The 51,183-nt window shown below is 63.4% G+C and carries 49 protein-coding genes and 5 tRNA genes (1 of these 54 running past the window's edge); 39 read left to right on the top strand and 15 right to left on the bottom strand.

Annotated features, from left to right (window positions below; translation table 11 throughout):
* The first annotated feature begins 282 nt into the window (after positions 1–282).
* The 3 genes from imuA to NCS28_RS08380 are packed head-to-tail and all read left to right on the top strand — an operon-like array spanning position 283 to position 6,182.
* On the top strand, positions 283–1,146 hold the full coding sequence (gene imuA, locus NCS28_RS08390; protein ID WP_250513386.1) for a translesion DNA synthesis-associated protein ImuA: 864 nt from the start codon (positions 283–285) through the stop codon (positions 1,144–1,146).
* Positions 1,091–2,704 carry a Y-family DNA polymerase gene (locus tag NCS28_RS08385; RefSeq protein WP_250513385.1) on the top strand — a complete coding sequence of 538 codons (1,614 nt, stop codon included), beginning with the start codon at positions 1,091–1,093 and terminating at the stop codon, positions 2,702–2,704. Before imuA ends, NCS28_RS08385 begins: the two co-directional genes overlap by 56 nt.
* A gap of 7 nt (positions 2,705–2,711) precedes the next feature.
* Positions 2,712–6,182: an error-prone DNA polymerase gene (locus tag NCS28_RS08380; RefSeq protein WP_250513384.1), complete on the top strand. Its 3,471-nt coding sequence runs from the start codon at positions 2,712–2,714 to the stop codon at positions 6,180–6,182.
* Here NCS28_RS08380 and NCS28_RS08375 read toward each other — a convergent pair.
* Together NCS28_RS08375 and NCS28_RS08370 are read right to left on the bottom strand one after the other, a co-directional pair.
* Positions 6,176–7,114, bottom strand: coding sequence for a dTDP-4-dehydrorhamnose reductase family protein (locus NCS28_RS08375; protein ID WP_250513383.1), 939 nt, complete (start codon positions 7,112–7,114; stop codon positions 6,176–6,178). The two genes, NCS28_RS08380 and NCS28_RS08375, sit on opposite strands and share 7 nt — an antisense overlap.
* Positions 7,111–7,317, bottom strand: a complete 207-nt coding sequence (locus tag NCS28_RS08370) for a heavy-metal-associated domain-containing protein (RefSeq protein WP_250513382.1) — start codon at positions 7,315–7,317, stop codon at positions 7,111–7,113. Before NCS28_RS08370 ends, NCS28_RS08375 begins: the two co-directional genes overlap by 4 nt.
* Before the next feature lie 97 nt (positions 7,318–7,414).
* On the opposite strand from NCS28_RS08370, the gene cueR reads away from it, so the two are divergent.
* Together cueR and NCS28_RS08360 are read left to right on the top strand one after the other, a co-directional pair.
* Complete coding sequence (cueR, locus tag NCS28_RS08365; RefSeq protein WP_250513381.1) at positions 7,415–7,801, top strand: Cu(I)-responsive transcriptional regulator; 387 nt, start codon at positions 7,415–7,417, stop codon at positions 7,799–7,801.
* Positions 7,802–8,038: 237 nt separating this feature from the next.
* A complete protein-coding gene (locus NCS28_RS08360; RefSeq protein ID WP_250513380.1) occupies positions 8,039–8,185 on the top strand; it encodes a DUF3563 family protein in 147 nt (48 codons plus the stop codon).
* A gap of 103 nt (positions 8,186–8,288) precedes the next feature.
* Here the strand turns inward: NCS28_RS08360 and copM are convergent, their stop codons facing one another.
* Positions 8,289–8,687, bottom strand: a complete 399-nt coding sequence (gene copM / locus NCS28_RS08355; protein WP_250513379.1) for a CopM family metallochaperone — start codon at positions 8,685–8,687, stop codon at positions 8,289–8,291.
* A gap of 112 nt (positions 8,688–8,799) precedes the next feature.
* Between copM and NCS28_RS08350 the strand changes: the two genes are divergently transcribed.
* Positions 8,800–9,162 (top strand): hypothetical protein, encoded by a 363-nt coding sequence (locus NCS28_RS08350; RefSeq protein WP_250513378.1) that lies wholly within the window; start codon positions 8,800–8,802, stop codon positions 9,160–9,162.
* Positions 9,163–9,175: 13 nt separating this feature from the next.
* Here the strand turns inward: NCS28_RS08350 and NCS28_RS08345 are convergent, their stop codons facing one another.
* Entirely contained in the window at positions 9,176–10,021 is an 846-nt protein-coding gene (locus NCS28_RS08345) for a 23S rRNA (adenine(2030)-N(6))-methyltransferase RlmJ (RefSeq protein ID WP_250513377.1), read from the bottom strand.
* Between the two features lie 64 nt (positions 10,022–10,085).
* Positions 10,086–10,277, bottom strand: coding sequence for a hypothetical protein (locus NCS28_RS08340; RefSeq protein ID WP_250513376.1), 192 nt, complete (start codon positions 10,275–10,277; stop codon positions 10,086–10,088).
* A gap of 34 nt (positions 10,278–10,311) precedes the next feature.
* Here NCS28_RS08340 and NCS28_RS08335 point away from each other — a divergent pair, with 34 nt between their 5' ends.
* The 14 genes from NCS28_RS08335 to NCS28_RS08270 all read left to right on the top strand — a co-directional run bounded on the left by NCS28_RS08335 (position 10,312) and on the right by NCS28_RS08270 (position 23,840).
* The gene (locus tag NCS28_RS08335; protein ID WP_250513375.1) at positions 10,312–11,106 is read left to right on the top strand and encodes a 3-hydroxybutyrate dehydrogenase; all 795 of its coding nucleotides are present in this window, start codon (positions 10,312–10,314) and stop codon (positions 11,104–11,106) included.
* A 15-nt stretch (positions 11,107–11,121) separates the two neighbouring features.
* Positions 11,122–12,333, top strand: coding sequence for a DUF3734 domain-containing protein (locus tag NCS28_RS08330; RefSeq protein WP_250513374.1), 1,212 nt, complete (start codon positions 11,122–11,124; stop codon positions 12,331–12,333).
* A gap of 125 nt (positions 12,334–12,458) precedes the next feature.
* A complete protein-coding gene (locus NCS28_RS08325; RefSeq protein ID WP_250513373.1) occupies positions 12,459–12,941 on the top strand; it encodes a low molecular weight protein-tyrosine-phosphatase in 483 nt (160 codons plus the stop codon).
* 139 nt (positions 12,942–13,080) lie between these two features.
* On the top strand, positions 13,081–13,608 hold the full coding sequence (gene iscR / locus NCS28_RS08320; RefSeq protein ID WP_061121070.1) for a Fe-S cluster assembly transcriptional regulator IscR: 528 nt from the start codon (positions 13,081–13,083) through the stop codon (positions 13,606–13,608).
* Between the two features lie 86 nt (positions 13,609–13,694).
* Entirely contained in the window at positions 13,695–14,918 is a 1,224-nt protein-coding gene (locus NCS28_RS08315; protein WP_250513372.1) for an IscS subfamily cysteine desulfurase, read from the top strand.
* Between the two features lie 36 nt (positions 14,919–14,954).
* Positions 14,955–15,383: a Fe-S cluster assembly scaffold IscU gene (gene iscU / locus NCS28_RS08310; protein WP_250513371.1), complete on the top strand. Its 429-nt coding sequence runs from the start codon at positions 14,955–14,957 to the stop codon at positions 15,381–15,383.
* A gap of 57 nt (positions 15,384–15,440) precedes the next feature.
* Positions 15,441–15,764: an iron-sulfur cluster assembly protein IscA gene (gene iscA / locus NCS28_RS08305; RefSeq protein WP_250513370.1), complete on the top strand. Its 324-nt coding sequence runs from the start codon at positions 15,441–15,443 to the stop codon at positions 15,762–15,764.
* Between the two features lie 83 nt (positions 15,765–15,847).
* Positions 15,848–16,378 (top strand): Fe-S protein assembly co-chaperone HscB, encoded by a 531-nt coding sequence (gene hscB / locus NCS28_RS08300; RefSeq protein WP_250513369.1) that lies wholly within the window; start codon positions 15,848–15,850, stop codon positions 16,376–16,378.
* A gap of 48 nt (positions 16,379–16,426) precedes the next feature.
* Positions 16,427–18,292: a Fe-S protein assembly chaperone HscA gene (hscA, locus tag NCS28_RS08295; protein ID WP_250513368.1), complete on the top strand. Its 1,866-nt coding sequence runs from the start codon at positions 16,427–16,429 to the stop codon at positions 18,290–18,292.
* Positions 18,293–18,340: 48 nt separating this feature from the next.
* The gene (fdx, locus tag NCS28_RS08290; RefSeq protein ID WP_250513367.1) at positions 18,341–18,682 is read left to right on the top strand and encodes an ISC system 2Fe-2S type ferredoxin; all 342 of its coding nucleotides are present in this window, start codon (positions 18,341–18,343) and stop codon (positions 18,680–18,682) included.
* A 14-nt stretch (positions 18,683–18,696) separates the two neighbouring features.
* Complete coding sequence (gene iscX / locus NCS28_RS08285) at positions 18,697–18,894, top strand: Fe-S cluster assembly protein IscX (protein ID WP_250513366.1); 198 nt, start codon at positions 18,697–18,699, stop codon at positions 18,892–18,894.
* A gap of 322 nt (positions 18,895–19,216) precedes the next feature.
* Positions 19,217–22,039, top strand: a complete 2,823-nt coding sequence (locus tag NCS28_RS08280; RefSeq protein WP_250513365.1) for a xanthine dehydrogenase family protein molybdopterin-binding subunit — start codon at positions 19,217–19,219, stop codon at positions 22,037–22,039.
* A complete protein-coding gene (locus NCS28_RS08275) occupies positions 22,036–22,608 on the top strand; it encodes a (2Fe-2S)-binding protein (protein WP_250513364.1) in 573 nt (190 codons plus the stop codon). Before NCS28_RS08280 ends, NCS28_RS08275 begins: the two co-directional genes overlap by 4 nt.
* Complete coding sequence (locus NCS28_RS08270; RefSeq protein WP_250513363.1) at positions 22,605–23,840, top strand: c-type cytochrome; 1,236 nt, start codon at positions 22,605–22,607, stop codon at positions 23,838–23,840. The genes NCS28_RS08275 and NCS28_RS08270 overlap by 4 nt, the downstream gene beginning before the upstream one ends.
* Positions 23,841–23,910: 70 nt before the next feature.
* Here the strand turns inward: NCS28_RS08270 and NCS28_RS08265 are convergent, their stop codons facing one another.
* Entirely contained in the window at positions 23,911–24,840 is a 930-nt protein-coding gene (locus NCS28_RS08265) for a patatin-like phospholipase family protein (RefSeq protein WP_250513362.1), read from the bottom strand.
* Positions 24,841–25,034: 194 nt separating this feature from the next.
* Here NCS28_RS08265 and gltX point away from each other — a divergent pair, with 194 nt between their 5' ends.
* The 7 genes from gltX (at position 25,035) to NCS28_RS08230 (ending at position 27,963) form a co-directional block, all read left to right on the top strand.
* Complete coding sequence (gene gltX / locus NCS28_RS08260; protein WP_250513361.1) at positions 25,035–26,444, top strand: glutamate--tRNA ligase; 1,410 nt, start codon at positions 25,035–25,037, stop codon at positions 26,442–26,444.
* A gap of 139 nt (positions 26,445–26,583) precedes the next feature.
* Positions 26,584–26,659 (top strand) — tRNA-Ala (locus tag NCS28_RS08255).
* Positions 26,660–26,818: 159 nt separating this feature from the next.
* Positions 26,819–26,894: transfer RNA gene (locus NCS28_RS08250), tRNA-Glu, on the top strand.
* Between the two features lie 69 nt (positions 26,895–26,963).
* Positions 26,964–27,040, top strand: a tRNA-Asp gene (locus NCS28_RS08245).
* Positions 27,041–27,112: 72 nt separating this feature from the next.
* Positions 27,113–27,188 (top strand) — tRNA-Glu (locus tag NCS28_RS08240).
* 70 nt (positions 27,189–27,258) lie between these two features.
* Positions 27,259–27,335: transfer RNA gene (locus NCS28_RS08235), tRNA-Asp, on the top strand.
* Between the two features lie 163 nt (positions 27,336–27,498).
* Complete coding sequence (locus NCS28_RS08230; RefSeq protein WP_250513360.1) at positions 27,499–27,963, top strand: GNAT family N-acetyltransferase; 465 nt, start codon at positions 27,499–27,501, stop codon at positions 27,961–27,963.
* Between the two features lie 18 nt (positions 27,964–27,981).
* Here NCS28_RS08230 and NCS28_RS08225 read toward each other — a convergent pair whose 3' ends face one another.
* The gene (locus NCS28_RS08225) at positions 27,982–28,824 is read right to left on the bottom strand and encodes an AraC family transcriptional regulator (RefSeq protein WP_250513359.1); all 843 of its coding nucleotides are present in this window, start codon (positions 28,822–28,824) and stop codon (positions 27,982–27,984) included.
* A gap of 152 nt (positions 28,825–28,976) precedes the next feature.
* Here NCS28_RS08225 and NCS28_RS08220 point away from each other — a divergent pair, with 152 nt between their 5' ends.
* A complete protein-coding gene (locus NCS28_RS08220; RefSeq protein ID WP_250513358.1) occupies positions 28,977–29,393 on the top strand; it encodes a gamma-glutamylcyclotransferase family protein in 417 nt (138 codons plus the stop codon).
* Positions 29,394–29,485: 92 nt separating this feature from the next.
* Here the strand turns inward: NCS28_RS08220 and NCS28_RS08215 are convergent, their stop codons facing one another.
* Both NCS28_RS08215 and NCS28_RS08210 read right to left on the bottom strand, forming a co-directional pair.
* Positions 29,486–29,731: a hypothetical protein gene (locus tag NCS28_RS08215; RefSeq protein ID WP_250513357.1), complete on the bottom strand. Its 246-nt coding sequence runs from the start codon at positions 29,729–29,731 to the stop codon at positions 29,486–29,488.
* A gap of 239 nt (positions 29,732–29,970) precedes the next feature.
* Entirely contained in the window at positions 29,971–30,612 is a 642-nt protein-coding gene (locus NCS28_RS08210; RefSeq protein ID WP_250513356.1) for a YdcF family protein, read from the bottom strand.
* Positions 30,613–30,959: 347 nt separating this feature from the next.
* Between NCS28_RS08210 and NCS28_RS08205 the strand changes: the two genes are divergently transcribed.
* Positions 30,960–31,271, top strand: a complete 312-nt coding sequence (locus tag NCS28_RS08205) for a hypothetical protein (protein ID WP_250513355.1) — start codon at positions 30,960–30,962, stop codon at positions 31,269–31,271.
* A gap of 237 nt (positions 31,272–31,508) precedes the next feature.
* Here NCS28_RS08205 and NCS28_RS08200 read toward each other — a convergent pair whose 3' ends face one another.
* Entirely contained in the window at positions 31,509–31,766 is a 258-nt protein-coding gene (locus NCS28_RS08200; RefSeq protein WP_250513354.1) for a hypothetical protein, read from the bottom strand.
* 226 nt (positions 31,767–31,992) lie between these two features.
* Positions 31,993–32,394 carry a transposase gene (locus NCS28_RS08195; RefSeq protein WP_014191699.1) on the bottom strand — a complete coding sequence of 134 codons (402 nt, stop codon included), beginning with the start codon at positions 32,392–32,394 and terminating at the stop codon, positions 31,993–31,995.
* A 426-nt stretch (positions 32,395–32,820) separates the two neighbouring features.
* Here NCS28_RS08195 and NCS28_RS08190 point away from each other — a divergent pair, with 426 nt between their 5' ends.
* The 9 genes from NCS28_RS08190 to truB all read left to right on the top strand — a co-directional run bounded on the left by NCS28_RS08190 (position 32,821) and on the right by truB (position 45,183).
* Positions 32,821–33,723, top strand: a complete 903-nt coding sequence (locus NCS28_RS08190; protein ID WP_250513392.1) for a LysR family transcriptional regulator — start codon at positions 32,821–32,823, stop codon at positions 33,721–33,723.
* A 73-nt stretch (positions 33,724–33,796) separates the two neighbouring features.
* On the top strand, positions 33,797–35,032 hold the full coding sequence (locus NCS28_RS08185) for a pyridoxal phosphate-dependent aminotransferase (RefSeq protein ID WP_250513353.1): 1,236 nt from the start codon (positions 33,797–33,799) through the stop codon (positions 35,030–35,032).
* 341 nt (positions 35,033–35,373) lie between these two features.
* Entirely contained in the window at positions 35,374–36,357 is a 984-nt protein-coding gene (gene scpB / locus NCS28_RS08180) for an SMC-Scp complex subunit ScpB (protein WP_250513352.1), read from the top strand.
* Between the two features lie 130 nt (positions 36,358–36,487).
* A complete protein-coding gene (gene rluB / locus NCS28_RS08175; protein WP_250513351.1) occupies positions 36,488–38,383 on the top strand; it encodes a 23S rRNA pseudouridine(2605) synthase RluB in 1,896 nt (631 codons plus the stop codon).
* Between the two features lie 367 nt (positions 38,384–38,750).
* Entirely contained in the window at positions 38,751–39,209 is a 459-nt protein-coding gene (gene rimP / locus NCS28_RS08170) for a ribosome maturation factor RimP (protein ID WP_250513350.1), read from the top strand.
* Complete coding sequence (nusA, locus tag NCS28_RS08165) at positions 39,206–40,681, top strand: transcription termination factor NusA (protein WP_062254664.1); 1,476 nt, start codon at positions 39,206–39,208, stop codon at positions 40,679–40,681. Before rimP ends, nusA begins: the two co-directional genes overlap by 4 nt.
* 93 nt (positions 40,682–40,774) lie before the next feature.
* Complete coding sequence (gene infB / locus NCS28_RS08160; protein ID WP_250513349.1) at positions 40,775–43,759, top strand: translation initiation factor IF-2; 2,985 nt, start codon at positions 40,775–40,777, stop codon at positions 43,757–43,759.
* A gap of 95 nt (positions 43,760–43,854) precedes the next feature.
* Complete coding sequence (gene rbfA / locus NCS28_RS08155; RefSeq protein ID WP_250513348.1) at positions 43,855–44,241, top strand: 30S ribosome-binding factor RbfA; 387 nt, start codon at positions 43,855–43,857, stop codon at positions 44,239–44,241.
* A 3-nt stretch (positions 44,242–44,244) separates the two neighbouring features.
* A complete protein-coding gene (gene truB / locus NCS28_RS08150; RefSeq protein ID WP_250513347.1) occupies positions 44,245–45,183 on the top strand; it encodes a tRNA pseudouridine(55) synthase TruB in 939 nt (312 codons plus the stop codon).
* A 57-nt stretch (positions 45,184–45,240) separates the two neighbouring features.
* Here the strand turns inward: truB and NCS28_RS08145 are convergent, their stop codons facing one another.
* The 4 genes from NCS28_RS08145 to NCS28_RS08130 all read right to left on the bottom strand — a co-directional run bounded on the left by NCS28_RS08145 (position 45,241) and on the right by NCS28_RS08130 (position 50,228).
* Positions 45,241–46,800 carry a DHA2 family efflux MFS transporter permease subunit gene (locus NCS28_RS08145; RefSeq protein ID WP_250513346.1) on the bottom strand — a complete coding sequence of 520 codons (1,560 nt, stop codon included), beginning with the start codon at positions 46,798–46,800 and terminating at the stop codon, positions 45,241–45,243.
* A gap of 12 nt (positions 46,801–46,812) precedes the next feature.
* Positions 46,813–48,057, bottom strand: coding sequence for an HlyD family secretion protein (locus tag NCS28_RS08140; RefSeq protein WP_250513345.1), 1,245 nt, complete (start codon positions 48,055–48,057; stop codon positions 46,813–46,815).
* Between the two features lie 53 nt (positions 48,058–48,110).
* Positions 48,111–49,637, bottom strand: a complete 1,527-nt coding sequence (locus NCS28_RS08135) for an efflux transporter outer membrane subunit (protein ID WP_250513344.1) — start codon at positions 49,635–49,637, stop codon at positions 48,111–48,113.
* A 75-nt stretch (positions 49,638–49,712) separates the two neighbouring features.
* The gene (locus tag NCS28_RS08130; protein ID WP_250513343.1) at positions 49,713–50,228 is read right to left on the bottom strand and encodes a MarR family winged helix-turn-helix transcriptional regulator; all 516 of its coding nucleotides are present in this window, start codon (positions 50,226–50,228) and stop codon (positions 49,713–49,715) included.
* 295 nt (positions 50,229–50,523) lie between these two features.
* On the opposite strand from NCS28_RS08130, the gene typA reads away from it, so the two are divergent.
* Positions 50,524–51,183, top strand: partial view of a translational GTPase TypA gene (gene typA / locus NCS28_RS08125; RefSeq protein ID WP_250513342.1) — the start only. Its footprint extends 1,167 nt past the window's final position; 660 of the gene's 1,827 nt are visible here — the first part of the coding sequence; its start codon is at positions 50,524–50,526; its stop codon lies beyond the right edge, outside the window.

Here is a 51,183-nt window from a genome sequence, read left to right as displayed (position 1 = left end):
CCCGTGTGAAAGTAGGTAATCGTCAGGCTCCTTATGCTCCAAACAAAAACCCCACCCCTGCAAGGTGGGGTTTTTGCATTTGGGGCGGCAAATTTGCACGACCGTCAGCAATCTCACCGCAATCTCCATCTCGCCTTCCACGCCCCGCCGACGTACCGTCGGCACTTCTAGATGTTTACCTTCCTGCAACAAAATACTGTATAAATATACAGTAAAACCAAAGACCGCCGGGTGCTCGAACCATGAGCAGGCCCTTGCTTTTGCGTTGGACGGGGAAACCTCATGGGTGCAGCACTTTCATTGCTCGACATCGGGCTGACATCGCATCTGCATCGTCAGATCTGGCAGGGCAGTCCGATTAACGATCCCGACTCGAACATCATATCGAGCGGATTTCGGACGCTTGATCTGGCCTTGCCCGGCAAAGGCTGGATGCCCGGCACAGTCACCGAGTTACTGATCGAAGAGAGCGGCGTGGGCGAAATCAGATTGCTCGCGTGCATGCTTCGCGAACTGACAGTGGGCAAAGACCGCTCCGTCATCTTCATCGCGCCACCGTGGAAGCCTAATCTGGCCGCGCTTCGGGCGATGAAAATCGCGGTCAACAAACTGGTCTGGGTCAAGGCGCCCGAAGATCAGGTGCTCTGGGCTGCGGAACAGTCGCTGAAGCAGGAAGGCATCGGCGCTGTGTTGATCTGGCTGCCTCAAGTGCGTCCCGAAGCGCTGCGAAGGCTGCAAGTAGCCGCTCAGGAAGCGCAGTCGCTGGCGTTCCTGTTTCGTCCGCTCAAAGCGGCGAAGCAATCATCCGCCGCGCCGTTGCGCATGGTCTGCAGACCGATACTTCCCGCCGGCGCACAGGCGATGAACCGTCGCGAATGGATGCAAGCCGTCATGCTCGAAATCGACATCATCAAGCGGCGTGGTCCATTGCTGAGCAAGCCGCTCCAGTTGAGCTTGCCGCTGCAGATGCCTGCTCTGCCCGAACATATTCGTCGTGCGCATCAGGCAAGGAAAGCACGAGAGGTCAAACATGTTGTGGATAGCGGTGACATTGCCGCTTTTATCGCTCGAAGCAGTCAGGCCGCCCTCGATGCCCTCGGCATCGGGGAATTCGATCTCGCCTGGAGCAACATCGACGCCGAATGACATTCGCGTCGGAGATATCGATCAGCCATGCTTCGCACTCGCCGATCACGCGCGCATCCTGATGCCGGATCTCGTCGCGTTTCGGCTCGGCGTGCGGCCCGGCAGCACGCGCTCGCACGCGTTCGCGCTGGCGCCGCAACTGACGCTGCTCGCCGTCGATATTCGCGAAGAGCAGAACGCGCTCGAAGCGGTCGCGCTGGCGTTGCTCGCGTTTACGCCCAAAGTCGTGCTGGCCCATGCGAATACGGTACTGCTCGAAGTCGGCGCGAGCATGCGGCTCTTCGGCGGATTGCGCGCGTTGCTGTCGAGGGTGACATCGACGGTGAAAGGATGCGGTTTCACCTCGCGCATGGGCTGCGCGCCGACCGCATGGGGCGCGTGGCTGCTGGCGCACGCGCGCACGCGTCGGGTTGCGCGGCGCGTGCGCATCGTGAAAGAGACGACGCTCTTTCACGTGCTCGATGCGTTGCCGGTATCGCTCATCCCGTCGGCGCATTCGCACGGCAACGTGTTCGAGCAGATCGGCTGCGCCACGCTCGCCGATTTGCGTCGTCTGCCGCGCAAGGGCGTTGCGCGGCGGTTCGGTCAAGGCGTCCTGCAATGGCTCGCACAAGCGTACGGACAGGCGCCCGATCCACGCGAGGCGTTTTGCGCGCCGGCGTCGTTCGAGGCTCGGCTCGAATTGCAGGCGCGCGTGGAAAGCGCCGAGGCGTTGCTGTTCGCCGCCCGCCGGCTCGTGCTGCAACTCGCCGGCTGGCTGAGCGCGCATCATGCGGCGGTCAGTGAATTTTCGCTCTTGCTCGAGCACGAACTGGCCGCCCGTCACGCGCCGAAAACGTCGACATTCAAGGTGTCGTGGGCCGTGCCGACGCGCGAAGCCGATCACATTCTCTGGCTGCTGCGCGAGAAACTAAATCAGACGACGCTCGCAGCGCCCGTGATCGAAATGAAGCTTCTTGCCGACAAGGTCAGCGAGCATGCGCCGCCGGCCGAGACCTTGTTTCCGATGCCCGGTTCCGACAGCGAATCGGTAGCGCAATTGCTCGAACGTCTGAGCGCGCGGCTCGGCACCGGGAACGTCGTGCAACTGGTCGCGCGAGACGATCATCGGCCCGAAGCGGCGATGACGGTCGAAGCTTATAAGCCTGCAGGCGAATCGAAGCCGAAGCGCGGGAAGAAATCATCGAAGATGCAAGCAGCAAAAGCAGATACGCCGGCCGAAGCAGAAGCGAAAGCAGAACCCGAAGCGGAAGCAGAACCCGAAGCGCAAACCGAATCCAGGGGCCCGCTCGAGCTTCCCGATCTGGCCGTTCCTTCGCAGCCGCGTCCGTCGTGGATACTCGAAACGCCGCAAAAGCTGCTCTTGCGCAACGAGCGGCCGTTCTATCGACGCCCGCTGAAGCTGATCAGCCGGACCGAGCGCATCGAGGCGGGATGGTGGGACGGCAATGGTGTCCAGCGCGATTACTACGTCGCCGCCGACGATCGCGGCCGCATGTTCTGGCTTTATCGCGAACGTCTCACCGGCGAATGGTTCCTGCACGGTTTCTTCGGATGATGCCGCCATGGATGATTTGAGCGACATCATCGGCCTGGGCGATGGCGACGAAGGCGACGACAATGCCGCAGTTCTCGGCGCGATGTCGGCCTCGGCGTTGTTGCCCGGCTATGCTGAACTGCATTGCCTGAGCAACTTCTCGTTTCTGCGCGGCGCGTCGCATCCGCAGGAATTGGCCGCGGCAGCGCTCGAACACGGCTATACCGCGCTCGCGATCACCGACGAATGCTCGCTCGCGGGCGTCGTGCGCGCGCATGCCGCGATCAAGGACATCGAAGCGAAGGCGCTCGCCGACGCTGAAGCCGCACAGCGTGCCGGCGAACCGCCGCCGAAGAAGCAGGAACTGAAGCTGATCATCGGCAGCGAACTGCATCTCACCGATGCCGACGGCGAGCCGTTCTGCATGCTCATCGCGCTCGCGACGAATCGGGCGGGCTACGGCAATCTGTCGGAGCTCATTTCGCATGCGCGCGCTCGTGCGCCCAAGGGCAGTTACAAGATAGGCCCGGAGGATTTCACGGATCCCGCCGCGTCATCCAACACGGCAGATCTGCGCGGCGATATTGCTCATCTGAGGCACTTGCCTGATTGCATCCTGATTCTCGTGCCGCAGAGATCGGCGACGCTTGCCGATACGCTCGACCGCGCGCACTGGCTGGCCGGCTTTGCCGCGGGCCGTGCGTGGCTCGCGCTGGAGCTGTGGCAGGACGGCAGCGACGACGAGCGTCTTGCTTCGTGCCGCGTGATCGCGGAAGCGAGCGGATTGCCGCTCGTCGCTGCAAGCGGCGCGCTGATGCACGCGCGCTCGCGCAAGCCTTTGCAGGACACGCTGACCGCGATTCGCCTGAACCGGCCGCTTGCCGAATGCGGCTACGCGCTCGAAGCGAACGCGGAGCGGCATCTGCGCACGCGGCTGCGCATCGGCGCGCTGTATCCAAAAGAGGCGATCAGGGAAACGCTGAAGGTGGCCGCCCGCTGCATCTTCAATCTCGAGGAACTGAAGTACGAATATCCCGAAGAGTTGGTGCCGCCCGGCGAGACGCCCGCGAGCTATCTGCGCAAACGGGTGATGGCGGGCGCGTTGCAACGCTGGCCGAACGGCATGGACGCCAAGACGATCGGTCTTATCGATAAAGAGCTGGCGCTCGTCGCCAGGCTGGAATACGAGAAGTACTTCCTGACTGTTTATGACATCGTCGCGTTTGCGCGTAGCAAAGGCATTCTGTGTCAGGGGCGAGGCTCGGCGGCGAACTCGATCATCTGCTATTGCCTGTTCATCACCGAACTCGATCCGGTCCGGATGGGCTTGCTGATCGAGCGCTTCATCTCGCAGGCGCGCAACGAACCGCCCGATATCGACGTCGATTTCGAGCATCAGCGGCGCGAGGAAGTCATCCAGTACATCTATCAGAAATATGGGCGGCATCGCGCGTCGCTGGCGGCGTCGCTCATTACGTATCACACGCGCAGCGCGCTGAAGGATGTCGGCAAGGCGCTCGGGCTCGATGCGTCGCTGATCGAGCGCATCGGCAAGTCGCAGCAGTGGTGGGACGGGCCGTCGGCGGTGGCGGGCTATCTCAGGGAAGCGGGTTTCAGCGACGATTCGCATGTCACGAAGCATCTCATCCGGTTGACGCGCGAACTGCGAGGCTTTCCGCGGCATCTGTCGCAGCACGTCGGCGGTTTCGTGATCGCGCGGGAGCGATTGTCGCAGCTCGTGCCGATCGAAAACGCAGCGATGAAAGACCGCTGCGTGATTCAGTGGGACAAGGACGACATTGATCAGCTGAAGCTCCTTAAAGTGGACGTGCTCGCGCTCGGCATGCTGTCGGCGATCCGGCGCGCCCTCGAATTCGTCGCGCTGCGGCGCGGCGTGCCGGGTTTCGGCATGTCGCATATTCGGCGCGAGGACAAGGCCGTCTACGAGATGTGCTGCCGCGCGGACACCATCGGCGTGTTTCAGATCGAATCGCGCGCACAGCAAAGCATGCTGCCGCGCTTGCGGCCCGAGAAGTACTACGACCTCGTGATCGAAGTGGCGATCGTGCGGCCCGGCCCGATTCAGGGCGGCATGGTGCATCCGTATCTGCGCCGCAAACAGGGGCTGGAAGAGGAGGATTATCCGAAAGAGGAATTACGGCCGGTGCTCGGCCGCACGCTCGGCGTGCCGATCTTTCAGGAGCAGGTGATGAAGCTCGCGATGGTCGCGGCGAACTATACGGCGGAGCAGGCCGATCAGTTGCGCCGCGCGATGGCCGCGTGGCGTCGCGGCAGTCATCTGGAGAAGTATCAGGCCGATCTCATGACGAAGATGCTCGCGCGCGGCTACGAGCACGATTTCGCCGCGCGCGTGTGCAAGCAGATCGAGGGATTCGGCGAATACGGCTTTCCGGAGAGCCACTCGGCGAGTTTCGCGCTGCTCGTTTATTTCAGCGCGTGGATCAAGCGTTACGAGCCCGCGGCGTTTCTGGCCGGTTTGCTGAACAGCCAGCCGCTCGGTTTCTATTCGCCGTCGCAGCTCGTGCAGGATGCGCGGCGTCATGGCGTGCCGGTGTTCGCGCCCGATGTTTCCTTAAGCGATTGGGAATCGGTGCTGGAAGCGCGGTCCGGCAACGGCGAGCGCGTCGTGTTCGATGCCGGCAAGGAGCGGCGGCGTCAGCAGTTCTATGGCGCGGCCGCGTCGGATCGCGTGTTTCGGAAGACCGTGCGGCGAGCGGCGCGCAGACTCAGAAAGCGCGTCGAGCTGGATGGACGGCAATACGGCGCGAAAGGGCCGGGCGTGCGCATCGGCTTGCAACTGATCAAGGGTCTGCCGCAAGCGGCGGCCGAGCGGATCATGGCTGCGCGTGCGCAGGCGCCGTTCATCGATGTCGACGATCTCACGCGCCGTGCCGCCTTGTCGCGGCGCGAACTCGAAGCACTCGCGGCGGGCAATGCGCTTGCGAGCATCGCGGGGCATCGGCGTCAGGCGTGGTGGGCGGTCACGGCGCAACAGCGCGCGCCGGAATTGCTGCGCGATGCGCCGATGAGCGAGACGCCGCTCTTGCTGCCGGAAGCATCGGAAGGCCGCGAAATCGTCGATGATTACGCGAGTCTCGGCCTCACGCTCAATCGTCATCCGCTCGCGCTTTTGCGCGGCAAGCTCGCGCGGCTGCGCTTCAAAACCGCCGCCGAACTCGCGGACATCAAAAACGGACGCTTCGTGCGGGCGTGCGGCATCGTGACGGTGCGGCAAAGACCGGGCACGGCGAACGGCACGATCTTCGTGTCGATCGAGGACGAAACCGGTGCGATCAACGTGATCGTCTGGCCGGGCCTCGTCGAGAAGCAGCGCAAAGTGCTGCTGGGGGCGTCGCTGCTCGGCGTGCACGGCGTCTGGCAAATGGACGGCGACGTGCGACATCTGGTGGCGCAGCGGCTCGAAGACCATAGCGCGCTGCTCGGCCGCCTCGCCGCGCCGAGCCGCGATTTTCACTGATCCGGCATGGCCGGATAGTTCGCGAGCAGCCCCGCAATCGCGCTATCGAACGGCGTGCGCCGGCCGATGCCCAGCGCTTCCAGCCGGCCGGAATCGAGATGACAGTCGCGCGGGCGCGGCGTCGCGTCCGTCGGCGTGCGCTGTGCGACGAGTTTCGAGTCCACGTTCAGCGTTCGCGCGATGCGCTCGGCGATATCGAATTTCGTCATCGGTTCTTCGCCGGACCATTGCGTGATGCCGGAGATCGTCGCGCCTTTCGCATGATGTTCGAGCATTCCGCGGATCACCGCTGCGACATCGGGCGTGAAAGTCGGATAGCGCGTCGCCCAGGCGTCCATCGACGCGGGCGCGCTCGCCGGATCGGCCGATTTGACGATCGCGGGCGTGAGGCTCGTCACCGCCGATTCGTTCCAGTCGGTGAACGGTCCGTAAAGCAGCGGCAGGCGCAACACGCAGGACGACGGGGCGCTCTCGAGCAATGCGCGTTCGCCGTCCAGCTTGCTCTGTCCGTAGGCGTTGAGCGGCGCGGGCGCATCGTCGGGAAAATAGGGCGGAGCGGTGCCGTCGAACACGTAATCGGTCGATATCGACAGAACCCACGCACCGAGCGCGCGCGCTTCGCTTGCGATCACACGCAACGCATCGACGTTCAACGCGCGTGCGCGTGCCGGATCGTTTTCACAGATGTCCGGACGGCGCTCGGCCGCCGCGACCACGATCGCATCGGGCGCGAATTCGCGAAAGAAGGCGGACACGGCGTCCCGATCGAGCAGATCGAGTTTCACGTTCCGTGCGTCCGCGCGGCTGTGCGCCGTGCGCACGATACGCCATTGCTTTGCGCCGGTCGCGCTCTCCAGTTCGTTGGCCATGGCGCGGCCCAGCAATCCCGACGCGCCGATGAGCGCGACCGTCAAGCGCTCGTTCCCCCTCATGCCGAAGCGACGCCGACGACCGTGTAGCCGGCTTCGTCGATGGCTTCTTTCAGCGCGTCGTTCGATTGTCCGGACTCGACTACGACCGTGCCGCGCTGCAAATCGACTCGAACCTGCGCCTGCGGATCGATTTCGTGAATCGAGCGCGTCACGGCCGCGACGCAGTGCTGGCAACTCATGCCCTGAACTACGAATTCGGTCATTGCGATTTCCTCTTTAAAAGGTCTGGATGAACGTCATCGTATACCTTGCCATGATGGGAAGGTGTAGAGTCGAGATGACATTTTTTGGGAGCGAACGATGAACATCGGTGAAGCGGCCCGCGTGTCGGGGGTGACGGCGAAGATGATCCGCTATTACGAGAGCGTCGGCTTGCTGAATCCGGTCGGGCGGACGTCGTCCGGATATCGCGTGTACGGCGATCAGGAAGTGCATGCGCTGCGCTTCGTGCGACAGGCGCGGCGGCTCGGCTTTCTCGTCGAAGACATCCGCAAACTGCTTGCTTTGTGGCAGGACCGGTCGCGGGCGAGCGCCGAGGTGAAGTCGATCGCGCTGGAACATGTCGCGGAGCTGGACCGGCGAATCGCCGAGCTAACGGAGATGCGCGACACGCTGTCACATCTGGCGATTCACTGCCACGGGGATGCTCGACCGGAATGCCCGATTTTGGACAAGTTGGCGCAGTAAATGCACCAATAATGTGTTTCGGTCAATCGGAGAGCCCATCAAGTTTTCCGCAATTGTCCGAAAAATCAGTGCTTTAAAGCAAGAAGCCAGCCCGCACCATTCCGAATCTGAATGCACAGTATTCAAGCATTTCACTACCCCGGCGCGACTGTTCTCCTCTATAATTCGGGTATTCCCTAGTGCGGGTAATCCCTGACCCCGAAATGCCAGGGACTTTTAAAGACCTTGGAGAACATCATGTTTGCATTCCTGATCGAAAAACTGAGCTTTTGGTTCGAAGTCGCCGAGCAACGCCGTCGCGAAGCGTATCTTGCGCAATCGACGGACATCGTCCAGCTCGAACAGCGCATCCGCTCACTCGAATCGAACGGCTATAACGCATAAGCGTTTCGTTCCTGGCGCGCAAGGCGCCAAACGTGAAAGTTGAAAGAGCCCCGCACATCAGCGGGGCTTTTGCGTTTCTGCTCGATGCGCGCGTCGCCGAGGCTCAATGCTTTGGCGGATGCTGTTCCAGCCACTGCTTCATGAACGAGATTTCCTTCTCCTGCGCAGCGACGATCTCTTTCGCCAGCTTGCGGAGCTTCGCGTCTTTGCCGTACTTCAATTCGACCTTCGCCATTTCCACCGCGCCCCGGTGATGCGGAATCATGTGCGCGACGAAATCCCGGTCGGCATCTCCCGTGTACTCGACGCCCGACATGCCCGACATCATTTTCTGATCGGCGGACTGGAATGCGGCGGTGGACGACACATCCGTGGGCTTCGGCGCGTGCTGTTCCATGTTCATGCCAGGCATCGCATCGCTGGCGGGTGCGGCGGGCTGTGCGATCGCGCTTGCGCTACAGAGGGCGGCAAAGATGGCAAGAGCGAGTCGTTTTGATTTCATCGTATCTCCTGTGAAGAGGGCGGTTGCGAAGCTGCTTATGAGTCGAAACGCCTAGCCTAAAGCTTGCCACCGGGGTAAGGTAAAGCGGTATCGTCTACATAAAGAGCGCACGATGCTAGGTCACATCAAAGTCGCGACGAACATCCGCATGCGCGATCGCGTCGCGAGAATCGCATGTGTTGGCGTCGCGCTCGCTGCAGCCTCGCAAGCAACGTTCGCCAAGCCCGGAGGCGAGCCTCTCGTGCTCGATACGCAGACCGGCATCCACAGCGGCGTCAGCGGGACCGTGCTTCAGAGCGGGCCGCTCGGCGGTCCCGGCATGGTGCCGATGGCGACATTGCCCGGACTGCCGCAGGAGCCCGAGCCGCCGATCGTGGTCTCACCCTACGTCGAATACTCGAACGGGCAAAACACCGTGCCCACGCAGCCAGGAGGCGGCGTACGCCCGCGCGTGCCGCGCACGCCTCATCCCTGAAACGGGCCAAGGCTCAGTCCGCGCGATGTTCCAGCTTGAACGACGCGTGGTCGTCCTCGCCGAGCGCGTCGACGAGATAGGGCAGCGAGCCCTTTAGTTCTTTCGCCAGCGTGTAGGGCGGATTGATCACGAACATGCCGCTGCCGAAGAGGCCGAAGCCGTCCGTCGGCGGTTTTCTCACGATGAGGGCGGCGTGCAGCCAACCTTTCGGCTGAATGGCCTTCAACTGATCGGCGAAACGCTGCGACTCGGGACGCGTGACGATCGGATACCAGACCGCGTAGGTCCCCGTCGCGAAGCGCTTGATGCTTTCCTCGAGACACGTGAGCGTGCGCGCGTAGTCGCGCTTGTCCTCGTACGACGGGTCGATCAGCACGAGCGCGCGGCGCGGCGGCGGCGGCAGGAGCGCCTTGATGCCGTCGAAGCCATCGCCTTCGTAGATCATCGCGCGCCGGCCGGCGTCCCGGAAATTGTGGCGCAGCACGTCGATCTCCGTGCTATGCAACTCGAAAAGCCGCATGCGATCCTGCTCGCGCATCATGCGCCAGGCGAGATAGGGCGAGCCGGGATAGAACTGCAGATCGCCGTCCGGATTCAGCGCGTTGACTTCATCGACATAGTCGGCGAGGAGCGGCGGCAGATCGTCTCGCTCCCGAAGCTTCCCGATTCCCGTTTCGAATTCCGCGTTTTTCGTCGCGAAGCCTTCTGTGAGCGAGTAGACACCGGCGCCGGCGTGCGTGTCGATGTACCAATACGATTTGTCCTTCATGCCGAGATGGCGAAGCATCTGAATGACGATTGCGTGTTTCAGCACATCGGCGTGATTGCCCGCATGAAAGGCGTGACGATAACTGAGCATGACGAGAGGCCTGCGCGAGGCGCGAAAAAAACAGGAATGAAAAGCTGCGGGAAGGGAGCTTATTCTAGCCGACGCCGCCCGCCGCACTATTCACGACGCCCGGCTTGCGCCGCAGCTCACTGCTTCCTTCATGCACAATAGCCGCTCCCGGACATTCATGAACAGTCGGCCAAACGGCATAGGCATTCTGATGTTTCACGCGAGTTTTCCTATGCCGAACGGCCAGCTTGATGGTCGTGCCGATGGATGTTGTCATTCACCTGATGTCTTCCACTGGATAGGAGGTTCGCATGTCATCAAACGGTAAGCTCGACGGCAAGACCGCGGTCGTGACGGGTGCGGCGAGCGGCATCGGTCGCGCGATCGCATTCACGCTCGCCGGTGCGGGCGCGGCGGTCGCCATCGCAGACCTGAATCAGGCGGGCGCGGACGCGGTCGCCGGGGAAATTCGCGGCCAGGGTGGAAAGGCCATCGGCATCGCGATGGACGTGACGGACGAAGATGCGGTCAACCAGGGCATCGATCGCGTTGCGTCGGAGTTCGGCTCGGTGGACATCCTCGTGTCGAATGCGGGCATCCAGATCGTCAATCCGATCGAGAACTACGCGTTCGCCGACTGGAAGAAGATGATGGCCATCCATGTCGACGGCGCTTTTCTCACGACCAAAGCGGCGCTGAAGCACATGTACAAGGACGATCGCGGCGGCGTCGTGATCTACATGGGCTCGGTGCATTCGCACGAGGCGTCGCCGCTCAAATCGGCATACGTGACTGCGAAGCACGGCTTGCTCGGCCTCGCGCGCGTGCTCGCCAAGGAGGGCGCGAAGCATAACGTGCGTTCGCACGTCGTTTGTCCGGGCTTCGTGCGCACGCCGCTCGTCGACAAACAGATTCCCGAGCAGGCGAAGGAACTGAAGATCAGCGAAGAGGAAGTCGTGAAGCGCGTGATGCTCGGCGGCACCGTGGACGGCGTGTTCACGACCGTCGAGGACGTCGCACAGACGGTGCTCTTCCTGTCCGCGTTCGAAACGGCGGCGCTGACGGGGCAATCGTTCGTCGTGAGCCACGGCTGGTTCATGCAATAAGGGAGAAGACGCGGGATGTCGGAAATCGATAACGAAAACGCGGTGCGAGTGTCAGCGTCGGTCGGAGCGCGCACGCAGCCCCGGATCCATTTGCCGCCTTACGAGACGATTGCGCTGATGCTGCAGGGCGGTGGCGCGCTCGGCGCCTACCAGGCGGGCGTCTATCAAGGACTGCACGAAGCGGACATTCATCCGAACTGGATCGCCGGCATCTCGATCGGCGCGCTCAACACGGCGATCATCGCGGGCAATGCGCCGGAGCATCGCGTGACGCGTTTGCTGGAATTCTGGGAGACGATCTGTCAGCCGGCATTCGGTTTTCCACTGCCGGCTTTCGTCGAACGCGCGCTGTTCGATTCCGTCGATGAGATTCGCAAGGCGTTCACCGCGATGCAGGCCTTCGGCGCGCTCGTCGAAGGGCAAAAGGGCTTTTTCGTGCCGCGCTTTCCGCCGCCGTCGCCGATCGCGTCGGGCTCGCCGCAAACCGCAAGCTATTACGACACGACACCGCTCAAGGCCACGCTCGAGCGTCTGTGCGATTTCGACCGCATCAATTCCGGCGAGACTCGCGTGTCGGTCGGCGCGGTGAACGTCGCGACGGGCAATTTCGCCTATTTCGACAACACGCAGATCGAGTTGCGTGCCGAGCATTTCATCGCGTCCGGCGCGTTGCCGCCGGGCTTTGCCGCGGTCGAGATAGACGGCCAATTCTATTGGGACGGCGGCCTCATGTCGAACACGCCGCTCTACGAGATTGCGCAGGCGACGCCGCGGCGCGACACGCTCGCCTTCCAGGTCGATCTGTGGAGCGCGCGCGGGCCGGTGCCGGACAGCATCGTCGACGTCATGGGGCGCGTGAAGGACGTGCAGTATTCGAGCCGCACGCGTCTCGTCACGGATCAGATGCAGCGATCGCAGCGGTACCGCAACGTCTTGCAGCACGTGCTCGACCTCGTGCCCGAAGAGACTCGCAAGAACGACGAATGGTGCAGGCTTGCCACCGAGCTGGCGTGCTCGAAGCGCTACAACATCATTCACCTGATCTACCGGCACAAGGAATACGAGGGCCACTACAAGGACTACCAGTTCGGCCTCTCGACGATGCGCGAGCACTGGGAAAGCGGTCTCGCCGATATGCGCCGCACGCTGGCGCATCGCGACTGGCTCGACATGCCCAACGGAGAATCGCGCTTCGTCACGCACGACATCCATCGCGACGAGCGATAACTGCGTTCCGCACGCCGGAATGCTCATCTTGGGCGAGAAAGTGTGCCAGTTTGTATAATCGCGGACGCATTCCGGTGGCTGTTCCCGTCGATGCCGCCGGGCGTCAAGATTTTTTCCGGCTTTAGATGAACTCGATCTCGATCTGCTTCGTCTGTCTCGGCAACATCTGCCGCTCACCCAGCGCGGAAGCGGTGATGCGCGACCTCGTCGAGCGTGCGAAGCTCGGGGGCCGAATCGTCGTCGACTCGGCGGGCACGGGCGACTGGCACATCGGCGAGCCGCCGGACGAGCGCGCCCAGGCCGCCGCGAAGAAGCGCGGCTACGATCTGTCGAAGCTGCGCGGACGCCAGGTCGCCGCCGGCGATTTCGCGCGCTTCGATTTGTTCATCGTCATGGATGACGCCAACGCTGCCGCGTTGACGGCGATCTGCCCGGCCGAGCATCGCGGCAAGATTCGCCTGCTCATGGAGTTCGCCACGGGCGACGACAGCCGCGTCGTGGTCGATCCGTACTTCGGTGGCGAGGAAGGTTTCGAAAAAGTGCTCGATCAATGCGAGAACGCGTGCGAAGGCTTGCTGAACGCCTTGCGCGCCCAGCTGACAGCCTGACAGCCCGTCGGCTTGCCCGCCGTGCGAGGGCAAAAAAAACCGATTAAAAAGCTACTTATCTCGCCCGGGATACTTGACTAAAACTGTGGGCTATTTATACTTGACGAAAATCATCGAGTATTAGCGTTAGCCCCCAATTATGAGACTCACCACGAAAGGCCGTTTCGCCGTCACGGCGATGATCGACCTGGCGTTGCGCCAGGAGCAGGGCCCGGTGACGCTGGCAGGCATCAGTCAGCGCCAGCGCATCTCGCTTTCCTATCTGGAACAGCTCTTCGGCAAGCTGCGGCGGCATGAGATCGTCGAATCGGTTCGCGGACCGGGCGGCGGTTACAACCTCGCGCGCCGCGCGGAGAACGTCACGGTCGCCGACATCATCATCGCGGTCGATGAGCCGATCGACGCCACGCAATGCGGCGGCAAGGGCACGTGCGAGGGCACGAAGCAGCACGACGGCCACTGCATGACGCACGAGCTCTGGGCGACGCTCAACCAAAAGATGGTCGAGTATCTCGATTCCGTCTCGTTGAAGGATCTGGTCGACCAGCAGCGCGCACGCGAAGGTTCGTCGGCGGTGTTGCGCGACCGGCGCGCCGAGTCGGCTGGCGTCGAGGCCGCGCGCGTTGCGCCCAAGGGTCCGAATTCCATTTTCAACCTGGCCGGATGACATGAGCGCCGCCCCGGCACGAGAGCCGGGCGCGCATATAGAAAGCATCACAGCCAAGAGCTTTGACCGATTTCCCGGAGCGACTGATGAACAACGATATTCCCCACCTGCCCATTTACATGGACTACAGCGCGACGACCCCCGTCGATCCGCGTGTGGTGGACAAGATGATCCCGTATCTTCGCGAGCAGTTCGGCAATCCGGCCTCGCGCAGCCACCAGTACGGCTGGGATGCGGAGCGTGCGGTCGAGGAAGCGCGCGAGAACGTCGCGGCGCTCGTCAACTGCGATCCGCGCGAGATCATCTGGACGTCGGGTGCAACGGAATCGGACAACCTCGCGATCAAGGGCGCCGCCCATTTTTACAAGAGCAAGGGCAAGCACATCATCACCGTGAAGACCGAGCACAAGGCGGTGCTCGACACCACGCGTGAGCTGGAACGCGAAGGCTACGAAGTCACGTATCTCGACGTGAAGGACGACGGTCTCATCGATCTCGACAAGTTCAAGGCGGCGATCCGCCCGGACACGATTCTCGTCTCGGTAATGAGCGTGAACAACGAGATCGGCGTGATCCAGGACATCGAGGCGATCGGCGAGATCACGCGTGAGAAGGGCATCATTTTCCACGTCGATGCGGCGCAAGCCACCGGCAAGATCGAAATCGATTTGCAAAAGCTGAAGGTCGACCTGATGTCGTTCTCGGCGCACAAGACTTACGGCCCGAAGGGCATCGGCGCGCTGTACGTGCGCCGCAAACCGCGTGTGCGCATCGAAGCGCAGATGCACGGCGGCGGTCACGAGCGCGGCATGCGTTCGGGCACGCTCGCGACGCATCAGATCGTCGGCATGGGCGAGGCGTTCCGCATCGCGCGCGAAGAAATGGCGACGGAGAACGAGCGCATCCGCATGCTGCGCGACCGTCTGCTGAAAGGCCTGCAGGACATGGAAGAGGTGTACGTCAACGGCGACATGGAACGCCGCGTGCCGCACAACCTCAATATCAGCTTCAATTTCGTCGAAGGCGAATCGCTGATCATGGCGGTGAAGGATGTCGCGGTGTCGTCGGGATCGGCGTGCACGTCGGCGTCGCTGGAGCCGTCGTATGTGTTGCGTGCGCTCGGCCGCAACGACGAACTCGCGCACAGCTCGATCCGCTTCACGGTCGGCCGCTTCACCACCGAGCAGGACGTCGACTACGTGATCAACCTGCTGAAGACCAAGATCGCGAAGTTGCGCGATCTGTCGCCGCTCTGGGAAATGCACAAGGACGGCATCGACATCTCGACCATCCAGTGGGCCGCGCACTGAGCGACACGCGTCACCGAACAAAGGAGAGTTTGAATCATGGCTTATAGCGACAAGGTTCTGGACCACTACGAAAACCCGCGTAACGTCGGCTCGTTCTCGAAGGACGACGACACCGTCGGCACCGGCATGGTCGGCGCGCCGGCGTGCGGCGACGTGATGAAGCTGCAGATCCGCGTAGGCGCGGATGGCGTGATCGAGGACGCGAAGTTCAAGACTTACGGCTGCGGCTCGGCGATCGCATCGAGCTCGCTCGTCACCGAATGGGTGAAGGGCAAGACGCTGGATCAGGCGCTGACGATCAAGAACACGCAGATCGCCGAAGAACTGGCGCTCCCGCCGGTGAAGATCCACTGCTCGATTCTCGCGGAAGACGCGATCAAGGCGGCGGTCGCCGATTACAAGCAGCGTCATGGCGTCGCCGCTCCGGAAGCGCAGGCGGCAGAAGCGAAGCAACACGCAGCATAAGTGATGAAAGCGGGCGCGATGCAGGTGCGTGGCGCCTCGAAGAGAGAAGCGAAGACTATGGCAATCACGTTGACGGATAAAGCGGCACAACACGTGCAGAAGTATCTGATGCGGCGCGGCAAGGGCGTCGGCCTGCGGCTGGGCGTGCGCACGACGGGCTGTTCGGGTCTGGCGTACAAGCTCGAATATGTCGATGAACTCACGCCCGAAGACACCGTGTTCGAGACGGCGGGCGTGAAGATCGTGATCGACCCGAAAAGTCTTCCGTATCTCGACGGCACCGAGCTCGACTTCGCCCGCGAAGGGCTGAACGAAGGCTTCAAGTTCAACAACCCGAACGCGAAAGACGAGTGCGGCTGCGGCGAATCGTTCCGCGTCTGACGTGGATCGCGCCGGCGGTATCGGCAAAAGAGGCGGCGCGTGCCGCCTTTTTCATTCGCGCACACTGAATCCATAGGCACAGCATGGGCTCGCTCACCGACAGTCACTTCGATCTCTTCGATCTGCCGCAAACCTTCGCCGTCGATCCGCAACAACTCGACGACGCGTATCGCACCGTGCAGGCGCAAGTGCATCCGGACCGTTTCGCCGCGGCCGGCGACGCGCAAAAGCGTCTCGCGATGCAATGGGCCACGCACGCGAACGAGGCCTATCAGACGCTGCGCGACCCGCTCAGGCGCGCGCGCTATATCCTGTCGCAGCGCGGCATCGACGTCGGCGCGGAGAACAACACCGCGATGGAGCCCGCGTTCCTGATGCAGCAGATGGAATGGCGCGAAAATATCGAGGATGCCGCGAACGCGAAGAACATCGGTGCGCTCGAAGCGCTGCTCGACGAACTGCGCGAAGAAGAGCGCGTGCGTTTCGTGAAGCTCGAGGCGCTGATCGACAGCAGATCCGATCAGGCCGCGAGCGAGGCCGTGCGCCAGTTGATGTTCATCGAACGCGTGGCGCATGAAATCGGCACGCAGATCGAACGGCTGGAACACGCGTAAGAACACGCGAAGTACGAGTCAGCCGCAAATAACCCCATAAGACCAACGATGGCTTTACTGCAAATCTCAGAACCCGGCATGACGCCCGCGCCGCATCAAAGGCGCGTGGCGGTCGGTATCGATCTCGGCACGACGAACTCGCTCGTCGCGGCCGTGCGCAGCAGCGTGCCCGAAGCGCTGCCCGACGAGGACGGCCACGTGCTGCTGCCGTCGGTCGTGCGCTATCTGGAGAAGGGCGGACGGCGCATCGGCCGGACCGCAAAAGAAGAAGCCGTCACCGATCCGCGCAACACGATCGTGTCGGTCAAGCGCTTCATGGGCCGCGGCAAGAGCGAAGTCGAGGGCGCGGAGAACGCGCCGTACGATTTCATCGACGCGCCCGGCATGGTGCAGATCCGCACGATCGATGGCGTGAAGAGCCCGGTCGAAGTGTCGGCGGAAATTCTCGCGACGCTGCGTCATCGCGCGGAAGATACGCTCGGCGAGGATCTCGTCGGCGCGGTGATCACGGTGCCCGCCTATTTCGACGAAGCCCAGCGGCAGGCGACCAAGGACGCCGCGAAGCTCGCCGGCCTGAACGTGCTGCGCCTCTTGAACGAACCGACCGCGGCGGCGATCGCCTACGGTCTCGACAACGGCTCCGAAGGCCTTTTCGCCGTCTACGATCTCGGCGGCGGCACCTTCGACCTGTCGATCCTGAAACTCACGAAAGGCGTCTTCGAAGTGCTGGCGGCGGGCGGCGATTCCGCGCTCGGCGGCGACGACTTCGACCACGCGCTGTACCGCCATGTGCTGGAGCAGGCGGGCGTCACGCTCGATACGCCGGAGGACGTGCGCCTGATGCTCGATCGCGTGCGCTCGGCGAAGGAAGCGCTCTCGGACGTACCCGAGACGCGCGTGCAGGCGACGCTTTCCACGGGCATCGAAATCGACGTGGCGGTGAGCGAAGCGCAATTCGCCGCGCTGGCCGAATCGCTCGTCGCGCGCACGCTCGCGCCGACGAAGAAAGCGCTGCGCGACGCCAAGGTCGCGCCGAAGGACATCAAGGGCGTCGTGCTGGTCGGGGGCGCGACGCGCATGCCGGTCATCCGCCGCGCGGTCGAGGCGTTCTTCGGCCAGCCGCCGCTCATCAATCTCGATCCGGATCAGGTCGTCGCGCTGGGCGCCGCGATTCAGGCCGATCTGCTCGCCGGCAACCGTCGCGGCGAAGGCGACGACTGGCTGCTGCTCGACGTGATCCCGCTGTCGCTCGGCGTCGAGACGATGGGCGGCCTTACCGAGAAGATCATCCCGCGCAACTCGACGATTCCCACCGCGCGCGCGCAGGATTTCACCACCTTCAAGGACGGCCAGACGGCGATGGCGATTCACGTCGTCCAAGGCGAGCGCGAACTCGTCTCCGATTGCCGGTCGCTCGCGCGTTTCGAACTGCGCGGCATTCCGCCGATGGCGGCCGGCGCGGCGCGCATTCGTGTGACCTATCAGGTCGATGCGGACGGCCTGCTTTCCGTGTTCGCGCGCGAGCAGGCGTCGGGCGTGGAGGCATCGGTGGTGGTGAAGCCGTCGTACGGTCTCGCCGACGATGAAGTCGCCCGCATGCTCGAAGAGAGCTTCAAGACCGCGGAAACCGACATGCACGCGCGTGCGTTGCGCGAGGCGCAGGTGGAAGCGGAGCGGCTCATCGAAGCGACGCACGCCGCGCTCGAAGCCGATGGCGAATTGCTCGACGACGAAGAGCGCGCCGAAATCCTGACACTCGTGAACGGAGTCGCGGCGCTCGCGAGCGGCGATTCGGCCGACAAGATCGAAGAGGCCACCAAAGCGCTCGCCAACGGCACGGACGAATTCGCCGCGCGCCGCATGAACAAGAGCATCCGCCGCGCACTCGCTGGCCGCAAGCTCGACGACGTCTGATCGTCTCGCGGTTATCGAACAAACAAGCAATTACGGAAAATCAGTCCCATGCCTCAAATCGTTGTGCTGCCCCACGTGGAGCTCTGCCCGGACGGCGCGGTGATCGACGCCGACGTCGGCAAGAGCATCTGCGACAACCTGCTGGAACACGGCATCGAGATCGAGCACGCCTGCGAGAAATCGTGCGCGTGCACGACGTGCCACGTCATCATCCGGGAAGGCTTCAACGCGCTCGAACCGTCCGAAGAGGACGAGGACGATCTGCTCGACAAAGCGTGGGGTCTCGAACCGACATCGCGGTTATCATGTCAGGCAATGGTGCCTGCCGACGAGGATCTGGTGGTCGAGATCCCCCGGTACTCCATCAATCACGCCAAAGAAAATCACTGACAGGAGGCTCGCCCATGAAGTGGACAGATACTCAGGAGATCGCGATGGCACTCACCGACGCGCATCAGAATATCGACCCTCAATATGTGCGTTTCACTGACCTGCATCGCTGGATCACGGAACTGGACGGTTTCGACGACGATCCGGAAAAGTCCAACGAGAAGATTCTGGAAGCGATCCAGGCGGCGTGGATCGAGGACGCGGATTACTGACCCGGTCCTGCCTGCATTCTCACGAACGGCGGCTCATTACGAGCCGCCGTTTCGTTTTCATCCGCGATTTTCCACTCATCCGCAACGCATTTCATGTTTGACAGAACTTGACGTTGCGGGCGTTGTTGCCCCTTCCCCTGCGACTTAAAATCGCGCCCGCTGCGCGTCGGCAAGCAATGTCAACGCGCTGAATCACGCGTCCGGAAAGGAATCGCCCGCGTGGCAATGCTTCGCATTGCAAACAAATTTTTACATTGCCGAACTCGCGGCGGGCAGTAGTCCGCTGCGGACGATCCGCTGGCGATCACTTGGGGAGAAGTAAATGGGGAAACTCGGCCTGTCGAGGCGCGGTTTTCTGAAAGCGAGTGCGCTCGCTGGCGTGTCGGTGTTCGTTGCGCCGCTCGGCAGCCGTGCGTTCGCCGCGTTGTTCGAAGAGAAGATTCTGACTCCCGTCCAGTGGGATGCGACGAGCGGCGGCGCGAAGTTTCGCATCGACGGCATCGCGAAGGTGACGGGCGCGAAAGTGTTCGCGCGCGATGTCCGCGCCGCGGACATGCCGCATTGGCCTAAAGAGCAGTCGCACGCGCTGATTCTGCGCACGACGCGCGCCGATTGCGTCTACGAGGGTTTCGATCTCTCGATGCTCGAAGGCGCCCTCGCGCCCGATCGCATCGTCACGGCGGACGATCTCGCGCGCGACAAGCTCGCGTTCCCCGCCTTCTACGGCGACGACATGCTGCTGCCCGCCGGCAAGACGCCGGCGTATCTCGGGCAGGCGGTCGCGATCCTGATCTATCACGACTTCGCGCGCTTTCGTTTCGCGAAGGACAAGCTCCAGTTTCGCGACGGCGTCATCCGCTACGGCGCGACGACCGGCCCGCTCGAGCGCGACCCGTGGGCGGCGTTCCGTTTCGTGCGCGTCGGCGGCAAGACGCCTTACGACGACGACACCTTCTCGAGCCTCAAAGATACGCCGCTCTTCCCGCACATGATGAAGAAGCGCGAGCCGGTCTGGGCGAGCGCCGCCGAGCACGGCAAGCTCGACGAGCAGGGCGTGTTCCATGCGAACGCGATCGCCGACGCGCTCGATCATCCGCCGGCGGATTGGCTCGTCGTCGACCGCGATTACCGCACCCAATCCGTCGACACGGCGGCGCTCGAACCCGACAACGCCAATTGCTGGTACGACGCCGCGACGCAGTCGCTGCACATGGTCATTCCGACACAAGGCCCGCACGAAGTGGCCGAAAGCGCGATCGAGATGACGGCGAAGTCGCACTTTCCGGTGAAGAACCTGTTCCTGCATCCGTGCTACACGGTCGGCTACGGATCGAAAGATCACTACAACATGCCGTTCTACGGCCTCATCGCGTCGCTGTACGGCGACGGCCGCCCGGTGCGTCTCGCCAACGATCGCTTCGAGCAGTTCCAGACCTCGATCAAGCGGCACGCGTTCGATATGCGCTATCGCATGGCCGTCGACCGGAAGTCGGGGCTGATTCAGGCGTTCAAGGGCGATTTCGTCGCCAACGGCGGCGGACGCTGCAACTTCTCGCCGTCGGTCGCGATGGTGGGCGCGACGGCGGCGCAGTCCATCTACTACATCCCGAAGAGCGACCTGACCGCGACCGCGATCGCCTCGCGCGCGGTGGACGCCGGCTCGGCGCGCGGCTACGGCACGCTGCAGAGCATGGCCGCGACCGAGATGATGATCGACGACATCGCGCAGACGCTCGGCATCGATCCAATCGATCTGCGTCTGAAGAACGTGATGCGCACCGGCATGAAGAACACGCAGGGCGCGATTCCGGCTGGCGCCGTGCGCGCCGAGGACGTGCTTCGGCGCGCGCAGGCGCATCCGCTCTGGACGGATCGCGCGAAGCGCAAGACGGAATACGAAGCCGCGCATCCGGGCAAGCGCTACGGCGTCGGTTTCGCGTGCACGCAGAAGGACTTCGGCACGGGCGCGGAAAGCGCTTTCGCCAAGATCGAGTTCACCGCCGATGGCCGCATCGCGCTGCATCATTCGGGCGCGGAGATCGGCACCGGTTCGTCGACGTCGCAGGCGCTCGCCTGCGCGAAATGGCTCGGCAAGCCCGCCGCCGACGTCCGCATGTCGACGATCGACTGGACGGACCTGCCTGTCGTCACGAGCGGCGATCCGTACATCATGTCGCAAGCCGAGCAGGATCGCCTGAGCGCGAATCCGCGCTGGTCGCCCGCGTACATGTCGCCGGCGAGCGCGACGAACTCGGCGTTCTACTTCACGCACGCGACGCGCGAGGCGGCGCGCGTGGTCTTCCGTCACGGCATCTGGCCCGCGGCGCTCGCGATCTGGGGGCAGGGCATCGGCGGCGGTCAGGCAAAGTCGTTCGTCGTGCGCATCGGAGACGCGCGCTGGACGGACGGCAAGCTCTCCGCCGACGGACTCGAGCCGATTCCCTTCGAGCAGCTCGCGAAGAAGGCGCACGAACTCGGGCTCGTCACGGGCGCGACTGTGCACACGTTCAATCGCTGGCAATGGAGCGAGGCGCAGTTCGATATCGCGGGCGAGGTCGTGCAAGTTCCGATCGACGGTCTTTCACTCCGCTTCGGCGACGGTAAGGCTAAAAGCGCGGCGAAAGCCACGGGGAACGGCTACACGGTCCTCGACCGCAAGCGCGTCTTCATCCCGCCCGTGCAACGCAATAACGCGGCGGTCACGTACTACAGCGCGCTTGGCACGCTCGTCGAACTCGCGGTGAGCGAATCGAGCGGCGAGGTCGAACTGCTTTCGCATCATTCGATCATGGAGTGCGGCAATCAGATCGCGCCGCAACTCGTGTCGGGCCAGTTGCAGGGCGGCCTCGCGATGGGCATCGGACACGCGCTGCATGAATATCTGCCGCTCTATGAAGACGGCCCGGGCAACGGCACCTGGAACTTCAACCGCTATCGCCTGCCGCTCGCGAGCGATGTCGCCGTGTGGAAGCAGACGGGCGAAGTGCTGCCGCCGCTTTCCGAAACCGATCCGCCGAAGGGCATCGCCGAAGTGGTGATGATTCCGGTGGTCGGCGCCATCGTCAACGCGATCGCGCATGCGATCGGCCATCGCTTCACCGATCTGCCGGTGACGCCGCAAAACATTCAGGAGGTGCTCGCATGACGGCCATCCAATCCGCCGCGGGCATCGAATCGCGCGCGCTCTCGATGACGATCAACGGCGAAAAGGTCGGCCCGATGCAGGTGCCCGCCGGTCTGTCGATGATCGATTTTCTGCACGAGTACGTCGGGCTCACCGGCTCGCGTCTCGGATGCGGTCAGGGCATCTGCCACGCGTGCGTGGTGATCGTCGACCACGCCGACGGCACGAGCGAGGAAGCGCGCACGTGCATCAACGGCGCGCATTTCTTCGACGGCAAGAGCGTGCGCACGGTCGAAGGCCACGCGAAGCGCAATGAGCAAGGCGAAGTCGTCGAGATGTCGGGGGTGCAGCAGAAGTTCCTCGAGCACTTCAGCTTCCAGTGCGGCTATTGCACGCCGGGTTTCGTCAACGCGACGACCGTGCTGATCGAAAAACTCAAGCGCAATCCGATCGCGAAGGACCGGATCGAAGCGACGATCATGGACGCGCTGAACGAGCACATCTGCCGCTGCACTGGCTACGTCCGCTACTACGAAGCGGTCAAGGATCTCCTGCTCGCCACGCCCGGACTCGTGAAGGACGCCGCATGATGAGATCGATCCTGACCCGTCTCCTCGCGCCGCTCGCGGCGGCATCCTTCCTGCTAGCCGGTTGCGGCGGGCAGAACGATATCGCGACGCCGCCGAAAAGCTCGCCCGAGCAGATCGCGCGCGGACGCTACCTCGCCCATGCCGCCGATTGCGCCGCGTGCCACACGGCCGCCGGCGGCGCGCCGTTCGCGGGCGGCGTGAAGCTCGAATCGCAATTCGGCACGTTCTACGGCACGAACATCACGCCCGATCCGAAGCACGGCATCGGCATGTGGAGTCCCGATGAATTCTACGGCGCGCTGCATGACGGGGTGACGCCGAAGCACAAGCTCTATCCGGCGATGCCGTACACGTCGTATCGGCAGATGTCGCGCGAGGACAGCGACGCGATTTACGCGTACCTGATGACGCAAAAGCCCGCCGCGGTGCCGAACGTCGAAGCCGATCTCAAGTTTCCGTACAGCGTGCGCTTCGCCGTGCGATTCTGGAACATGCTGTTCCTGCAGAACACGCTGCCGGATGCATCGACGGGACAATCCGCCGACTGGACGCGCGGGCGTTATCTCGCGAACGCACTCGGCCATTGCGCCGAATGCCACTCGCCGCGCGGCGCGTTCGGCCAGATGCAGGGCGCGCAGACCTTGCAGGGCGGCGCGCTCGGGCGCATCGGCGCGCCCGACATCACGCCGTCCGCGCTCGCCGCGCGCGGCTGGACGGGCGCGGATCTGCAGGCGTTCTTCGCAAGCGGCGTCGCGAAGCAAGGCTCGGCGTTCGGCGAGATGCATCCCGTGATCTATCTGAGCACGCAGCACCTGAAGAGCGAGGACTTGCGCGCGCTCGCGACCTATCTGCTCGGCGACGCGCCGCCGGAACCGGCTCCGCGCGTCACCGTGAAGTCGGGTGATACGGCGCAACTCGGCGCGGGCCGCAATCTCTACCTCGATTCATGCGCGGGCTGTCACGGTACCGACGGTCAGGGCAAGCCGCATGTCGCAGTGGGAATGGACGGCAACTCGACCTTGCGCCAGGCCGATCCGCGCAATCTGGTCACGTCGATGCTCGACGGCCTCGATGCACAGCGGTTCCCGGGCGTAGAGAGCATGCAGCCGATGCCCGGTTTCGCCACGACCTATGGCGATGAACAGATCGCGCAGCTTGCGAACTATCTTCGCGTGACGTGGGGCGGACAGCCCGGCGATGTGACCGCCGACAAGGTGAAGTCGCTGCGCTAAATCCGGACGCTGCAAAAAACGAGGCCACGCGATGTTGCGTGGCCTCGTTGCATTGGCGCGACGAAAGCGATCAGACCCGCGCGCCGCGTTCCGCGAGCTGGCGCTGCAGCGTCGGCCACATTTTGGCGACCGCTTCCTCGCCCGCGAGAATCGACGCGTTGCGTTGGCTGAAATCGCTGCTGCTCATCGCGAGGAGATTCGGGCGAATCACCGCGTTCGCGTATTTGTCGAGTTCGTAGGCCTTGATGGTTTGGCCCATGATCGTGAAGGTCTGCATGAGCACGTCGAACGAGCTGGACGTGAGCCCGCTTTCCGGCCGCGCCGAGATATCGACCGCGATCACGAAGTCGGCGCCCATCTTGTGCGCGAACGCGGCCGGCACCGGACTCACGAGGCCGCCGTCGACATATTCGCGATCGCCGATCTTCACCGGCTCGAAAATCGACGGCACGCTGCACGACGCGCGCACCGCGACGCCCGTGTTGCCGCGCTGGAAGAGAATCGGCTGCCCGCTTTTCAGATCCGTCGCGACGATACCGAGCGGCTTCGCCATCTTCTCGATCGGACGGTTGTCGAGCGTCTTGTTCAGGTAGTTTTGCAGCGCGACGCCCTGCAGGATGCCGCGCGTGCGAAAGGGCATCGCCCAGTCGCTGATCGACGCTTCGTCCATGGTGAGTGCGAGCTTGTTGATCGCGATGCCGGTCATCCCCGATGCGTACAGCGCCGCGATCACCGAACCCGCGCTCGTGCCCGCGACGAGATCGACGCGCACGTTGCGCGCCTCCAGTGCCTTGATCACGCCGATATGCGCGAAGCCGCGCGCCGCGCCGCCGCCGAGCGCGAGACCGATGCGAACCGGACGCTGCGGTTCCGTGGTCGCCGGGGCGGGCGCGGCGTCGCCTGACACGCCGCTCTTCGTGGTCGTGCACGCGGCGAGAATGGACGATGCAGCCGCGAGCGAAAACGCGCGGCGCGAAAGACTGGTTGACGATGAATTCAAGATGTGCTCCAGCGGTGCAGCGAGCCCCGGGCAACGCCGTCCATGCGGGCGTTTCGGGAGATCGGGAAAAGCGCGCACATCATAAAACAAAAGGCGCGCGGACCGGAGCCGAGCGGGTGGCGAGTATAATTTCGTCTCATTTTGAGCGGGGATTCGAGCGCGAGCGCGCACCGCCATTCATCGAGTAAACAGCAATGACCACCCAAGTCCGTACACGCTTCGCACCGAGCCCGACCGGCTTCATCCATCTCGGCAACATCCGCTCCGCGCTCTATCCGTGGGCGTTCGCACGCAAGATGAAGGGCACCTTCGTGCTGCGCATCGAGGACACCGATCTGGAGCGCTCCACCGATGCATCGGTCGACGCGATTCTCGAAGGCATGGCGTGGCTCGGTCTCGATTTCGACGAAGGCCCGTTCTATCAGATGCAGCGCATGGAGCGTTATCGTGAGGTCGTCGCGCAGATGATGGAGAAGGGGCTCGCGTACCACTGCTACATGTCGACGGAAGAACTCGACGCGTTGCGCGAGCGCCAGCGCGCCGCCGGCGAAAAGCCGCGCTACGACGGCACGTGGCGTCCCGAGCCGGGCAAAGTGCTGCCGCCGGTTCCTGAAGGCGTGAAGCCGGTCGTGCGCTTTCGCAATCCGCTGACGGGCGCGGTCGCCTGGGACGACGCGGTGAAAGGCCGCATCGAAATCTCGAACGAGGAACTCGACGATCTCGTGATCGCGCGTCCCGACGGCACGCCGACCTATAACTTCTGCGTGGTCGTCGACGATCTCGACATGAAAATCACGCACGTCATTCGCGGCGACGATCACGTGAACAACACGCCGCGCCAGATCAACATCCTGCGCGCGCTGGGCGGCGAGGTGCCGGTCTACGCGCATCTTCCGACGGTGCTGAACGAGCAGGGCGAGAAGATGAGCAAGCGTCACGGCGCGATGAGCGTGACGGGTTATCGCGACAACGGCTATCTGCCCGAAGCGGTGGTGAACTATCTCGCGCGTCTCGGCTGGTCGCATGGCGATGCCGAGATTTTCTCGCGCGAGCAGTTCGTCGAATGGTTCGATCTCGAGCATCTCGGCAAGTCGCCGGCGCAGTACGACCACGACAAGCTCAACTGGCTCAACGCGCATTACATTAAGGAAGCGGACAACGCGCGGCTCGCGGAACTGACGCGGCCGTTCCTGCTGCAGGCGGGCGTCGATGCCGCTGCTATCGACGGCGGCGCGCCGCTCGATCAGGCGATCGCGTTGCTGAAAGACCGCGCATCGACGGTGAAAGAGATCGCCGATAACGCCGCGATGTTCTATCGCGAGCCCGCCATCGACGCGGACGCCTTCGCGCAGCACGTCACCGATGCGGTGCGTCCGGCCATCGCCGAATTGCGCGCGGCGCTCGCGGACATCGAGTGGAGCAAGGAAGCGATCGCGGCGGCGCTCAAGGCGACGCTGACGGCGCACAAACTCAAGATGCCGCAACTCGCGATGCCGGTGCGGCTGCTGGTTGCGGGCACGACGCATACGCCATCGATCGACGCCGTCCTGATGCTCTTCGGCCGGGAGACGGTGTTGAAGCGTCTGGAGAAGGCGAACGGCTGAGTGGGCATCGGCGGATGACGCGCGCGCGTCATCCATTGCGCGCATCGGCGTCAGACGAGACAAAAAAGTTGCACTTAAGTCGTCAGAAGGTATTTACAGCTTCAAAAACGCCCTATACAATCTCGTTTCTGTTCTGCAAGGGGGTATAGCTCAGCTGGGAGAGCGCTTGCATGGCATGCAAGAGGTCAGCGGTTCGATCCCGCTTACCTCCACCAAAGAACAGGTGAAGTCGCGAAGCTGTTATTCGGAAACGGAAGTCGCAAAAAATACTTCACAAGTAACAAGAAGTTGTATAGAATTTCGCTCTTCGCTGATTGGCGGCAAATAAATGAGCCAGTAAGCGAAACGCGGTAAAGACAGAATCACAAGTTTCTGTCCCCTTCGTCTAGAGGCCTAGGACATCACCCTTTCACGGTGAGTACAGGGGTTCGAATCCCCTAGGGGACGCCAGAACATCGGCGGCTGCTAGTAAAAGCGCTGCAAGACTTGCAGGTGACACTGCGGTCGATGAAGAGAAGTGGAGCGGTAGTTCAGTTGGTTAGAATACCGGCCTGTCACGCCGGGGGTCGCGGGTTCGAGCCCCGTCCGCTCCGCCAACGCTTGCGAGCAGGAACACTCCGGCTAATGAGAGCCGGTTTTTTTTCGCCGCAGGCTGTGTAGAAGTTGAAGTCCCCTTCGTCTAGAGGCCTAGGACATCACCCTTTCACGGTGAGTACAGGGGTTCGAATCCCCTAGGGGACGCCAGAACATCGGCGGCTGCTAGTAAAAGCGCTGCAAGATTCGCAGGTGACAACGCGAATCGATGAAAAGAAGTGGAGCGGTAGTTCAGTTGGTTAGAATACCGGCCTGTCACGCCGGGGGTCGCGGGTTCGAGTCCCGTCCGCTCCGCCAACACGTTGTGCGAAAAATCCAGCCCGTCGGCTGGATTTTTTTTGCCCGCTCGCCGCGCGAATCCCTTTCGTACGCGTTCGATCCGCACTCGACCGTGATAATGGCCATTGCCAGCCCGCGCGCACTGTCTTAGTGTTTAGGCACTTGTTCTCGTGCCCGTGCGATGCTCGACCCGACCGAAGACCTCTCGCTTTATCAATTGCGCCAGGCGGCCATGGCGGACTTCCCATTCGCCGAAGCGCTCACGCACGACAACATGGTCGGCTATTACCGGCGTCATAACCTTGTGTGGCGCGGCGATCTCTTCCTTTCCAGTTGGCGCGAGTCAGAAAATTTCATCCTGCAGGCGGACGGCATTCCGATCGGCGTCATGCGCGTCACCGAGGAAGACAACTCGCTGCATATTCGCGATGTTCAGATTGCGCAGGGTTATCGCGGGCGCGGGGCGGGAACGTTCCTGCTGAACACTGCGCATCGCTGGGCGAGGGCGCGCGGGCTTGCGGAATGTCAGTTGCGCGTATTCGTCGATAACCCCGCGGCGCGTCTCTACATGCGTCTGGGATATCGGCCGGCCGGCCCGCGTCTCGCGCAGCTCGGCGCGATACGGCATATGGTGCGGCGCGTCTGACGCGGGCGCGTCCGGGTCCTATGCGCCGTCGACGTCGCGGGTAGCGCGATCATCGCGGCTATCACGCGCGAAAAATGCGCGCGGGCTTTCGCCGAACGCGCGACGGAACATCGCGGAGAATGCGCTCTGGCTCTGATAGCCCAGTTCGCGCGCGACTTGTGCGAGGGGGCGGCCCTGGCTCAGTAAAGGAATGGCGCGCGCGAGCACGGCCTGCTGACGCCACTGCGAAAAACTCACGCCGAGTTCGCGTCTGAACAGCCGCGCGATGGTGCGCGAGCTCGCGCCCGCTTCCGACGACCAACGTTCCAGATCCGAATGCGACGGATCGGCCAGCACGGCGTTGCACAAGGCGCGCAGACGCTTCTCGTTGGGCATCGGCACCGAAAGCGGCAGCGGCTGCGAACGGATGATCTCATCGAGCGCGAGCGTGCCGAGCAGCCGCTCGCGTTGGCGGGAAATCGCTTCCTCGTCGAGCGCGGCGATGACTTCGCGCAGCAACGGCGACACTTCGACGACGCGGCACGCGCCGAGACCCGCCGGCACGACGCTCGCATCGACATACAGCGTGCGTAAATAGGCGTCCTCGACTATCACGACTTCATGCGTGACATTGGGCGGCACCCAGATCGCGCGCGAGGGCGGCACCATCCAGGTCGAATCGGCGGTCGCGACGCGCAGCACACCGCGCGAGGTGTACGCGACCTGCGCCCACGGATGCGTATGCAGTGCGATGCGCACGCCGTAAGGAACCGGCCGTGACCGCACGCGAATCGGATGATCGAGCGTCGGCGAATGCTCGACGGGAATGTCGAGATGCTCGACTTCCTCGCTCGACGACTTCGATTCTACAAACGTAGGCATGTTCGTTCGGATTGAAGTGTGTTCGGGCGCGTGGCGTCCATCGACACGCACGCGCCGATGGTAGCCGAAAGCGCTCGCCGGAGCGCGCCACGATTTTTGCCGGGCGCATAATGCCGTCGATCATCTTTCCGACAACAGGAGCGGGCTTTTCGATGCAATACGTTTTTGTCTACGGCACGCTGCGCGCGGGCGAGGTCAACGATATCAACCGGGCGGCCAGTCGGAACGGCATCGCGATGCCGGAATGGATCGGCGCCGCGCACGTTCAAGGGCGTCTCTTCGACTTCGGCACGTATCCGGGACTCGTGATCGACGAAGAGGGCGCGCCGATTCGCGGCGACGTCTATCGCATCGACGACGCGCTCGTGCCCGTGCTCGATGAAATCGAAGAGGTGTATCCGGGCGTCGAGGGGTTATTCCGCTCGCATCGGCTGCATGTGGAGGTGGATGTGGAGAGCAGGCGGGATCGGATCGATTGTCTGATCTATCCGGTCGCGGCGTCGGCCGTCGCCGGACTGCCGCGGATCGAGAGCGGCGACTGGGTGTCGCATCGCGCTAACCGCGCTTGAGCGGCAACTAAATATGCTTCGCGCCGCCTTCGAGCCGATGCATCGACTCAAGGCGGCGTGGATGGCCCCGTGTCTACAGCCTGGAGCCGGGATTACTGGCTCGAGCCGGCCGCGGGCTTGCTAGGCGACTTCTTGTGATGCATCGACTTGTGCGAAGGTGCTTGCGAGCGCGTGCTTTGCATGTTGTCTTGCTGCGTCTGTAAATTTTGCGCGCGCGATTCTATGTCGGCGATCTTCGCGGGATCGGTGCTCATCGTCACGCCCTGATCGCTCTGGGCATAAGCGCCCGATGCTACCGCGCTGAGGGACAACAGAACAGCCAGGGACACTTTCTTCATTGTTACCTCCTAGTGGCAGTTGAACCCGGGAATCGTCTGTCCGATCCGGTGGAATGACGCCTGAGTCTGAGCAAAAAGCGCTCCCGCCTTGCCGGGACGTCGGCTGCAAACTTCGCGCGGCTGATGATCAGACAATCTCAATCATAAGCCTGGAATCGGGCGATGGTGCGTCGTGCGTCCGTCGATGCCGCTAATGAACATCGTCGAATTGATTTAGAGTGCTTAGCGTCGCGTTGCCGTCAGTAAAGATGCAGCCAGCGATACACCTTGAAGCGCGCGAACCCGACGAGTTCGTGCATCGCAAGTTCGCTGTTCGCGAAGCCTCGGATACGCGGAAAGAATGTGACGCGAGTGGGCCGCACGTCCGACACATAAGGCACGGGGGCGTAGCCGAAAGCCTCGAAGGCGCTCATCGAGCGTCGCATATGGTACGCCGACGTTACGATGATCAAACGGTTGTCATGTGTCGGCCCCAGAATTCCCGCCACATTGCGCGCGTTCTGGTACGTGTTCAGACTTTGATTCTCGCGCACGAGATCGTCCGGCGCGACGCCCTCCGCGAGCACGTAAGGCGCGTAGTTGTCGGCTTCCGCCTGCCCGTGGCGCTGCGGATCGCCGCCGCTCAGAATCACCTTGCAGGACGCGCCGGTTTCACGGCACTCGCGATAAAGCATCCCGACGGCGGCGATGCGCCGCATCGCGTTGAACTGCGGAACGAGTCCGGCTTCGCTACGATTGGTACCGCCGCCCATCAGCACCATCGTCGTGCGAGGGGCGAACGACGGCACGGCGGTATGACGATAGCCATGCTGGGCGAGATCGAGCAACGGAGTCGCGAGCCAGCCCGCGCCGGTCGCCCACGCGAACGCCGCCAAGACCATCGCAATCTGGACCCGGCGGCGTCGCCACAGCGCAAATAATGCAAAAAAAAGCAGCAATAAAGTGAATAGAACCAATTTGATTGGGGTAACGTATTGGTTTGAGGACAATTCGTTCCGTCATCGCGTGCTTTGGAACGCATCGGCGGATGTTGCAGTAAAGCGCGTGATCAGCGCGCTCTCAACGGGGGCTTGTAATAGAAAGCAGCACCTAACGCAAGCGGCGGCCAAACATTCGGCTGCGAGTCGTCATCGCAGACGAGATTCGGCGCGCCGCGTTTAGTCGACGTCGCGGACCGTCTTGCGACCGTCACGAGCGTCGTCATGGCTGCACAGGAAGAAAGAACGAGATGACCACGTATTCCAACGAAGTTGTACTCGAAGCACTTCGCCGAGCGCAGTATCGTCAGGTTCCCTGGGCAAAACGTCCCAACGTTTTCGACCTCCTGCGCGCGCTGGGTTTGCTCGAACTCACCCGGCAGCGCACCGTGGCACCGGCGCCCGGATTTCATGCACCGGTCGATATCGCGGTCGTCACCGAACGCGGCAAGAACGAGTTCCTGCGGCTTTCGCGCGACGAGCGTACCAGCGACTGGGACTTGCGTCGTGCGGAGCCTTACACGTTCGGTGGTCAGGAAGCGGTACTGGAGGCGCGAGTCTAGCCCTTTCGGTTGAGCCGGATACCGTCGACGGTCGACGCATGGGTCGAGGGCACGTTGTCGTCGGACGAAAGAGCCAACAATCCGCCTGCAGTCAAGCTTCAGTCAAAAAAGTGCCCGTATCGCGAACGACACGGGCAGACCGGATATCACTGTTGCCACGCGCTGTTCATGGCATGGGGTGTGACTGGCGCGCGCCGAAGTGGTTCCGTGAGGCGCGCATCAATACTGCAAGCGAATTCAATGATGCTGAACGTGCTGATCGCGTTCCGAATCGGGGCGTGGACGCGCGTTGCTCGTAATGTCGCCGCGTAGATCGCCGCGCGGCGCTGGCGGCGCGGCGTCTCGAGTCCGGCCGGCGTTCTGCGACGCGGCCATCGACGCCTTGGTGCTCACGTGAAAATCGGATGCAGGCGGCGGAGGCCGGGCCTGGCTCATCGCGGCGGCGCTCGTCAGCGCGACGAAGGCGCCGTGAACGAGCAGAGTCGATGCCTTCATGATGAAATCCTCGAAGCCTTCGCAGGCCTGTTCGATCATTCATCAAATTATGCTGTGATGCGCCTTGGCGCTGTAAGGATTAGTAAAGAGTTGTTTCGCTGCGACGCTTGCCGAGGCGTGCGCGACAAACTCCGAAGGACGTGGATCACGCAGGCCGTAGCCTGCGCGATAAGCGAGATGTCTGCATGAGGCCGGCGGACGCCGGCTTCAAAAAAAGCAAACCCGGTCAAGCCATCTTGGCCGGCGCGCGCCACGATTCCGGGTTGGTCCAGAACGCGCCGCGCAGACGATCGCGACTCGGCGGCGCCGGCGGTTTTGCCGCGCTCGAACCGATGCGCCCGCGCAACGACACTTCACGACCGTTGCTGGAAAGCCGTTTCACGATTTCGGCCAGCGTGCCGTCCGCTTGCCATTCATCGAAGCGGCGGCGGCAGGTCGGGGGGGACGGATAGCGTCCGGGCAGCTTCGACCAGCCTTCGCCGGTGGACAGCACCCATAACACGGCGTTGACCACGGCTCGCGCCTCGACGCGCGGACGTCCGCGCCGTTCACTACGTGCCGGCTCGGCACAAAACAACGCCTCGACCAGCGCCCACTCGTTATCTCTCAAATCGTCGAACAGCACCATATCTCACCTCAGCGAAGCTAACCCCGGTGCGCTGCCCCGCGCCGCGCACTCTGGGCGGAATTCGATAAACGAATACCTGGGAAGGCCGGAGCGGTGGCGGCGGACGAATGTTTCAATATGACCGCGGATGGCTCCGACCTCTGTGCGCAATGAAATGCGAGAACCGTGCCACGCATGTTGCGAAATCCGGGAAACCCGCATGGCAGTAGGCTGACGCGATGCCAGCATGGCCCGTATCAGACCCGAAACAGACTGATTAAGAAATCGGGACAATCACCAATCAAGTGCAATAGGCCCATCCAGCGTGCGTTTAGGTAAATTGCTGCACCGCAGCGAAACGTACGTTCGCGCATGAAATCACACCAATGGTCCGCTATACTGCGCATGAAACCGGTCGATTGATGAACCTAATGAATGAACGCGCCATTGAACGTGACGTTGCGGCAACTGCGCGTCTTCATCGAAGTGTCCAGACTGCGCAGTTTCAGCCGCGCGGGCGATGAGATCGGCCTCACTCAGTCGGCGGTCAGTCGCTGTGTGCGCGAACTGGAAGGAGAAATCGGCCTCAAGCTGATCGACCGGACGACGCGCGAAGTGCTCCTGACCGACGTGGGCGCGAATCTCGTCGGCACCGTGTCGCGTCTGCTGGCGGATCTCGACGAGGCGCTGCGCGAAGTGCGCGATCTCGGCGAGCAGCGTCGCGGGCGGGTGATAGTCGCGGCGAGTCCGACTGTCGCGTGCCGGCTGATGCCGCGCGTAATCGCGTCGTGTCTGCAGCAATTTCCGCTCATCACCCTGAGCCTGCGCGATGACGTCCAGTCCGACGTCCTGCGCAAGGTCAAGTCGGGCGAAGTCGATTTCGGCGTGGTGATCGGACCGTTTTCTTCCGAAGAACTGTACGGCGAGCCCGTGATGACCGATTCGTTCTGTCTCGTCGCGCGGCGCGATCATCGGCTCGGGCGCGAGGCAGCGGTGCCGTGGGATGCGCTCGCGGACGAGCGGCTCGTGATGCTCGACTACGCATCCGGCAGCCGGCCGATCATCGATGCCGTGATGCAGGAGCACGGCGTTCAAGCGCAAGTGGTGCAGGAGCTCGGCCATTCGGCGACGGTGTTCGGGCTCGTGGAGGCGGGCGTCGGCGTGAGCGTGTTGCCGTGGCTGGCCCTGCCGCTGCCGGCCGATTCGTCGCTCGTGGCTTTGCCGCTCGAACCGCGCGCCGAGCGCACCGTGGAACTCGTGCGCCGGCGCGACCGTTCGCTCTCGCCGGCGGCGGAATCGGTCTGGTCGGTGATCGCATCGCTGCCGCGGCGTGCGGAAGACCTCGTATAGGCTGGTCGGCCGTCTCGAAAACGCAGCGCGCGCGTTAGACTGCAATTTTTTAGACAAGACGACGGGGCGAGCGATGAGCGAGTCGGAAGGAGCGGTGATCAGCGAACTGAGCCAACTGGCCGGCGTGCACGGATCCGGTGCGCCGAATGCGCGCGACGCGGTGCGCGCGTTGAGGCCGTCGCAGATTCGCGAGGTCGCGAACGCCGGCTTCGGCGTACCCGACGTGCTGCCGTTCTGGTTCGGCGAATCGGATCGCGTGACGCCGCAGTTCATTCGCGACGCCGCAAGCCGCGCGCTCGCCGACGGCGCTACCTTCTACACGCACAATCTCGGCATCGGACCGCTGCGCGAGTCGCTCGGTCGCTACGTGAGCGCGCTGCACGGCGCGACGTCGCCCGCGCATATCGCCGTCACCAGCGCCGGCGTGAATGCGCTGATGCTCGCGGCGCAGCTCGTCGTCGGCGCGGGCGATCGGGTCGTCGCGGTGACGCCGCTTTGGCCGAATCTCGTCGAAATACCGAAGATCCTCGGCGCACATGTCGCCACGGTCTCGCTGACTTACGGCGCGCACGGCTGGACGCTCGATCTCGATCGCCTGCTCGCCGCGCTCACGCCGGACACGCGCATGCTGATGATCAACTCGCCGAACAACCCGACCGGCTGGACGATGACGCGCGAGCAGCAACGCACCGTGCTGGAGCATTGCCGCCGTCACGGCATCTGGATCGTCGCGGACGAAGTCTACGAGCGTCTCTATTACGGCGATGGCGCGCATGTCGCACCTTCCTTTCTCGATCTCGCCGCGCGCGACGAACGCGTGATCGCGGTGAATTCGTTTTCGAAGGCATGGCTGATGACCGGCTGGCGTCTCGGCTGGCTCGTTGCGCCGACGCAGCTGATGGACGATCTCGGCAAGCTCGTCGAATACAACACCTCGTGCGCGCCGTCGTTCGTGCAGCAGGCGGGCATCGTCGCGGTGGAAGAGGGCGAGCATTTTACTCAGACGCTCGTCGGCGATTTGCGCGCGAGCCGCGACCATCTGGTGAAGGCGCTGCGGACGATCGAAGGCGTCGACGTCCGTGCTCCGGACGGCGCGATGTATCTCTTCTTCTCGCTGCCGGGCGCGCGGAATAGTCTCGACTTATGCAAGTCGCTCGTGCGCGAAGCCGGTCTCGGGCTCGCGCCGGGTAGCGCGTTCGGTCCGGAAGGCGAAGGCTTCGTGCGCTGGTGCTACGCGTGCGATCCGGCGCGGCTCGACGCGGGCGTCGAGCGTTTGCAGCGCTTCCTCGCGGCGCGCGCCGTCGCATGAGCCGTGGCGTGCGGGACCGCGTCGAGTGAGTTCCGCCGCGGATTAAGCGATCACCTTTACGCCCCGGTTGTTTTTGCGTAATATGGCGCTCAGTCACGCGCTTTCGCCTATGAAAGCGCCACCTCGTCCGGCTGGGATGGCCCGGCGATTCGCTCACCGATCGCCCAATACCGCCTCTCCCCGGTGCGTGCTCCCAATCAATATGACCGATTACAATCGGGCGAGCGCGTCTTGAAACTCCGCGTCCAGCTTTATCGTTCGCACCGGTTTGGTGGCGTTCGGTCCTGCGCAAGCCCGATTTTGAATTGAATCATTGACCATACAGGGTTGACCCAAGCTGCATGAATACCCAAGAGGCGAAGATCGTCCTCGAGACTGCCTTGATTTGCGCGCAGGAACCGCTGAGGCTGAATGAATTGCGCAAGCTGTTCGCCGACGACATTTCGGCGGATACCGTTCGCACGTTGCTCGAAGCGCTCAAGGCCGACTGGTCGGGACGCGGCGTCGAACTCGTCGCGCTCGCCTCGGGCTGGCGCTTTCAGAGCAAGCCCGCAATGCGGGGCTATCTCGATCGGCTGCATCCGGAAAAACCGCCCAGGTATTCGCGGGCCGTACTCGAAACGCTCGCGATCATTGCGTATCGGCAGCCGGTGACGCGGGGCGATATCGAAGAGATTCGCGGCGTGACGGTGAATACGCAGGTCGTGAAGCAACTGGAAGATCGCGGCTGGATCGAGGTGATCGGTCATCGCGACGTGCCGGGCCGCCCGGCGCTGTACGCGACGACCAAGCAGTTTCTCGACGACCTCGGCCTGACCGCGCTCGACGAACTGCCCGCGTTGGATAATCCGGCGGCGCAACTCGAAGCATCGCTGCTCGCGCAGCATTCGATCGAATTTCCCGACAGCATCGCCGGGGACGCGCAGCCGACCAGCGCTCAGACGCAGGACGTACCGGAAGCGACGGACGCGACGAATAACGGGGAACACGATGCCGCCGCGCCGGTCAACGCCGTTGAAGCGGTGCAATCGGACGAAGCCGTCGAAACCGAAGCATCCGGCGGCGATGAGGGCGCCGCCGAGGTTTCGGTCAAGCAGGAACAGGCAGAAGGACAGCAGGAAAGGCCCGAAACGGAACATGCGGATGCGCTGGATGAGCGCGTCGCATTGCCGTCCGGGATTCACGCGCAGTCGCTGAACACCGCGCACGACGCACCCGTGTCGATGTCGCGTGAAGAAGGGCGAGACGCGGAACGAGACGCGAGTCCATCGAACGACGCAGAACTGGACGACGACTCCGAAGAACCGAAGGCGCGCCGCGCCTGACGCAATTGCAAGGCCCCTGATCTCGCAACCCGGCTCTCCAAAAAGATCATTTCGAGACGACCAGCCGGACCGATCAGCGGATTTTTAGACGCGCCCGCGACGGGCGCGCGATTCGACATTTGAGGTTGTTTTGACACACTCCCACGACAGCGATTCGCCTGAATCCGCGCGTCCGGCGCATGCCGCCGACGCACCCGAGTCGGCCGATGCCGGCGAACGCACGCGCGCCGAGCGCGCCGATGAAGGCGGCGAGGGCGAGGACCGTCCGCGCCGCGGACTGCGCCGCGGGCCGCGCAGCCTGATCGCACGGCGTCGCGCTGTCGCGAAGACCAAGGACGGCGAAGGCGCGCCGGGCGCGATGAACGAGACGCCGCCCGATGGCGTCGCCGCCGCGCACGTCCGCACGCCGCGCAAGGACCCGAGTGCGAAGCCGCGCAAGAGCGAAGGGGCAAGTCCCCGCGGCCGCAAGAACGCGCGCGCCGAGACGAGTGAAGCAGGTGTCGAAGCGGCAGGGGAACCGGTCGCGCAGGCCGCCGCGCCCGCGCCGCGCGAAGGCGGACGGCGCAAGAACCCGCCGCAGCAAAAGCGCGGCAAGCGCAACGATTCGGGACCCGCGACGGTCGAGAGCGCGGCCGCTGCCGCCGTCGACGACGTGTTCGCCTACGTGACCTCGCCCGCCTTCGACGCCGACAACGGTTCGGGCGGCGTGCGCGCGCCAATGCTGCGACGCGGCCGCAACGCCCCGCAGCAAAAGCGCGTGCTGGAGCCGGACGACGACGCACCGAAGCTGCACAAAGTGCTCGCCGACGCGGGCATGGGCTCGCGCCGCGACATGGAAGAACTGATCATCGCCGGCCGCGTGTCGGTGAATGGCGAACCGGCGCATATTGGCCAGCGCATCATGCCGACCGATCAGGTGCGCATCAACGGCAAGCCGCTCAAGCGCAAGCTCGCGAGCAAGCCGCCGCGCGTCCTGCTCTATCACAAGCCGACGGGCGAGATCGTCAGCCACGCGGACCCGGAAGGCCGTCCGTCCGTGTTCGACAAGCTGCCGTCGATGAAAACCGCCAAATGGCTCGCGGTCGGCCGTCTCGACTTCAATACGGAAGGCCTCCTGCTGCTCACGACGTCGGGCGATCTGGCGAACCGCTTCATGCATCCGCGCTACAGCGTCGAGCGCGAATATGCGGTGCGCGTGGTCGGCCAGTTGTCGGAGGCGATGAAGCAGAAGCTTCTGAAGGGCGTCGAACTCGACGACGGTCCCGCCAACTTCCTGCGCATTCAGGACGGCGGCGGCGAAGGCACGAACCATTGGTATCACGTCGCGCTGGCCGAGGGCCGAAATCGCGAAGTGCGCCGCATGTTCGAGGCGGCGGGCCTGATGGTGAGCCGCCTGATCCGCACGCGTCACGGTCCGATCGCGCTTCCGCGTGGCCTGAAGCGCGGTCGCTGGGAAGAGCTCGAAGACAATCAGGTGCGCAGCCTGATGGAGTCGGTCGGACTGAAGCTGCCGACGGCCGAGAAGGGCGGACGCAGCGCGGCGCCGCGCGTGCAACCCGATCCGATGCAGACGTCGATGGGCTTCATCACCCGCGAACCGGTGCTGAGTTCGCACTCGCGCATGACTCAGCAGCAGACGCCGGGGCGCGGCGGGCGGCGCGGTCAGCCGGGCGGCGCGGCGGGCGGCTTCGGGCTCGGCGGCATGGGCGGATTCGGCGGCAGCACGGGCGCGGGCAACGCGGGCGCGGGCGGCATGGGCCGTCGCGGCGGCCGCGAAGCGAACGGCAACCGCATGGGCAACGAGCCGAACGGCAATCGTGCGAACGGCGGCGGCCGGCCGGGTCCGCGCGGCGCTCGTCCGCAAGGCGCGACGCAGGGCATGGGCGGTCCGGGCAAGCGCGCCGCGGGCGGTAATGCCCCGCGCGGAAATCGCCAGGGCGGTGCACAGCAGGGCGCGGGTGCGGCGCAGGGCAAGGCCGGCGGCGGCGCCGGACGCGGTGCGCGCAATCGCTCACGCGGCCGTTGAGCGTCGCATTACGCAAAGACGTCGCCGGGAACCGGCTGTGATGCTTCACACCTGCTTCCGGCGGCGACAAAACATGCGCATGGCGCTTCAGGAATCGCGAAAGACGAATCGACGTGAAGCTAGGCCCATCAGGGCTGAAAGAGTGCGTTACGTTTGCGTTTGTCCTGAAAAATGGCTAAAATCACGAAGTCGCTGGGCACGTAGTTTTTTCGCTGCCCGGGTGCGACCTGGTTGAAGAAGATGGGCGTTGCGCCCATTTTTTTTTGGCTTTTCGGTTCGGCATCTCGGGAGCAGGGGTGCGCGCCCGCATGAAGGCGCTCGCTCGCAGGTGTTTGGCGTGGAGCGCGCGAAACACCTTGGAGTTACTGTGCAACTGACGGAATTGATAGAAACCACGGTCTCGGGCCTGGGCTACGAGCTTGTCGATCTCGAGCGTTCGGGAGGCGGCATGTTGCGTGTCTATATCGACCAGCCGGCTGGTATCGCCATCGAAGACTGCGAGAAGGTCACGCGCCAGCTCCAATATTTGCTCGAAGTCGAGAATATCGAGTACGACCGGCTCGAAGTATCGTCGCCGGGGCTCGATCGCCCGCTCAAGAAGCTGGCGGATTTCGAGCGCTTCGCGGGGAGCGAAGTCTCCATCACGTTGAAAAAGCCGCTGGACGGGCGCAAATCGTTCCGTGGCATCTTGCACGCCCCTAACGGCGAAACGATCGGATTGGAATTTGAAGGGAAGGACGGCGCCGCGATGCTCGATTTCACGCTCGCGGACCTCGATAAAGCACGTCTCGTCCCCAAGGTTGATTTTAGGAGCCGCAAACAATGAGTCGCGAAGTATTGATGCTGGCGGATGCGCTGGCACGCGAAAAGAACGTCAACAAGGACGTCGTGTACGCAGCGCTGGAAGCTGCGCTTGCTTCCGCAACGAAGAAGCTCTTCGAAGAAGACGTGGATATCCGCGTCGCGATCGACCGTGAGAGCGGCGAGCATGAAACCTTCCGACGCTGGCGCGTCGTGCCGGACGAGGCTGGCCTGCAAGAGCCTGATCAGGAAATCCTGCTGTTCGAAGCGAAGGAGCAGAAGCCCGACGCAGAGGTGGACGACTTCATCGAGGAGCCGATTCCGTCGATCGAGTTCGGCCGCATCGGCGCGCAGGCCGCCAAGCAGGTCATTCTGCAGAAGGTGCGCGACGCCGAGCGCGAGCAGATCCTGAACGACTTCCTCGAGCGCGGCGAAAAGATCATGACCGGCTCGGTGAAGCGCCTGGACAAGGGCAATTTCATCGTCGAGTCGGGCCGCGTCGAAGCGCTGCTGCGCCGCGACCAGCTGATTCCGAAGGAAAACCTGCGCGTGGGCGACCGCGTGCGCGCCTACATCGCGAAGGTCGACCGCACCGCGCGCGGTCCGCAGATCGAACTCTCGCGCACGGCGCCCGAGTTCCTGATGAAGCTCTTCGAACTGGAAGTGCCGGAAATCGAACAGGGCCTGCTGGAAATCAAGGCGGCCGCGCGCGATCCGGGCGTGCGTGCGAAAATCGGGGTGATCGCCTACGACAAGCGCATCGACCCGATCGGCACGTGCGTCGGCATCCGCGGTTCGCGTGTGCAGGCCGTGCGCAACGAGCTCGGTGGCGAGAACGTCGACATCGTGCTATGGTCGGAAGATCCCGCGCAGTTCGTGATCGGCGCCCTCGCGCCGGCAGCCGTCCAGTCGATCGTCGTCGATGAAGAAAAACACTCGATGGACGTCGTCGTGGACGAGAACGAGCTCGCCGTCGCCATTGGCCGAGCCGGCCAGAACGTGAGACTCGCGAGCGAACTCACCGGCTGGCAAATCAATATCATGACGCCGGACGAGTCGGCGTTGAAACAGAACGAAGAGCGTGGCAAGTTGCGCGACCTGTTCATGGCGCGTCTGGATGTGGACGAGGAAGTCGCCGACATCCTGATCGACGAAGGCTTTACGAGCCTCGAAGAAATCGCCTACGTGCCGCTCAACGAAATGCTCGAAATCGAAGCCTTCGACGAAGACACCGTGCACGAACTGCGCAACCGATCGCGCGACGCGCTGCTCACGATGGCGATCGCCAACGAAGAGAAAGTGGAAGGCGTCGCGCTCGATTTGAAGAGCCTCGATGGCATGGACAACGAGCTGCTTGCAAAGCTCGCGGAGCACCAGATTCAGACCCGCGACGACCTCGCGGAGCTGGCAGTCGATGAACTGGTCGAAATGACCGGTATGGAAGAGGATGCCGCTAAGGCGTTGATCATGAAAGCACGTGAACACTGGTTCCAGTGAGAAATGACCATGGCGCACTGATATTTGGCGGCCTGTCTGGCCGCGTGACCCCGATCTAACCGCAAGGATCTGTCCTTGCATCAAGAGGAATGAATGGCGAGTAACAACGTAGCCCAATTTGCCGCGGAACTCAAAATGCCTGCGGGCGTCCTGCTCGAGCAGTTGCAGGCGGCAGGCGTCCAGAAAGCGAGCGCGAACGACGACCTGTCCGAAACGGACAAGGCGCGTCTGCTCGATCATTTGCGCAAGTCGCACGGTTCCGCCGACGCCGACAAGCGCAAGATCACTTTGACCCGCCGGCATACGTCGGAAATCAAGCAATCCGACGCAACGGGTAAAGCTCGCACCATTCAGGTCGAGGTGCGCAAAAAGCGTGTTTTCGTGAAACGTGACGAACCCGGCGTCGAACAGGCCGAGGCAGCGCCGAATCACGTCGAAGAGCCGGAAGTCGACGAGGCAGAACTGCAGCGCCGCGAGGAAGAAGCGCGTCGCGCCGCCGAGCAGCTCGAGCGCGAAGAGCGTGAGCTGAAGGAGCAACAGGCGAAGCTTGAGCGCGAGGAAGCCGAGCGCCGCGCCCGCGAGGAAGCGGCGGAAGCCGAGCGCAGAAAGCAGGAAGAGGAAGCAGCGCGCCGGGCGGCGGCTGCCGCACAGGCGGCGGAAATCTCGCGTGCGGCGCAGTCCGCGCGTCAGGAAACCCGCACGCAGCCGGCAGTCGAAGCGAAGCCGGAACCGAAGCAGGACGATACCGCTCAGCGCGAAGCCGCCGAAAAGGCAGCGGAAGAAAAGGCTGCGAGCGAGCGTGCCGCCCAGCGTGAAGCCGCGAAGAAGGCGGAAGAAGACGCGAAGGCAAAGGCCGAGAAGGCGCGTCTGGAGCAGGAAGCCATCGCGAAGCGTCGTGCGGCGGCGGAAGCCGAAGCACGTGCGATCCGCGAAATGATGAACACCCCGCGCAAGGCGCAGGTGAAGGCGCCGGAACCCGCGCCCGCACCGAAGCCGGCGGAAGCGGCGAAGGCCGCCGAAGCGAAGGGCACGCTGCACAAGCCCGCGAAGCCGGAAGGCGCGCAGGCGGCACGTCCGGCGGCGGCGAAGAAGCCGGCCGCAGGCGGTGCGCCGGCTCCCGCGTCGACGGCTCCGGCAGGCGCCGGCGACAAGAAGAAGGCCGGCAAGGGCGGTTGGCAGCAGGACGACGCATCCAAGCGCCGCGGCATGAAGACACGCGGCGATTCGAGCGGCGGTGTCGATCGCGGCTGGCGCGGCGGTCCGAAGGGACGTGGCAAGCATCAGGAACAGACCACGTTCCAGGCGCCGACCGAGCCGATCATCCGTGAAGTGCATGTGCCGGAAACCATCTCGGTGGCCGACCTCGCGCACAAGATGTCGGTGAAGGCTTCGGAAGTCATCAAGGTGATGATGAAGCTCGGTCAGATGGTCACGATCAACCAGGTGCTGGACCAGGAAACGGCGATGATTGTCGTCGAGGAACTGGGCCATCGCGCAGTCGCGGCGAAGCTGGACGATCCGGAAGCGCTGCTCGTCGAAGGCGAAGCGACGGAAGACACGGCAGAGAAGCTGCCGCGTCCGCCGGTCGTCACCGTGATGGGTCACGTCGACCACGGCAAGACCTCGCTGCTGGACTACATCCGTCGCGCGAAAGTGGCGGCGGGCGAAGCGGGCGGCATCACGCAGCATATCGGCGCGTACCACGTCGAAACGCCGCGTGGCGTCATCACCTTCCTCGACACGCCGGGTCACGAAGCCTTTACGGCCATGCGTGCACGCGGTGCGAAGGCGACCGACATCGTCATTCTGGTCGTCGCGGCGGATGACGGCGTGATGCCGCAGACGAAGGAAGCGATCGCCCACGCGAAGGCGGGCGGCGTGCCGATCGTCGTCGCGATCAACAAGATCGACAAGCCGGAAGCTAACCCGGACCGCGTGAAGCAGGAGCTCGTCGCGGAAGGCGTGGTGCCGGAAGAGTACGGCGGCGATTCGCCGTTCATCGAAGTGTCGGCGAAGACCGGCCGCGGCATCGACGATCTGCTGGAAAACGTGTCGCTGCAAGCCGAAGTGCTTGAGTTGACCGCGCCGGTCGAGGCAGCCGCAAAGGGTCTCGTCATCGAAGCCAAGCTCGACAAGGGCAAGGGTCCGGTCGCGACCATCCTGGTGCAGTCGGGCACGCTGAATCGCGGCGACGTGGTTCTCGCCGGCAGCGCGTATGGCCGCGTCCGCGCGATGCTCGACGAGACCGGCAAGCCGACGAAAACGGCGGGTCCGTCGATCCCGGTGGAAATCCAGGGTCTGTCGGAAGTGCCGGCGGCGGGCGAGGAAGTCATCGTTCTGCCGGACGAACGCAAGGCACGCGAAATCGCGCTGTTCCGTCAAGGCAAGTTCCGCGACGTCAAGCTGGCCAAGCAACAGGCCGCCAAGCTCGAAAACATGCTCGAGCAGATGGGCGAAGGCGAAGTGCAAAACCTGCCGCTCATCGTCAAGGCGGACGTGCAAGGTTCGCAGGAGGCGCTGGTTCAGTCGCTGCAGAAGCTGTCGACCAACGAAGTGCGCGTGCAGATCGTTCACAGCGCGGTTGGCGCGATCAGCGAATCGGACGTCAACCTGGCAACGGCGTCGAAGGCGGTCATCATCGGCTTCAACACGCGTGCGGACGCGCAAGCCCGCAAGCTGGCCGAGGCGAACGGCATCGACATCCGCTACTACAACATCATCTACGACGCTGTGGATGAGGTGAAGGCGGCGATGTCCGGCATGCTCGCGCCGGAGAAGCGCGAGACGGTGACGGGCATGGTCGAGGTGCGTCAGGTCATCCGCGTGCCGAAGGTCGGCCTGATCGCGGGTTGTATGGTCACGGACGGCGTCGTCAAGCGCTCCTCGTCGGTGCGCGTGATTCGCAACAACGTCGTGATCCATACCGGCGAGCTCGATTCGCTCAAGCGCTTCAAGGACGACGTCAAGGAAGTGCGTCAGGGCTTCGAGTGCGGTATGTCGATCAAGAACTTCAGCGACGTCGTGGAAGGCGACCAGTTCGAAGTCTTCGAAGTGACGGAAGTGGCTCGCACACTGTAATGCGCTAGCCGCCGAGAAAAGGGCGGGGTGAGCCTGGCGGCTCGCTCCGCCCTTTTTGCTTCAGGCGGCAAGAAAAGAAACACGGAAACGACATCATGGCTAAAAGACGGACATCCACGAACCGCAACGTGCAGATTGCGGACCAGATCCAGCGCGATCTTTCGGAGCTCATGCGCGAGGTCAAGGACCCGCGCATCGGTCTCGTGACGATTCAGAGCGTCGAACTCACGCCCGACTACGCGCACGCGAAGGTCTACTTCACGACGCTCACCGGCGATCCGAAGCAGACCGAGCAGGGTCTGAATCACGCCGCGGGGCATCTGCACAATATGCTGTTCAAGCGCCTGCATATCCACACGGTGCCGACGCTGCATTTCCACTATGACCAGACGATCGAGAAGGCCGTCGAAATGTCTCGCCTGATCGACGAAGCGAACGCCTCCCGCGCGAAGGATGCGGACGACGGTCAGGAAGGCGCCTGAACGATGAGCGGTTCGAAGAACGAGGCGCGGCCGAAGATTCCGCGCCGCGCGCTGGACGGCGTGCTGTTGCTGGACAAGCCGCTCGGGCTATCAAGTAACGACGCGCTCATCAAGGCGAAGCGGATTTATCTCGCGAAGAAGGCGGGCCACACGGGCACGCTCGATCCGCTCGCGACCGGCTTGCTGCCGCTGTGCTTCGGCGAAGCGACGAAGTTTTCGCAAGACCTGCTCGATGCCGACAAGACATACGAAGCGACCATGCGACTCGGCATCAGCACGACGACCGGGGATGCCGAGGGCGAGGCCGTCGACACACGTGACGTAACGTGCGACGAAGCCGCTGTATCCGAAGCGATGACGAGTTTTCTCGGCGACATCATCCAGGTCCCGCCGATGTACTCCGCTCTGAAGCGCGACGGCAAGCCGCTTTACGAATACGCGCGCGCGGGTCAGACGGTGGAACGCGAAGGTCGTCAGGTGACGATTCACGCGTTGCAGTTGATCGCGTGCGCATTGCCGCTGGTGACGTTTCGCGTGACGTGCAGCAAGGGCACGTATGTGCGCACGCTGGCGGAGGATATCGGGGAGGCGCTCGGTTGCGGCGCGCATCTGACGGCGCTGCGCCGCACCGGCGTGGGCGCGCTGACGCTGGAACATGCGGCCACGCTGGACGAACTCATCGGCATGAACGAAGCCGAGCGCGATGCACGGCTTCAGCCTGTCGATGCGCTTCTTTCGACCTTTCCCGCGGTCCAGTTGAACGATGAAGCGACGAAGCGTTTCCTGCACGGCCAACGCCTGCGTCTGGCCGACGTCGTGGAAAATCGTCTCGAAGAAGGCCGCGTGCGTGTCTATGCGCAAGAGGGCGGCCGCTTGCTCGGCGTGGCGCGCGCCGGCGAGGGCGTGCTGGCGCCCGAACGGCTGATCGTGACAGCGCAATAAAAAAGAGCCCGATTGATCGATCAATCGGGCTCTTTTCTTCCTGCAGCGGCAAGTCGATCAATGCGCCGCCGACGCCGCCGCTGCCGAATCCCCACCGCCCGAACGCTCGGGCCGCGTGATCCAGATCAGCGCGATCAGCGCGACGAAAATTCCCGCCGAGATATAGAACATGTCGTTCACGCCGAGTTGCGCGGCCTGTTGCGTCGCCATGCTGTTGTACAGGCCGTAGGTCTGCTCTTTCGAGAAGCCGAGCGCGCCCATCTGCTGCATCGAATTGGCGAAGACAGGGTTGTACGAATTGGCCTGTTCGACGAGCTGCGCGTGATGCACGATCGAACGATGCTCCCACGCAGTCGAGAAGATCGACGTGCCGATGCCGCCGCACATGATCCGCACGAAGTTCGACAAGCCCGACGCCGCCGGAATCCGATGCCCAGGCAAGCCCGACAGCGTGATAGACACGAGCGGAATGAAGAAGCCCGCCATGCCGATGCCTTGAATCAGCGTCGGCACCGTGAGCGCCCACGTATCGACGCCGGTCGTATAGCGCGAGCGCATCCAGAAACACAACGCGAAGACGAGAAACGCGGCGGTCGCGATGTAGCGCGGATCGGTGCGCGGCAGGAACTTGCCGGTGATCGGTGAGAGCAGGATCGCGAACAGGCCGACGGGCGCCATCACGAGGCCGGCGTTCGTCGCGGTGTAGCCGATATCGGTTTGCAGCCACAGCGGCAACAGCACCAGATTGCCGAAATAGAGCCCGTAGCCGATCGACAGCGCGATCGTCCCGCCGGTGAAATTGCGCAGCTCGAACAGCGACAGATCCACGACCGGATGCTCCGCCGTCAGCTCCCACACGATGAAGAACGCGAACGAGATCACCGCGACGAGCGCGAGCACGACGATCGTCGTCGAGTTGAACCAGTCGAGATCCTTGCCCTTGTCGAGCATGACCTGCAGCGAGCCGACCCAGATCACGAGCAGCGCGAGCCCGACGGTGTCGATCGGCGCCTTGCGGATCGCCGAGTCGCGGTCGCGGAAGATCGCGAACGTGGCGATCGCCGCGGCGATGCCGACCGGAATATTCACGTAGAAGATCCACGGCCACGAAATATTGTCGGAGATCCAGCCGCCGAGCACCGGGCCCGCGACCGGCGCGATGAGCGTGGTCATCGACCACATCGAGAGCGCCATCGGCGCTTTTTCGCGTGGATAGCTCGCGAGCAAGAGCGTCTGCGAGAGCGGGATCATCGGGCCGGCGACCGCGCCTTGCAGCACGCGCGCGGCGAGAAGAAACGGCAGCGTCGGCGCGAGGCCGCAAAGCCACGACGCGAGCACGAACAAGATGATCGAGCCGAGAAAGAGCCGCACTTGGCCAATGCGCTGCGTGAGCCAGCCGGTGAGCGGCACCGAGATCGCATTGGCGACCGCGAACGACGTGATGACCCACGTGCCCTGATCAGACGACACGCCGAGGTCGCCGGAGATCGACGGAATCGAGACGTTCGCGATCGACGTGTCGAGCACGTTCATGAACACCGCGAGCGATACGGCAATCGTCCCGATGACGAGCTTTCCGCCTGACAGCGGCGGATGAACGACGTTTTGCGAAGACATTGGCGATTCCGCTTACATCAGCTTGGCGGCCGATGCGGACTTCGTCGCGCGGCCATGTGCCGACGACGGCGTGTTCTGCGCCGGCGAACCCGTGCCCGCGTTCTGCTGGATGATGCGCGCGATTTCCTGATCGGCCTGCGCGCCGTAGTTGTCGAACACGTTGGTCTGATAGACCGTGTTCTGCGCGTTGCCGAGCTGGCCGCCTTCCTCGTTCTTGATCGTCACGTCGACGTTCATCGAGAGGCCGATACGCAGCGGATGCTGCTCAAGTTCCTTCGGATCGAGCTGGATACGCACCGGCAGACGCTGCACGACCTTGATCCAGTTGCCCGTCGCGTTCTGAGCGGGCAGAAGCGAGAACGCCGAGCCCGTGCCGGCCGAGAAGCCGATCACCTTGCCGTGATACACGACGCTCGATCCATACAGGTCGGCCGTCAGTTCCACCGGCTGGCCGATGCGCATGTGCTTCAGTTGCACTTCCTTGAAGTTCGCGTCGACCCATACGCCGTTGAGCGGCACGATCGCCATCAGCGGATTGCCCGGCGACACGCGCTGGCCGACTTGCACCGAGCGCTTCGCGACGTAGCCCGTCACCGGCGCCGGCAGCGTGTTGCGCGCGAAGTTGATATACGAGTCGCGCACCTTGGCGGCCGCCGCGAGCACGTTCGGGTGACCGGCGATAGTCGTATTGGACGTGAGCGACCGGTTCGACGCGAGTTCCTGTTGGGCGGCGTCGAGCGCGGCTTGCGCGCCACGGACCGCGTCGCGGGCATGCGAGATTTCTTCCTGCGACACCGCGCCCGTCTGCGCGACCTGCATGCGGCGCTTCAGATCGTCCTGCGCGCGCGACAGATCCGAGCGGCGCAAGGCGATTTGCGCTTCGTACTGGTTGTTGTTCACGAAGAACGTGCGGACCTGGCGCACCGTCTGCGCGAGATTCGCTTCGGCCTGATCGAGCGCGACCTTCGAGTCGGCGGGATCGAGCGCGACGAGAGGATCGCCAACCTTCACGGTCTGCGTGTCGTCCGCGTTCACCGAGATCACCGTGCCGACGACCTGCGGCGTGATCTGCACGACGTTGCCGTTGACGTAGGCGTCGTCGGTGGCTTCATGGAAGCGCGCGACGAGGAAGTAGTACAGCCCGTACGCGACGGCGGCGATGATGATGACGAGCACGATCAGCGTCATCAGCCGGCGGCGTTTGCCGTTGCTTTGCTTCGGCGCTGGCGCGGCCGCGGTTTGTTGAGGGTCGCTCATGAAAAGACTCCGAATATTCCGTATTGGTCTTGATGCGTGTTCTTGTGCGCGGCTTACTTCGACGGCGTCGCTTCGTTCGCCGCTTGCGTGCTCGCCTGACTCTGTCCGCTGCCGTCGATCGCGAGATTCGTGCTCGTCGCGTCGAAGCCGCCGCCCAGCGATTTGATCAGCGCGATTTGCAGATCGGTGCGCTTAAGGCGCAGGTTCGTCACGGTCTGCTCGTTGGCGAGGCGGTTTTCGTCGGCGTTGAGCACCTGCAATTGCGGCGACAGGCCTGCCTTGTAGCGGATCACCGCGAGTTGATACGCGCTCGACGCCGCCGCGAGCGCGCGCTGGGCGTCGGCCATCTGCTTGTCGAGCGAGCGGATCGCGGAAATGTTGGTCGCGACGTCGTTCATCGCATTGATGAGCGTCTGATTGTAGTTCGCGACATCGCCCTCGAAGTCGGCATAACGGCCTTTCAACTGGGCGCGCAGGGCGCCGGCATCGAAGATCGGCAGATGCACCGCCGGTCCCAACTGAATTTGACGGCTGCTCGCCTGCAGGAAGCGGCCCCAGCCGAACGCATCGAAACCGAAGCCCGCCGCGAGGTTGATGTCCGGGAAGAACTCGGCCTTCGCTTCCTTGATGTTGTGCGTCGCGGCTTCCACCTGCCAGCGCGCGGCGACGATGTCCGGGCGGCGCGCGACGAGATCGGCCGGCACGTTGTCGGGCAGCGTGACGTTGACGCTCGGATCGATCACCGGCTTGGCGATCTGCATGCCGCGGTCCGGGCCCTTCCCGAGCAGCGCGGCGAGCTGATAGCGCACGGTTTCGATCTGCCCGTCGAGCTCGGTCGAGTTCGTTTGGCTCGTCGCGACATTGCCTTCCGCCGTGCGGCTCTCGACTCTCGTGTCGAGCCCGGCCGCGACGCGTCCGTTCGTGATGCGCCCGACATCCTGCCGGTTCGCGATCTCGCGCTGGGCGACGTCGCGCAGCGCATAGAGCAGCGCGAGCTGGTTATAGGTGCGCGCAACCGACGCCGCCAGCGTCACGCGCGCCTGTTGCATGTCCGCTTCGGCAGCCTTTTCCTGCGACACCGCCATATTCAGGCGTGAGCGGTTCTTGCCCCACAGATCGAGTTCCCACGACGCGCTCGCGAGCACGTTGTTCTCACTGAACCAGGTGCCGCCGTAGGGCGGCGGAAAGAGGGCGTTGGCCGAATACAGCTCGCGTGTCCACGAATACGATCCGTTGACCTTCGGATAGAGCGCTGAGCGCGACGTTTCGATATACGACGACGCCTTCGCGATACGCGACTGCGCCTGCGCGATGGACGGATTGCCCGCGAGCGCCTCGTCGATCAGTTGCGGCAGTTGCGGATCGCCGAACTGCTTCGCCCAGTCGAGCGCGGGCCACTGGCCGCCTTGTCCCGGCAGGCTCTGCGTGGCCTCGAAGTTTTCAGGCGCGGCAATGTGCTTGTCGCTCGAGATGCCGGCGTAGTTCGCGCAACCGCCGAGCGCGAGCGCGGCCAACGCGGCGGCCACGACGCCCTTCATGCGGCTTTCGCTGCGAAGCGCGGACGGGGAAAGGTGTTTCATATCTCGTCTCTTGAGATGAGAATTAAAGATGGACGTTGCAATCATTTTGTAGGCTTACGATGACGAATTTCCTTGTCATCGCAATGACGTACCAGACTTATCGATGCCGCCGAGTAGCGGCGCGACGGAGGGATCGCAGGAGTTCGCCAGAATCCGGCGCAGCATGCTCTTCAGGAAGCCCACTTCCTCGGGCGTGAAGCCCGCGAGCAGGTTGTCCAGCACGCGGGTGAAGATGGCGGGAATCTTCTCGGCCGTTGCCTGGCCTTCGTCCGTCAGCGCGAGGCGCACGACGCGCCGGTCTTCCTCGCTGCGCAGGCGCGAGAGCAGGCCACGCTTTTCCAGCCGGTCGATGAGGCGCGTCACGGCGCTCGCATCGATCCCGTATTCGCGGGCGATGTCCGCGGCCGTCAGGCACTTGCCGACCGCCAGCATGAAGAGAATGCTCGCCTGCGTGCTCGTGATGCCCAGTTCGGAGGTCGTGTGCTGCGTGACCATGTTCCACATGGTCGAGCGCACCCGGCTGATCAGGTAGCCGACGCTCTCGGCGAGCACGTAATCGCCGATCGCTGCGGATTTCGGAGCGTCGCTCATGGAAATAATTATGCGGATGCAATAGTTGACTAGGCAGGAGTATAGGCGGACGTTTCAGGCGGTGCAAGACTCTTTTATGAAAGTGCTTAACAATGGGTCGCGCACAAGCGAGGGCAGACGTGCGGGTTGCGTCCTATTGCAAGGGAACGACATCCATGCGTGCTATAATTTACGGTTCTCACCGCGCCGGGCCCGCGTAGTCATGCTTGCATGACGGTTTCAAGGGGGGCTTGCCGAGCCATGAAGTCTCGTTGAAGAGACTCGCTCCGACGGCGCACAACCAAGACATCTCTATATGACTCGCGCCCTCCGCAATATCGCCATCATCGCCCACGTCGACCACGGCAAGACCACGCTCGTCGACCAGTTGCTCCGTCAGTCGGGCACGTTCCGGGAAAACCAGCAGGTCGCCGAGCGCGTCATGGACTCGAACGACATCGAAAAGGAACGTGGCATCACGATTCTGGCGAAGAACTGCGCCGTCGAATACGAAGGCACGCACATCAATATCGTCGATACGCCGGGACACGCCGACTTCGGCGGTGAGGTGGAGCGCGTGCTGTCGATGGTCGACTCCGTGCTGCTGCTCGTCGACGCCGTCGAAGGACCGATGCCGCAGACGCGCTTCGTCACGAAAAAGGCGCTCGCGCTGGGTCTCAAGCCGATCGTCGTGATCAACAAGGTGGACCGCCCGGGCGCGCGTATCGACTGGGTGATCAACCAGACTTTCGATCTGTTCGACAAGCTCGGCGCAACCGAAGAGCAGCTCGACTTCCCGGTGGTTTATGCGTCGGGCCTGAACGGCTACGCCGGCCTCAATCCGGAAGTGCGCGAAGGCACGATGCGCCCGCTCTTCGAAGCCATTCTCGAACACGTGCCGGTTCGCCCGGCCGATCCTGACGGTCCGCTGCAACTGCAGATCACGTCGCTCGACTACAACTCGTACGTCGGACGT

Origin of the sequence: Caballeronia sp. INDeC2 (genome assembly GCF_023631325.1) — a bacterium.
Taxonomy (GTDB): domain Bacteria; phylum Pseudomonadota; class Gammaproteobacteria; order Burkholderiales; family Burkholderiaceae; genus Caballeronia.
Note: the sequence above shows the minus strand (reverse complement) of the source record. Positions and strands in the feature narration are given on the sequence as shown.

Excerpts from the sequence above, each read along its gene's own strand:
- NCS28_RS08345 (WP_250513377.1), bottom strand. The coding sequence starts at position 10,021 with ATGCTCAGTTATCGTCACGCCTTTCATGCGGGCAATCACGCCGATGTG.
- cueR (WP_250513381.1), top strand. The coding sequence starts at position 7,415 with ATGAACATCGGTGAAGCGGCCCGCGTGTCGGGGGTGACGGCGAAGATG.
- gltX (WP_250513361.1), top strand. The coding sequence starts at position 25,035 with ATGACCACCCAAGTCCGTACACGCTTCGCACCGAGCCCGACCGGCTTC.
- iscA (WP_250513370.1), top strand. The coding sequence starts at position 15,441 with ATGGCAATCACGTTGACGGATAAAGCGGCACAACACGTGCAGAAGTAT.
- NCS28_RS08210 (WP_250513356.1), bottom strand. The coding sequence starts at position 30,612 with ATGGTCTTGGCGGCGTTCGCGTGGGCGACCGGCGCGGGCTGGCTCGCG.
- NCS28_RS08140 (WP_250513345.1), bottom strand. The coding sequence starts at position 48,057 with ATGAGCGACCCTCAACAAACCGCGGCCGCGCCAGCGCCGAAGCAAAGC.
- hscA (WP_250513368.1), top strand. The coding sequence starts at position 16,427 with ATGGCTTTACTGCAAATCTCAGAACCCGGCATGACGCCCGCGCCGCAT.
- NCS28_RS08145 (WP_250513346.1), bottom strand. The coding sequence starts at position 46,800 with ATGTCTTCGCAAAACGTCGTTCATCCGCCGCTGTCAGGCGGAAAGCTC.
- NCS28_RS08130 (WP_250513343.1), bottom strand. The coding sequence starts at position 50,228 with ATGAGCGACGCTCCGAAATCCGCAGCGATCGGCGATTACGTGCTCGCC.
- iscR (WP_061121070.1), top strand. The coding sequence starts at position 13,081 with ATGAGACTCACCACGAAAGGCCGTTTCGCCGTCACGGCGATGATCGAC.
- rbfA (WP_250513348.1), top strand. The coding sequence starts at position 43,855 with ATGGCTAAAAGACGGACATCCACGAACCGCAACGTGCAGATTGCGGAC.
- NCS28_RS08205 (WP_250513355.1), top strand. The coding sequence starts at position 30,960 with ATGACCACGTATTCCAACGAAGTTGTACTCGAAGCACTTCGCCGAGCG.
- NCS28_RS08335 (WP_250513375.1), top strand. The coding sequence starts at position 10,312 with ATGTCATCAAACGGTAAGCTCGACGGCAAGACCGCGGTCGTGACGGGT.
- NCS28_RS08275 (WP_250513364.1), top strand. The coding sequence starts at position 22,036 with ATGACGGCCATCCAATCCGCCGCGGGCATCGAATCGCGCGCGCTCTCG.
- NCS28_RS08375 (WP_250513383.1), bottom strand. The coding sequence starts at position 7,114 with ATGAGGGGGAACGAGCGCTTGACGGTCGCGCTCATCGGCGCGTCGGGA.
- NCS28_RS08350 (WP_250513378.1), top strand. The coding sequence starts at position 8,800 with ATGCTAGGTCACATCAAAGTCGCGACGAACATCCGCATGCGCGATCGC.
- iscU (WP_250513371.1), top strand. The coding sequence starts at position 14,955 with ATGGCTTATAGCGACAAGGTTCTGGACCACTACGAAAACCCGCGTAAC.
- NCS28_RS08280 (WP_250513365.1), top strand. The coding sequence starts at position 19,217 with ATGGGGAAACTCGGCCTGTCGAGGCGCGGTTTTCTGAAAGCGAGTGCG.
- scpB (WP_250513352.1), top strand. The coding sequence starts at position 35,374 with ATGAATACCCAAGAGGCGAAGATCGTCCTCGAGACTGCCTTGATTTGC.
- NCS28_RS08215 (WP_250513357.1), bottom strand. The coding sequence starts at position 29,731 with ATGAAGAAAGTGTCCCTGGCTGTTCTGTTGTCCCTCAGCGCGGTAGCA.
- NCS28_RS08360 (WP_250513380.1), top strand. The coding sequence starts at position 8,039 with ATGTTTGCATTCCTGATCGAAAAACTGAGCTTTTGGTTCGAAGTCGCC.
- hscB (WP_250513369.1), top strand. The coding sequence starts at position 15,848 with ATGGGCTCGCTCACCGACAGTCACTTCGATCTCTTCGATCTGCCGCAA.
- NCS28_RS08385 (WP_250513385.1), top strand. The coding sequence starts at position 1,091 with ATGCCCTCGGCATCGGGGAATTCGATCTCGCCTGGAGCAACATCGACG.
- iscX (WP_250513366.1), top strand. The coding sequence starts at position 18,697 with ATGAAGTGGACAGATACTCAGGAGATCGCGATGGCACTCACCGACGCG.
- NCS28_RS08195 (WP_014191699.1), bottom strand. The coding sequence starts at position 32,394 with ATGGTGCTGTTCGACGATTTGAGAGATAACGAGTGGGCGCTGGTCGAG.
- NCS28_RS08270 (WP_250513363.1), top strand. The coding sequence starts at position 22,605 with ATGATGAGATCGATCCTGACCCGTCTCCTCGCGCCGCTCGCGGCGGCA.
- NCS28_RS08370 (WP_250513382.1), bottom strand. The coding sequence starts at position 7,317 with ATGACCGAATTCGTAGTTCAGGGCATGAGTTGCCAGCACTGCGTCGCG.
- copM (WP_250513379.1), bottom strand. The coding sequence starts at position 8,687 with ATGAAATCAAAACGACTCGCTCTTGCCATCTTTGCCGCCCTCTGTAGC.
- NCS28_RS08225 (WP_250513359.1), bottom strand. The coding sequence starts at position 28,824 with ATGCCTACGTTTGTAGAATCGAAGTCGTCGAGCGAGGAAGTCGAGCAT.
- NCS28_RS08185 (WP_250513353.1), top strand. The coding sequence starts at position 33,797 with ATGAGCGAGTCGGAAGGAGCGGTGATCAGCGAACTGAGCCAACTGGCC.
- imuA (WP_250513386.1), top strand. The coding sequence starts at position 283 with ATGGGTGCAGCACTTTCATTGCTCGACATCGGGCTGACATCGCATCTG.
- NCS28_RS08340 (WP_250513376.1), bottom strand. The coding sequence starts at position 10,277 with ATGACAACATCCATCGGCACGACCATCAAGCTGGCCGTTCGGCATAGG.
- NCS28_RS08315 (WP_250513372.1), top strand. The coding sequence starts at position 13,695 with ATGAACAACGATATTCCCCACCTGCCCATTTACATGGACTACAGCGCG.
- NCS28_RS08135 (WP_250513344.1), bottom strand. The coding sequence starts at position 49,637 with ATGAAACACCTTTCCCCGTCCGCGCTTCGCAGCGAAAGCCGCATGAAG.
- NCS28_RS08220 (WP_250513358.1), top strand. The coding sequence starts at position 28,977 with ATGCAATACGTTTTTGTCTACGGCACGCTGCGCGCGGGCGAGGTCAAC.
- NCS28_RS08200 (WP_250513354.1), bottom strand. The coding sequence starts at position 31,766 with ATGAAGGCATCGACTCTGCTCGTTCACGGCGCCTTCGTCGCGCTGACG.
- nusA (WP_062254664.1), top strand. The coding sequence starts at position 39,206 with ATGAGTCGCGAAGTATTGATGCTGGCGGATGCGCTGGCACGCGAAAAG.
- fdx (WP_250513367.1), top strand. The coding sequence starts at position 18,341 with ATGCCTCAAATCGTTGTGCTGCCCCACGTGGAGCTCTGCCCGGACGGC.
- infB (WP_250513349.1), top strand. The coding sequence starts at position 40,775 with ATGGCGAGTAACAACGTAGCCCAATTTGCCGCGGAACTCAAAATGCCT.
- NCS28_RS08325 (WP_250513373.1), top strand. The coding sequence starts at position 12,459 with ATGAACTCGATCTCGATCTGCTTCGTCTGTCTCGGCAACATCTGCCGC.
- NCS28_RS08330 (WP_250513374.1), top strand. The coding sequence starts at position 11,122 with ATGTCGGAAATCGATAACGAAAACGCGGTGCGAGTGTCAGCGTCGGTC.
- truB (WP_250513347.1), top strand. The coding sequence starts at position 44,245 with ATGAGCGGTTCGAAGAACGAGGCGCGGCCGAAGATTCCGCGCCGCGCG.
- NCS28_RS08380 (WP_250513384.1), top strand. The coding sequence starts at position 2,712 with ATGGATGATTTGAGCGACATCATCGGCCTGGGCGATGGCGACGAAGGC.
- NCS28_RS08230 (WP_250513360.1), top strand. The coding sequence starts at position 27,499 with ATGCTCGACCCGACCGAAGACCTCTCGCTTTATCAATTGCGCCAGGCG.